Genomic DNA, 45,189 nt, shown 5'->3' on the forward strand with positions numbered 1-45,189 from the left:
AACATGCTGCTCGGCGAGGTCGCGCCGGGCGGTGTCGGGGCCGGGCTCGTCGGCATCCTGGTGGTCGCGCTCGTCGCGATGTTCCTCGCGGGCCTGATGGTCGGGCGCACCCCCGAGTACCTGGGCAAGAAGCTGGGGCAGCGGGAGGTCACCGTGGCCGCGGTCTACATCCTGGTGATGCCCGCCGTCGTGCTGCTGGGCGCGGCGCTGGCGATCGCCCTGCCGGGCACGCCCGGCGCCCTGGGCAACACCGGCGCGCACGGCTTCTCCGAGGTCCTCTACGCCTTCGCCAGCGCCGCCAACAACAACGGGTCCGCGTTCGCAGGCCTCACGGTGACCAGCGACTTCTTCCAGTCCGCGCTGGGGCTGGCGATGCTGTTCGGCCGCTTCGTGCTGATCCTGGCGGTGCTCGCACTGGCGGGCTCGCTGGCCGAGCAGAAACGCGTGGAGGCAGGAGCCGGGACGCTCGCCACGGACAAGCCGCTGTTCGGCGTCCTCGTCGGCGGGACCCTGATCCTCGTCGCCGCCCTCACCTTCTTCCCGGCGCTCGCGCTGGGTCCGCTCGCGGAGGCCGTCGCGTGACCACCCCCACCCTGGAACGCGACCCGGAACGGACCGTCACCGCCGGCGGACCGGTCGGGGCCGGCGCCTTCCGTCCGGCTCAGCTGTGGGCGTCGCTGCCCGACGCGCTGCGCAAGCTCGACCCGCGCACCCAGCTGCGCAACCCGGTCATGTTCGTCGTCTGGACCGGGTCCGTGCTCGTCACCCTGGACGCGCTCTGGCGACCGACGCTGTTCGGCTGGCTCATCGCCGTCTGGCTGTGGTTCACGGTGGTGTTCGCCAACCTCGCCGAGGCCGTTGCCGAGGGCCGCGGCAAGGCCCAGGCGGAGACCCTGCGGAGGACCAGGCGGGACACCGTCGCGCGGCTCCTCGACGGCACCACCACGGGCGCCACGGAGCTGCGCGTCGGCGACCGGGTCGTCGTCGAGGCCGGGGAGACGATCCCCGGCGACGGCGACGTCGTCGAGGGCATCGCCACCGTCGACGAGTCCGCGATCACCGGTGAGTCCGCGCCCGTCGTGCGCGAGGCCGGCGGCGACCGGTCCAGCGTCACCGGCGGGACGACGGTGCTGTCCGACCGGATCGTCGTGGAGATCACGACGAAGCCGGGCGAGTCCTTCGTCGACCGGATGATCGCGCTGGTCGAGGGCGCCTCGCGGCAGAAGACGCCCAACGAGATCGCCCTGACCATCCTGCTGGCCGCGCTGACGATCATCTTCCTGCTCGCCGTCGTCGCGCTGCAGCCGATGAGCGCCTACGCCGGCGCCCCGCAGTCCGTGGTCGTGCTGGTCGCGCTGCTGGTCTGCCTGATCCCGACGACGATCGGCGCGTTGCTCTCCGCCATCGGTATCGCCGGCATGGACCGGCTCGTGCAGCGCAACGTCCTGGCGAAGTCCGGCCGCGCGGTCGAGGCCGCGGGCGACATCGACACCCTGCTGCTCGACAAGACGGGCACCATCACCTTCGGCAACCGGCAGGCCACCGAGCTGATCCCGACGGGCGGGGCGAGCACGCGGGAACTGGCCGAGGCGGCCCGGCTGTCCAGCCTCGCCGACCAGACCCCGGAGGGCCGCAGCGTCGTGGCCCTGTGCGCCCGGGAGTTCGGCCTGGCGCCGGAGGCCTCGGCCGACGAGGCCAGGGCGGAGTTCGTCCCCTTCACCGCGCAGACCAGGATGTCCGGCCTGGACGTCGACGGCCGCCGGATCCGCAAGGGCGCCGCGTCCGCGGTGCTCGCCGCGACCGGGGTGCGGAGCGGCGAGGTGGATCGACTGGTCGAGAGGATCTCCGACGAGGGCGGCACCCCGCTCGTCGTCGCCGACGGCGAGCGGGTCCTGGGTGTCATCCGGTTGTCCGACGTGGTCAAGCCGGGCATCGCGGCCCGGTTCGCCGAACTGCGGGTCATGGGCATCCGGACGGTCATGGTCACCGGGGACAACCCGCGCACCGCCCGGGCGGTCGCCGCGGAGGCGGGCGTCGACGACCACCTCGCCGAGGCCACGCCCGAGGACAAGATGGCCTACATCCGCGCGGAGCAGGAGGGCGGTCGGCTGGTCGCGATGACCGGCGACGGCACCAACGACGCGCCCGCGCTCGCGCAGGCCGACGTCGGCGTCGCGATGAACACCGGGACGGCCGCGGCGAAGGAGGCCGGCAACATGGTCGACCTCGACTCCGACCCGACGAAGCTGATCGAGATCGTGGAGATCGGTAAGCAGCTGCTGATCACGCGCGGGGCGCTGACCACCTTCTCGGTGGCCAACGACCTGGCGAAGTACTTCGCGATCCTGCCGGCGATGTTCGCCGCGCTGTACCCCTCGCTCGGGGCGCTCAACGTCATGGGCCTGCACTCGCCGCAGTCGGCGATCCTGTCCGCGGTGATCTTCAATGCGTTGATCATCATCGCGCTGATCCCGCTGGCGCTGCGCGGCGTGCGGTACCGGCCCTCGTCGGCCTCGGTCCTGCTGCGCCGCAACCTCCTGCTCTACGGCCTGGGCGGCGTGGTGCTGCCCTTCGTCGGCATCTTCCTCATCGACCTGCTGGTCCGACTCCTCCCGGGGATGTGACGTGCTCTCCACCCTGCGCAGGCAGACCGGCACCGGTCTGCGCCTACTGGTCCTCCTCACCGTGCTCTGCGGCATCGTCTACCCGCTCGTGGTCTGGGGCGTCTCGCGAATCCCCGGGCTCGCCGGCCACGCCGAGGGATCGGTGATCACGAAGAACGGGACCGCCGCCGGGTCGTCGCTCATCGGCGTCGACCCCGTGCCGGCCGATCCCGCTGCCGACCCGTACTTCCACACCCGGCCCTCGGCCTCGTCCGCGGACGTCCTCGGTCCCGCCGACACGAGCACCTCGGGCGGCTCCAACAAGGCCGGCGACTCGCAGGATCTGCTCGACACCGTCTCCCGGCGGCGCGCGCTGATCGCACAGCGGGAGGGCGTTCCGCCCGCGGCCGTGCCCACCGACGCGGTCACCGCCTCGGCGTCCGGGCTCGACCCCGACATCGGCCCGGCCTACGCAGCGCTGCAGGTCGAGCGGGTCGCGCGGGTGACGGGACTGCCGGTCGACCGGGTCCGGGACCTCGTCGCGGGCGCCACGGACGGGCGCATACTCGGGTTCCTCGGCGAGCCGACCGTGAACGTCACCGCGCTCAACCTGGCGGTCGCCGCCGCGCAGCGGCCGGCCGGCTGACCCGGGTCGGCGGGTCTCGCACGAACGGGGTGGGGGCATGACCAGCGGACCGGCGACGGGAGGGACCGTGCAGCCGCGGGGTGAACTGCGGATCCATCTGGGCGCGGCGCCGGGGGTCGGCAAGACCTACGCCATGTTGTGCGAGGCCCGCCGCCGCAGGGAACGCGGAACCGACGTCGTCGTCGGGCTCGTGGAGACCCACGGCCGCGCGCGGACCGCCGAGCTCCTGGACGGCCTCGAGGTCCTGCCGCGGCGACCCACGCGGTTCGGCGGCGAGCTCGACGTGGACGCGGTGATCGCCCGCCGTCCGGAGGTCGTGCTGGTCGACGAGCTGGCCCACACGAACGCCCCGGGGCCGGACCGGACGGCCGGCTCCGCGGGCTCCGCCCCCGGCAACCCGAAGCGCTGGCAGGACGTCGAGGAGCTGCTCGAGGCCGGGATCGACGTGCTGTCCACCGTGAACGTCCAGCACCTCGAGTCGCTCAACGACGTCGTCGAGAAGATCACCGGGGTCCGGCAGCGGGAGACCGTGCCCGACGAGTTCGTGCGCCGCGCCGACCAGATCGAGCTGGTCGACATCACCCCCGAGGCGCTGCGCCGCCGGCTCGCGCACGGCAACGTCTACGCCGCCGAGAAGGTCGACGCCGCCCTGGCCAACTACTTCCAGGTCGGGAACCTGATCGCGCTCCGTGAGCTCGCCCTGCTGTGGGTGGCCGACGAGGTCGACACCGCGTTGCAGCGGTACCGCACGGAGAAGCGGATCTCCGAGACCTGGGAGACCCGCGAGCGCGTGGTCGTCGCCCTGACCGGCGGCGCCGAGTCGGAGACCGTGCTGCGCCGGGCCACCCGGATCGCCAAACGGGCCGGGCAGGCCGACCTCCTCGCGGTGCACGTGCTGCGCGGCGACGGTCTCGCCGGGGCGCCGGTCGGGGCCACGAACGCGCTGCGGAAGCTGGCCGACGACGTCGGGGCCAGCTTCCACACCGTCGTCGGCGACAGCGGTGCCGGCGGCGTCACCGACGCCCTGCTCGAGTTCGCCCGCGGGGTGAACGCCACCCAGCTGGTGCTCGGCACCTCGCGACGGTCCCGGCTGGCCCGGGTGTTCGACGAGGGCATCGGTGCGCGCGTCGTCCGCGAGTCCGGTTCGATCGACGTCCACATGGTCACCCACGCGGCCGCCGGTGCGTCGGCGCTGCGGCTCCCCCGGCTGCACAGCGCGGTCCCGCTCGACCGGCGCGTCCTCGGCTGGGTCCTGGCGGTGCTGGGCCCGGCCGCCGCGACCCTGCTCGGCGCGTCCCTCGACGAGATCGTCGGGCTCTCGACGGACGTCGTGCTGTTCTTCCTGGCCACCACCGTGGTGGCCCTGGTCGGCGGGCTCGGACCGGCGCTGCTCGCCGCCCTGCTCGGCGGCCTCCTGCTCAACTTCTTCCTCACCCCGCCGCTGTACTCGCTGACCATCTCCCAACCGGAGAACGCGATCACCGTCGTCGCGATGCTGATCGTCGCCGTGCTGGTCGCCCTGGTCGTGGACCGGGCGGCCCGCCGCGGGGAGCAGGCCGCGCGGGCAGGCACCGAGGCCGCCCTGCTGGCGTCGTTCGCCCGCACCGTCCTGACCCGCGCCGACCCGCTGCCCCGCCTGCTGGAGAAGGTCCGCGAGGCGTTCGGGCTGCGTTGCGTGGCACTGCTCGAACACGAGGGCGGCGAGTGGCGCCGCGTCGCGACCTCGGGTCCGCCCGAGTGCGGCCGCCCGGAGGACGCCGACGTCGACGTCGCCGTGGAACCGGGGCTGCACCTGATCGGCACCGGCCGCTCGTTGCCCGCCCACGACCGGAGACTCCTGGAGACCGTCGGCGGGCAGGCCCTGCTCGCGCTGCGCAGCCAACGCGCGAGCGAGGAAGCCCTGCGCGCCCGGCGACGCGCCGAGATCAACGAGACCCGCGGGGCGATGCTCTCCGCGGTCGGCCACGACCTGCGCAGTCCCCTGACCTCGATCAAGGCGGCGATCGGCAGCCTGCGCGACCCGCTGCTCCGGTTGTCCGGCACGGACCGGGCCGAGCTGCTCGAGACGGTCGAGGAGTCGGCCGACCGGCTGGCCGGGCTCGTCGACAACCTCCTGGACTCCTCGCGGCTCGCCTCCGGCGCGGTCGAGCCCCTGCTGGAGCGCGTCGGCTACGACGAGGCCGCCGCGCGGGCCCTGCTCGGCGTGCCGGAGGCGGCCCGGGTCCGCCTCGAGATCCCGGGCGACCTCCCCGACGTGACCGCGGACGTGGGTCTGCTCGAACGGGTCGTCGCGAACCTCGTCGACAACGCCCTGCGCCACGGCGGCGGCGCACCGGTCGTCCTGCGCGCGAGCGCGTACGAGGGCCGCGCCGAGCTCCGGGTCGTCGACTCCGGGCCGGGCGTGCCGAAGAAGCAACGCGACACGCTGTTCACCCCCTTCCAACGGCGCGGCGACCGCCGGGCCACCAGCGGGGTCGGGCTGGGGCTGTCGGTCGCGCGCGGGCTCACGGAGGTCATGGGCGGCACCCTGACCGCGGAGGACACGCCGGGCGGCGGCCTCACGACCGTCGTGTCCCTGCCCCTCGCCGCGCTCCCGGCGGCCGGCCGGCCCTCCGCTCCTCCCCCGCAGCTGACCGACGGGTCGGCCGCGAGCGGGATGCGCGGATGAGCTCGGCGGGATCGGACGACCGTCACCATGCCCGCAGGCTCGCCGCAGGCAGGGCGATCAGCAGCGAGCCGAGCCCGCCCGAGGTCGCGCCGACCAGCGCGAGGCGCCCTTCCGCGGACGGCGTGGCCGTGGCACCGCCACCGAACGGGCGGGTGAGGGCGATCAGGAGCGGGGCCGCCCCTGCGTCACGGCCCGACGGTCGTCGCGGGCGCCGCCGAGGCACGGCGACGGAGCCGGTGCAGGCTCACCTCCGAGCGGGCGGTGCCCGTCGTGCTGACGATCGCCCACTCCGCACACGCGGCGAGGAAGTCACGGGCCGGCGGACGTCCCTCGTCGGCGAGCCAGATCTCGCCCGTGCCGCAGACGAGCCGGGGCAGCAGCGCGCCGAGGGCGTCGAGTCCGTCGTGGAGGTACAGCACGTCGGCCGCCAGGACGAGGTCCCACGGAGCACCCGCGATCGCCGACCAGGGATCCGACCAGTCGCACTGCGCCACGTCGAGCCGGACCCCGTTGCGGCGGGCGTTGTGCGCCGCGAAGGCCAGGGCGCTCGGCACGAGATCGGTGGCGAGCACCCTGGCGCCACCCTGCGCGGCGGCGAGGCTCGGCAGGGCGAGCCCGCACCCGAGCTCGAGCACGCGCGCGCCGGAGACGTCCGCGCGCGCCACGGCGCCCGCGAGCTCGATCCCGCTCGGCCACGGCTGCGCCCAGTAGGGCGGCTCGGTCCCGCCCCAGCCGAAGTTCTGCTGGTAGATCCGGTCGAGCGCGTCCCGGGGGTGGATGAGCTCGATCCGTCCGGTCGGCAGGTCGAGGGAGCTGTGGCCGACCCCCGGCAGGCCGGACGGCACACCGGCTCCGGGAGCGTCGCCGTACAGGGTGAATCCGCTGGTGGCGGAGGGCATGCAAGCCTCGGATCTCTCGCGGGACGACCCGCGTTCGGGTACGGCACACAGGTGCCGCTCATACCGTGCCTCGCTGCACGGATCGGTCAGTGGCGGAGGACGCCTGCCCTGCCCGGCTCCCTGCACCCCGGCGGTGACGACTCATCGGGCGACCCGGGCGACGCGCCTCGACAACTGCTGTGCCCCGACCCTACGCGTCCTGCCCCGTTCGGGCGCGCCACGCAGTAGGGTGCCCGCGGTCGTTCGGTTTTCGAGGTCCGTGTCCTGCACGCTCGCGGAAACGGAAGCGATGGGCCGCGGCCCCGTCCTCACCGTGACGGCGGGACCGGCCCGTCAGGCCGCCCGGGCCCCGCACCCTGCGGAGGCCCAGGACCTGCGAGGAGCAGTCAGATGCCACAGGGCACCGTGAAGTGGTTCAACGCCGAGAAGGGCTTCGGCTTCATCGAGCAGGACGGCGGCGGCGCAGACGTCTTCGTCCACTACTCGGAGATCGACGCCGCCGGGTACCGCAGCCTCGACGAGGGCCAGCGGGTGGAGTTCGAGGTCGGGCAGGGCAAGAAGGGGCCGCAGGCCACCGGCGTCCGCCCCGTCTGACACCGCACACGCCAGGAGCCCGCCACCCCTCGGGGAGGCGGGCTCCCGTCGTCTCCGGGCCGGGATCCCTGGCACCGGGGACGAACCGGCCGGACCGCTCGACGGCGCCCGGTTCCGGCCGGGGCGGTGACGACCGGACAACCGATCACGAAACCGGACGGGGCCACCCCGGGCGCCGGGCGTGGCCGGCCACCGGGCACGCTGCGGAGGTGCCGTCGTCCACACAGCCGGACGCACGGCCGGGTGGTGGTCGTCGCCGGGTCGGAGGTTCATGGGTGGTTGCGCCGGCTCCTCGGGAGGAGGAACGCATCACGACACCGGCAGCGGTGGAACCACACCTTCCCGACGTCGGGACGGCGTCCCGGCAGTCGGGCCGGTGGGCACGGGCCCTGCGCCTGACCCGGCGTGCCCCGGTGACCGTGCTGCTCGTCGTGACGATCTGGGTGCTCGGGGCCGCCACCGGCAGCCTGCTGCACGGCCCCTCGCCCGCGCTGGCCTCGGCGATCGGCGCGGGGCTCGACCCGATCCGCTCGGGGGCCTGGTGGGGCCTCGCGACCTCGGCGCTCTGGTGTCGGGGGGCGGCCTCGTACGTGTTGTCGACGCTGATGATCGTTGCCCTGCTGCCGGTGGCCGAACGCCGCCTCGGGAGCCTGCGGGCCGCCGGGCTGGCCCTCGTCGTCCAGGTCGCCGGCTCGGCGGTGGGCCTGCTCTGGGTGTGGCTGCTCGACCGGTACGCCGACGGGCGGTGGGCCGATCAGCTGGCCGTCTCCGTGGCCGTCGGACCGGGCACCGCGGTCGTCGGGGTCACCCTCGCGGCGAGCGCCTGCCTGGCCGCGCTGTGGCGCCGCAGGCTGCGCCTGGTGCTGGTCATCGCACTGCTGATGCTGGTGCTCTACTCGGGGTTGATCGGCGACCTGCTGCGGTTGTGCACCGGCCTGCTCGGGCTCGCGGTGGGCGCGCTGCTGTACGGACGGATCCACGGCGCCGAGGTGCCGGTCGTGTCCCGGCCCTCACGGGCGGAGCGGCGGATCCTGGTGGCGCTGGTGGTCGCGGCGTCGGCACTCGGCCCGCTGATCGCGGCCTGGGCCCAGTCGCGGGTGGGGCCGCTGTCGGTGCTGCGGTTCGTCTTCGCCGCGCCCCCTCCCGACGCGGCCACGGTCAAGCAGATCTGTGCGGCGGCCCTCGATCCCCGCGACGTGCGGGAGTGCGCGGAGCTGCAGGCGAGGTTGCGGTTCTCCGGGGTCGGGCCGGCCCTGCTGTCGGTCATGCCGGTGGTGCTGCTGCTGGTCGCGGCCGAGGGGCTCCGCCGCGGGCGTCGCGCGGCCTGGGGCCTGGCCGTCGGGCTGAACCTCGGGCTCGCCGCGCTCGCCGTGGTGCTGATGACCAGCCACGCCCAGCAACGGATCGTCCTCGGTGTCGGGGCGCACCCGCGGGCGTGGCTCGCGATCCTCCTGCCGCTGGTCCAGCCGCTGCTGGTCGTCGTCGTCCTGCTGCTGACCCGCGCCCGGTTCGACGTCCGGGCGCCGCACGGCACGTACCGGGCGCTCCTGCGCGCGACCGTCGGAGCCCTCGTCGTCGCGGCCGCTGCCTACGTGGCCCTCGGCCTGATGCTGCGGGACGACTTCGACCCCGTTCCCGGTATCGGCGACCTGCTGCTCGACCTGCCGTTGCGGCTCGTCCCGCCGGGCTACCTCGTCGGGGTCGGCCCCGGCTTCCTGCCCGTCGACGACGGCGCCACCCTGCTCTACGAGTGGACCGGCCCCGCGGTGTGGCTCGTGCTGGCCGCGGCCGCGCTGCGGACGTTCCTGCGCAGCCGCCCGGACGTCGCCGCCTCCGACCTCGCCCGCGTGCGCGCCCTCCTCGGCGGCGGGGCGGGCGGGTCGTTGCAGTACATGGCCACCTGGCCAGGTCACGCCTACTGGTTCGGCCCCGACGCCACCGCGGCCGTGGCCTACCGCGTGATCGGCGGGGTGGCCCTGACCACGGGCGGCCCGGTCGGACGGCCCGCGTCGGTCCCCGCAGCCGTCGCCGGGTTCGCCGCGCACTGCCGCCAGCAGGGATGGACGCCCTGCTTCTACAGCGTCGGCGCCGAGGTCGTCACCGCCGCGCGAACCCTGGGCTGGAGCGCGGTACAGGTGGCCGAGGAGACCCTGCTCCCCCTGCCGGAACTCACCTTCACCGGGCGGAAGTGGCAGGACGTACGGACCGCACTGAACCGGGCCGCGAAGGCGGGGATCGCGGCGGAATGGACAACCTTCCGCGCCGCGCCCGTAGGGATCACCGACCAGATCCGGGCGATCAGCGAGGAATGGGTGGCCGACAAGGGGCTGCCGGAAATGGGCTTCACCCTCGGTGGCATCGACGAGCTCGCCGACGACGAGGTGCGACTGCTGCTGGCCGTGGACGCCGACCGCTCCGTACACGGCGTGACGAGCTGGCTACCGGTCCGGCGCAACGGCCAGGTCATCGGCTGGACGCTCGACTTCATGCGCCGCCGCTCCGACGAGCAGGCCTTCCGCGGCGTCATGGAGTTCCTGATCGCCTCCGCCGCGACCGATCTCCGCGAAGAGGGCGCAGAGTTCCTCTCACTGTCCGGCGCCCCGCTCGCCCGCCTGGACCGCGGAGAGCCCATCGCGGGCCTGCAGAAACTCCTCGACGCGATCGGCCAGCGGCTCGAACCCGTCTACGGATTCCGCTCGCTACTGGCGTTCAAGGCCAAGTTCCAGCCCGAGTACCGGCCCCTGTACCTCGCCTATCCCGACCCGACCGCACTGCCCGCGATCGGCAACGCCCTCGCCCGCGCCTACCTGCCCGACCTGCGCCCCACCCAAGCCGCCGCCCTCGCCCGCGCCCTCCTCGGCCGCTGACCGACGGTGGCGTGAGCGTTTACCCTCCGCTTCCCGTGGCGCCGCTAGCGTCTCGTAGCGTGGAGCCGGAGGCAGCGACGACTCGAGACCTCCGCCGTCGGGAACCGGGCGGACCAGGCCGCAGGAGCAGAACGCCGATGCGGACGCTCGGGCCGGGTGCAGCCAGGCGCCTCATTCGGTTGGGCGTCCTGTGCGTCGTCGGTGGGGTGCTGCTGGCCGGCATGGTGTTCCCGGTCGTGTCGGGCCTCGGCCTGACCGCGGGCGAGGCCGGGGCCGGCGGGCCGAGCGTCCCGGCGATCCTGGCCGACCGGGACGTCCCCCTCACCACGACGGTGACGGACGACAACGGCGAGCCGATCGCCTACCTGTTCGACCAGGACCGGCGGCCGACGCCGTCGGCGACCATCTCCCCGGCGATGAAGGCCGCGATCGTGGCCGTCGAGGACCGCCGCTTCTACCAGCACAGCGGGGTCGACCCGCAGGGTGTGCTCCGCGCCCTCCTGCACAACGGCGAGAGCACCTCCCAACAGGGCGGGTCCACGCTCAGCCAGCAGTACGTGAAGAACTACACGCTCGACACCGCCACCACCGCCGCGGAGCGAACCGCCGCAACCGCGCCCACCTACGCGCGCAAGCTCTCCGAGGCCCGCCTCGCGGTGGCGGTGGACCGGGCGCTCGGCAAGGACGAGATCCTGACCCGGTACCTGAACATCGTGTACTTCGGCAACGGGGCCTACGGCGTGGGAACCGCGGCCCGAACCTACTTCGACACCACCCCGGACCGGCTGACCGTGGCACAGGCCGCCCTGCTCGCCGGGATGGTGCAGAGCCCCACCGCCTACGATCCGCTTCGCCACCCCGCGGCGGCGACCGCGCGGCGCAACGAGGTCATCCAGCTCATGGCCGGGCAAGGGGTGGTCACGCCGGTCCAGGCCGCGGCCTCGAGCGCCGAGCCGCTGGGTGTGCCCGCGGTGGTGAACCCACCCGCGGAGGGCTGCGCGGGCGCCGGGGACGCCGGCCACTTCTGCGCCTACGTGGTCGACTACCTCACCAGGGCCGGCTTCTCTCTGGGCCAGCTCGACCGGGGCGGATACATCATCCGCACCACCCTCGACCGCGCAGCCCTGGCCGCGGCCAAGGCCGCCGTGGACGCCCAGGTCCCGCCGCGCACCCCGCACATCGCCGACGTCCTGTCGATCGTCGAGCCGGGCGCCACGGGCCACCGCGTGGTCGCGATGGCCGCCAACCGGACCTACGGCCCCGACGCCGCCGCCGGCCAGAGCAGCTACGGGCTTCCCTACACCCCGGAGAACCTGGGGGCGGGCTCGGTCTACAAGATCTTCACCGCGGCCGCCGCCCTGGAGAAGGGCCTCGGGATCGACACCGTGCTCGACGTCCCCGCCAGCGGCTGGACCACCCCGTTCTTCGCCAACGCCGGCGTCCCGGTCCCGATCCACAACGCGGGCAACTACGCCTCACGCCTCAGCTTGCAGGACGCGCTCGCCCAGTCGCCCAACACCGCCTTCGTCGCCCTCGAGCAGTACACCGGGGTCCCCGCCGTGGTCGACATGGCGGTGCGCCTGGGGATGACGTCCCTGGCCGACACCCCGACCGGGTCGAGGACCGGGTCGCCGTCGATCGCCACGGTCACCAAGGCCCAGAACCACGCCTCGTTCACCCTGGGCGACACCCCGACCAGCGCGCTGGAGCTGGCCAACGTCGCGGCCACACTCGCCAGCCACGGGACCTGGTGCCCGCCCGACCCGATCGCCGCGATCACCGACCGCACCGGCACCGCCGTCCCGCTCCCCGGGCCGGCGTGCAACCAGGCCGTCTCCCCCCAGCTCGCCGACACCCTACTCACCGGCCTGAGCAAGGACGACCAGCCCGGCGGCACGTCGGCGGCGGCGGCGCGCGCCGCAAACTGGAACCGGCCGGTCGCGGCGAAGACCGGGACCACACAGAACTACGAGTCCGCCGCGTTCGTCGGCGCGACCCCGCAGCTCGCCGGCGCCACCATCGTCTTCGACGACTCCCCCTCCCCCGCCCCGATCTGCGTCGGATCGCCCCCGCACACCTGCTCGGGCGGCAACATCTACGGCGGGCTCACCCCGGCGGCCACCTGGTACCAGGCGATGACCCGCATCCTCGGCGACCAGCCTCCGCTTCCGCTGCCTGCGACCGACAGCCAATACGTCACGGGGGGTGCCATCGCCTCGATCCCCGACGTCGTCGGGCAGGACCTCGAGACAGCGACCGACACGCTGCGGCGGGCCGGTTTCGGCGTCGAAACCTCGTCGGTCGACAACCTCGCCCCTGCGGACACGGTCATGGGCGAGTCCCCCCGCGGAGACAGCCTTGTCGGCCGGACCGTGCACCTCGACGTGAGCAGCGGTCGCGTGCCGCCACCCCCGGCGGCCCCCGGCCGGTAGGACCGCAGCATCGCCATCGTCCATCGACCGTGCGGGATTTGCGCCGTCCAGGCTGGAAGCGTCATGCTGCTCGACCACAAAATCGCCCGCATGGATTCCGGGTGTGGGACTGAGACAGGACACCGCTCACCCGTCGCCGGGCCGCCACAGACCCGGCACGCCAGGCAGGAGTCGCGATGCCGCGTCACCGCACCGCTCGACCGGGTACGCGTTCGCGCGGGCTGCGCACCGGTTTCGTGGCCCTGCTGAGCTTCGGGGCCGCCCTCGCCCTGCTCCCCAGCGCGGTTCCGGTCACCACGCCGACCATGCACTCCGGCAGCAACGTCCCGCGCCCGGTCGCCGTGGGCGCGAGCGGGCCGACGGCCGACGGGTGCGCCACGATGTCCGCGACAACGATGAACCGGCTGAGCGCGGGCCTGCCGCCGGGCAGCGTCTCGGTGGCCGGACTGAATCTGGACACCGGCACCCGCGTGCGCTATGACGCCGCCGCGCAGGTCGTCACCGCGAGCGTCATCAAGCTCGACATCCTCGAAGCGCTGCTGCTGGCCCACCAAGACGACGGCACGGTCCTCGCCGGCCCCGAGCTGGGTCAGGCCACCGCGATGATCGTCAACAGCGACAACGACGCCGCGACCGCACTCTGGAACGCCGTGGGCGGCCACGGGTCCGGGCTGCAGGAGGCCACCGACCGGCTCGGCGCCGACGCCACCACCACGGACCCGAACGGCTACTGGGGCCTGTCGGTCAGCGACGCCGACGACCAGCTCACTCTGCTGACCAACCTGGTCGATGACGGTCCGCTCACGCCGAGCGACCGCCGACTCGCCCTGGACCTGATGTCGCGGGTCGAACCCGACCAGGCCTGGGGCGTCAGCGTGATTGCCGACCCGGCCACGACCACCGCGTTGAAGGACGGCTGGCTCGACATCGACGACGACGACGGCCGCTGGGCCACCGGGAGCGTCGGCGTGCTCACCCTGCACGGTCACCGGGTCCTGCTCGCCGTGCTCACTCAGCACAACTCCACTGAGCAGGAGGGAATCACCCTCGTCGAGGCCATGGCCCGCGCAGCCGGCACGACCCTCGCCTGCTCCTGAAGACCGAGGGGCCAGCTGCGCCTTCCGCCGTGGTTACGGCCGGGACGGGGTTGCGCCAGCCATCCGGGTGCAAAACCCTGAAATGGTTCCTGATTGGACATGGCGGACAATCGTGCGGGCGAGATTCACGCTAGGACGCCGGAGCACCGGTGGGCTGCTCACCGCACGTAGGAAGGGGAGACACCGGTAGTGACGTGCTCCCGGCAGGCATGCAAGGAACTAGGTCGAGGAACCTCGCGTCGATACGAGCGCGGGCTGGCTGTCAGGCTACTTGCCGGCGGTCCTGCTCCACTTACGTATTCAGAGCAAGTGGATGCGCTTGCCCGATGCCTCAGAGCATTCGTGTCGTGGGGCCAGTGGTTGCGGTCCTCGTCCAGGTGGTGACCATACTTACCGTTTGTGACAGGCATGGTTGCCGAGCAACGCTTTTGGGTGGCGCGCCACGCCGGGAAGCTGACCTCGACCTTGTCGCGCCGCCTCGGTCGGGGCGAGGGCGCCGTTATCGGAGGTCGCGTCGCTCTCGCGCTGGACCCTGGTGCCCTGCGTCGGCTCGCCCGCGAGCGCCGGATCGCCCTCGTGTCGGGCACGAACGGGAAGACTACGACCAGCCACCTGCTGGCAGCGGTCCTGCGCACTCTAGGCCCTGTCGCTCACAACGCCACCGGGGCGAACATGCCTGATGGCGCGCTCGCGGCACTGGCCGACGCTCCCGACGCGCAGCTGGCGGTCCTGGAGGTCGACGAGCTGCATGTCGCCACTGTCGCCGGAGCGGTGGACCCGCGGGTTGTGGTGCTGGGGAACCTCAGCCGCGACCAGCTCGACCGAGGTAACGAGGTCCGCGCCGTCGCGGCAGCGCTCGCGCAGGCGCTGCGCCATCATCCCGACACCTGGGTGGTCGCCAACGCCGACGACCCGATGGTGGTGTGGGCAGCGCGCGCGGCAGCCCGAACGGTGTGGGTTTCGGCCGGGTCGGGCTGGTCGGGCGACACCGCAGGTTGCCCGCGCTGCGGGGAACCGCTGCGTCTGACGCTCGGCCGCGCCTGGGGCTGCCGCTGTGGTCTGGTCCGGCCGCGCCCGCAGTGGTCGGTTCGGCGAGAGGACTGTGCGCTCACCGATGACGAGGGGCTGTCGGTTCCGCTGTCACTGCACTTGCCCGGTGCGTTCAATCTGGGCAACGCAGCCCTCGCCCTCGTCGCTGGGGCCGTCCTCGGGGCTGATCCGCTCGTCGCGGCGGCCGGACTTGCCAACGTCTCGAACGTCGGCGATCGCTACCGGAAGGTCCGCCGCGGTCGGCACGAGCTGCGGCTGCTGATGGCCAAAAATCCGGCGGGATGGGCCGAGACCTTGCCGTTGCTGGAGCCGGACGCGAGCCTGCTGCTGGTGATCAACGCCAGGGAGGCCGACGGGCGCGACACCTCGTGGCTGTGGGACGTCCCGTTCGAACAGCTCACCAGCCGTCCCGGCGTCGCAACCGACGTCGTCGCGGCCGGCGAACGGGCGCACGACCTGGGCCTTCGGCTCGACTACGGGCACGTCCGGCACACCACCGTCACGGACCCGGTCGATGCGCTCGCATGTCTACCGCCCGGAAAGGTCGAGGTCGTGGCGAACTACACGGCGTTCCGCACCCTCGCCCGCCGACTCGCCACGGAGCACACGTGAGCGCCCCCACCGCGGCGGATCTCGCGATTGCCGTGCTGCTCCCCGATGTGCTCGGCACCTACTCCGACGCGGGAAACGCCGTCGTTCTCGCCGAACGAGCGCGTCGCCGTGGAGTGTCCACGCAACTGCTCACCGTCACCCTCGCCGACGCGCCACCCCACGGCGCCGATGTCTACGTCCTCGGCGGCGGCGAGGACGCCGCGCTGCCCGCCGCGGCCCGCTGGCTGCTGCGCCACCGGATGCGCGACGCGCTCGCCGAAGCCCGAGCAGTGCTCGCCGTCTGCGCGGGATTCCAACTGCTCGGCAGCACGATCACCGATCTGGCCGGCCGCGTAGTTCAGGGCCTCGAGGTACTCGACGCCGACACCGCCCCGGGACGTGAACGTGCCGTCGGCGAAGTCGTCGCGTCGGCGACCGTCGCCACGATAGGTGAACTCACCGGCTTCGAAAACCACCGCGGCCACACCACACTCGGTCCGGCAGTGCAACCCCTGGCAGTCCCGACGCGCGGAACCGGCAACGGCACCCAACAGCACGGACGTCCCAGCGAGGGAGCGCTGAGCGGGGCCATCGTCGCAACCTATCTGCACGGCCCGGTCCTGGCCCGCAACCCCTCACTAGCCGACCACCTGCTCGCACTGGCCACCGGCCTGGACCAGCCTCCGCTCGACCTGCCCGACCAAGAACCGCTACGTCGCGCCTACCTCGAGACCTCACCCCACGCTCGCGGGCGTCGCTGGCGGCCCATCGGTCGAAACCGCTCGCGAAGACGTGGCTGAGTGAGACCGCGCGCAGGGAACGACGGCGTGTTCGACTTCGCCGGCCGCTGCAGCGGATCGACCTGAGCTCCGTCGAGTGGGGTAGACCTTTCGTCTCTGACGAGGGGATGGGGTCTGCACCCGACCTGAAGTGGGGGCGAATCTCACGACGCGGGGGACAGCACGATCGTTCCCCGGCTCCCTGACCGGCAGAGTTCTCGGCACCGGGAGGAACCAGCCGAGCCCGCCCAACGCCCCGAGGAGCCCCGATGTCGCACTGGAACAGCCACGAGGACCGCCACCACGAGTCCAGCTACAGCCACGACGACTCTCACCACCAGTCCAGCTACAGCCACGACGACTCTCACCACGAGTCCAGCTACAGCCACGAGTCCAGCTACAGCCACGAGTCCAGCTACAGCCACGAGTCCAGCTACAGCCACTGCGACAGCAACTACGACCACGACGCGAGCTACGACCACTGCGCCGACTACAGCGACTCGCACCACTACGCCTGGGCGCACTGACCGGCTCTTGACGTGACCCGCCGCCGCGCGACACCCCGTCCGGGTGCCGCGCTACGGCGTTTTGTGGTTGCCGGGTTCGGACCGCGCTGAGTCGAGCTCGCGGAGGATGGCGAGCCCGAGGGCGCCGCCAAGGCCCAGCGCGGACCCCGCGCACCACGGTGACAACACCCCCAGATCAACGACGACAAGGGCGACTAGTCATGCTGTGGCCGGTGGCCTGCAAGCCCCTCACCGAGCTTGATCAAGAAGGTGACGGGAGCGTTGGCCGTCCTGATCCGCTGGTCGGGTCGCGCCCTCGTCGGCTGCTCTCAGGGCGCCTGGATCTTGGGCCTGTAGATCAAGACCAGAACTCCGCTGGTGAAGCGCCTGACCTCTGCCAGCGACAGTTGCGGCGCGCCGTGGATCTCCTCGAACATGTGCTGGCCCGACCCTGCCGCTACCGGCGTCAGCAGGAGGTGGAACTCGTCGATCAGGTTGTCCGCCATGAGGGGCCGGTCCAGCGGGCCGTTGCCGTACTTCACGATGGTGCCGCCTGGCTGGCGCTTGAGGTCTGCGACGAAGGCGGTCACGTCCCCGGGGATGACGGTTGCGTTCCAGGTGGTTTCCTGCAACGTCCTGGATGCGACGAACTTGGGGATCGAGTTCATCCGGTCGACGAACGGGTTGGACGCCATGGCCGTGTAGCCGGCGGACAGTCCCTCGTAGGTCCGGCGGCCCAGCAGCAGCGCGTCGGCCTCGGCCAACAGCCCGGTCGCGTAGGCCGTGTGGTCATCGTCCAGGTAAGGAAACGCCCAGTCCAGCGGGTCGATCTGGCCGCCGAGGCCAACGTGGACCGACTCGATCAGCTTCCTCATGGTCATTGCCCTCCCGTGGTCGTAACACAAGCGCTGCGATCAGTTCATCGAGGCGTCCGTGGCACTCGGCCAGCCGCGCTCCGCGCCCGCGGCGGCGTAAAGTTCGCGGGCCTGGAAGGCGGGGAAGACCGTCCGTCCGGTGACCAGGGTCGTGTCGTCCTTCTCCTCGAAGGTGACCTCGTCGAGCGCCTCGGTGGCGGGTGCGGCTTCGTCAACGAACGTCGACACGAGCCGGCGGGCCGCTCGATCTCCCGGTAGTGGCCGGTGAACTCGCTCACGACGACTGTCCCCGGCAATTCTCGGGTCAGAGGAGAAGCGGCCGAGGCTGACCTCAGCCGCCGGAAACGTGATGCTTCAGGTTGGCCAACGTGGCGGCGAAGGCGGTGGCGTGGTCGGCACTGCTGATCCCGTCCGGGACGTTGTCGGCGATGATGGAGACGCGGGTGCCGAAGGGAGCTGACTCAAGGCTCCAGGTCATGGTCATCGTGCCTGCGTACTGCGGGTCGTCCGAGACGAAGTCGACTTCCTCGACGATGCGGTGCGGTGGATCGACGGCCACGAAGCGCACGTCGGTGACGTCGGTGTTCGCCTCGGTCTTGCCGGGGTGGGCGGGGTCGTCGTAGGCGAGGACCATCCGGTAGCCGCCGCCCGGGCGCACGTCGAACCACTCGAAGTGCCCGGTCATCCCGCTGGGCGGCATCCAGGCAGCACGGGCGTCGGCGTTGGTGAGGGCGGCGAATACCACCGATGGCGGAGCGGGCAGGTCCGCGCCACCGATGTCCCTATGGACCATGCACGGAGGCTAACGCGCTACGCGAGTGCCGAGATCCTCCATAGCCGGGCCAAGTCATCCAGTGGCGTCCACCAGAGTGTGCCTGCCCGGTGCCGGGCGAGGCGTCGCGTGGGGCGGCCACCGCGTGATCTGTGAGTGCGTCTACAGCGTTTCCGGTGGGAAGCGCTTCGGCTTGACGGCGGTGCCTGCGACTGACTCTCGCGTGACCTGCCCCGCTGCGGCGTGCCGCTGCAGAAGACTTGTCGTCCTGGGCGCCGTCCTCGGCCCGCCAGATGGCTTGATCAGAAGCGCGTCCGAGCCCAGCCCACCCGAGCTCGTGACTCATCACAGATGTGCCCCACGGTGGTCTCACCCGGGTCGACGTTCAGCGTCTCCTCCGGGAAGGACCCAGAGACCGCATGACGCAACTGGCCGAGGTCATCGACGTAGTTGTCGGCGGCGAGACCCATCGTGAGCTGCACTCCCTTGAGCTCGTGGCCCCATAACAGCACGTCAGGAGCGGTGCCGAAGTGGTACCGTCCTTGGCCTGGCGATGAATGTGAGGTTCACCGACGAGGAGGCCCAGGCACTGCGCGCTCAGGCGGCCGCCGAGGATCGGTCGATGCAGGACGTCGCGCGCGCCGCCGTCCGGGAGTACATCGAGCGCCACTCCCACCACGATCGGGTCGCCGAGGCCCTCGCGATCCTCGGCCCGCGCAATAAGGACCTGTTGCGCCGGCTGGGCGCGGCGTGACCGAGTACCTGACGCTGGAGTCGCTGCTGCAGGTCGCCGAGGGCGCGATCGAGGGCGAAGTGGCGGTGCGCGACTTCGGGCTGCTGGAGTCCGCGGTCGCGCGGCCGCGCACCACGGTGTTCGGCGCCGAGGCTTACCCGACGATGCCCCAGAAGGCGGCCGCGCTGCTGGAGTCCCTGGTGCGCAACCATGCCCTCGTCGACGGCAACAAGCGGCTCGGCTGGCTCGCGACCGAGGTGTTCTGTTTCCTCAACGGCTGGCTGGTCCTCGCCGCCGACGACGACAAGTTCGACCTGGTCGTGGACGTGGACGTGGCCGCGGGGGCGGTGCCGGGCGTGCAGAAGATTGCTGAGCGGCTGGAGCCGTGGCTCACCCCGCGCGGGGGCGATTAGCGATCCTTGATCGCCAGGTGAGCCGGTCTCGAAGTTCGTTGCCTCATGGCGGATGCGTGCCCACGGGACGAGGAGTCGTTCCCTGCCGCGAGGGCCTGCGGGCTCGACCAGCACCAGGTCCGCCGGGGGAGCTCCTGGCGGCGCTGGACAGTGATCTTGATGGTCGCACACGCCCTGCTCGCCCTCCCGCGCCGCGCACGAAGGCGCCGGGTCGCACAGCGCGCGGTCGACGCCTTACTGCGTTCGCGCGGCAGGTGACCGAGACCCGAAGGTCCCGGCGGAGATCCCGCCGGTCGAGGTCCGCGAGCCTGCGGAGGACCCGAGCACCACGGAGCCCACGGAGGGCACCGAGCAGGTCTGATCCGCTGCCCGACAGAGCCGCACCGCTGCCGACACCGCGGGCTGGGCCTGGGTCGCAGCATCGGCAAGTGCGGGCACCGCAAGCGGCGCAACGGCGACCGGGGCCGCCCGGACCGTCGCTGGAGTCGACACCGCGGGGGCGGCAACCGCAGAGGGCAGAGCAGCAACGACACCAGCCGTGAGGACGGCAGCGATCGCCGTCCCGGCGAGCAGCCGCGGCGCGTCGACCCACTGCCTCCGCGCCTTCGGCGCCTGGCGGTGCTGCCCGGAAGGCCACGGCTGCTGCTTGTCTTGCGTCATCATCACGGTCCCCCGATCGACGTGCCGCTCGCCTGTCGACTTACTGGCAGCAGTCGTTACGCCGTTCGCCGGTCAGAGTTGCTTCACGTGGTTCACCCCAGCGCCAGCACGAGGCCTGCCGCGACGAGCAGCGCGGCCGTGAGCCCGTGGATGCCCAGCGCGGTGGAGGGCTTCCCACCGTGGGTGAGAACGATGATGGCGTCCGCTGTCGGGGTGAGGGCCGCGGCGACTAGCGCCCAGCCGAGTGTGGCGGGACCGGCGGCCGCCCAGACCACGAGCGGCACCACCCCGGAGCGACGCGGTGACCAGGAGCTGTTGACAGAAGCAATCCTCCACAGCATCATGGTCAAACGACCAAGTCGTATGACCATATCACCGGTTCAGAGCGTTCCATTGGGCGGGGTGGATTTCTACCGGCTCTTCTAGTTGACGGCACGCCACAAAGGAGAAGTGATGTCGGAACGTTACGACGTGATCGTCGTTGGCGCAGGTTTCGCTGGCGCTGCCGCGGCACGGGAGTGCGCAACACGAGGCCTCCGCACACTGGTACTCGAAGGTCGCGATCGGATCGGAGGGAGGACGTGGACATCCCGGTTCTCGAACGGTCAGCCAATCGACCTCGGTGGAACGTACGTGCACTGGCGTCAGCCGCATGTCTGGGCTGAGTTGACACGTTACGGCCTGACCGGTGACGTCATACCCTCCGCCGAGTCCCCGGAGCAGGTGCTTGCTCCGTCCGGAGACGGATTGAGCTGGATTGATGCGGCCAAACACCGCAAACGCGAGGCCGCGCTGATGAACCGGATCTTCGCCGGTGCGCGTGACTACTTCCCGTACCTGCCGGATCCGCTGGCCGCACGGGATAAGCTGGAGAAGCTGGACCAGATGACTATTCGCGACTGGATCGACCAGTTCCATTTGTCACCAGACGACGACGCGCTCGTGACCGGCTTGCTGACGTATGAGGCACTTAGGCCTGCGAAAGACTCTGGGATTCTCACATGGGTCTGGTGGTGGGCCCAGTCCGGCGGCGATTATGAGTCGGCGTACGAGATGCTGCTCGGGTACCGCCTGCGGAGCGGTATCGGTTGTCTGCTGGAACGAATTCTCGCAGACGGGGGTTCGGAGGTCCGACTCGGCCAGACCGTCAAGAGTGTCGTTTCGGACGGCGACAAGGTTCGGGTGTCGACGACTGACGGGCGAACCTATCAGGGTTCCGCGCTGGTCGTCGCGACGCCCACCGGCTCCTGGTTGGACATCGACTTCTCGCCCGCGCTGGCGCCGGAGCGGATCGAAGCAGTGCGCGAAGGGATTCAGGGGCCACGTGCGGTCAAGGTTCTGGCTCGGATCAAGGGTGAGCCTCGCAGTATCGAGGTTGCCAGCGGCGATTCATACCGGATCAACGCAATGTGGACTGAGCGCCGGGATGCACCCGGTGAGCAAACCATCGTGGCTGTCGCGGGCAGGCTGATGAAGGACCCGAACGACCCGGACGAGGTCGCGGACGCCATCAAGGAGCTCCTCCCCCACGTCGAGGTCCTCGAGGTTGCAGCTGGTATCTACTCTGAGGATGACCCCCATGCCCGAGGCGGGTGGATGTACCTGCGTCCCGGTGTTATGACTCGGTTCGAGCCGTCGAAGAAGTTCATCGAAATGGAAGGTCGCATTGCTTTCGCAACGGCCGATATCGCGACCGTCCTGGTAGGCTACATTGACGGTGCGATCGAGACCGGGCTCAAAGCCGCTCGAAACGTTCAGCAACTCGTCGTACGATCTGACGCTAGCTAGATACCCCGGAGCCTTCGCGGTTCGACGCGGGGTATGGCACTACACGAACGCGTTCTCGTATCGGTGTCATACCTCGTTGGCGGCCGTGCCTGGGCCCTCCATGCAATGAACATCGGCCAAGCGTCTGCCAATGCGCTTATCGTGTCGCGTTCGTCTGGCGTGTGGTGACCCGCTGACGCCTGGCCGTTGGGCACAGCAGCCTCACCCGGTGGCTGTGCTCACAGAGCATCTGATGGAGGACCGCATGGAACCCGTGTAGCTACTCGGTCCTGATGGGACTCTTCGCGCCGATCCTCAGTGGCCTCTGGAGGTCACCCCGGAGCCAGCTCTCCTGGCGGTGCCGGCGCGCGCGCCAGCTGTGTCGCGACTTCTACCGACGGATGACGCTGGCGCGCTGCTTCGACAACGAGGCCCTCGCTTTGCAGCGACAGGGCGAGCTCGGTCTTTGGCTGCAGTCGCTCGGGCAGGAGGCCGCGCAGATCGGCTCGATCACGGCGCTGCGCTCCGACGACTACATCTTTCCCAGCTACCGGGAGCTTGCCGCGGCGCTGTGCCGTGGGATCACCCCGGCCGAGTTGCTGGTGCAGTGGCGCGGCAACCAGCACAGTGGGTGGGAACCGGCGCGCTACCGCTTCCACATTTACACGCTCGTCCTCGCCGCACAGTTGCCGCATGCCACTGGCTATGCGATGGGTGTGCAGCGCGACGGCACCGACGAGATCGTCGCCGCCTATTTCGGTGACGGCTCGACGAGCCAGGGCGAGGCGAACGAGGCATTCAACTGGGCCGCGGCCGCCGAGGTCCCGCTGCTGTTCTTCTGTCAGAACAACCAGTGGGCGATCTCGACCCCGGCACAGACCCAGATGCGTGCGTCGCTGCATCAGCGTGCGCTGGGTTTCGGGCTGGACGCGTACCTAGTCGACGGCAATGACGTCCTTGCCGTGCACGCGGTGAGCCAGCGCCGTGGCCGGGCAGATCCGGGCCGGCGGCGGCCCGGCCTTGATCGAGGCGATCACCTACCGGATGGCCGGACACAGCACCTCGGACGACCCCGGTCGCTCCCGCGCAACCAGGTCCTGGTTGAGATCGAGACCGCCAAGTCGCTGGTCGAGCTCCCGTCGCCCTACGAGGGCATTGTCGCCGAACTCCTCGTGCAGGAAGGCCAGACCGTCCCGGTTGGCACCTCGATCATCGCCATCGGCTCCGGCGCCGAGACCAGGAGCAGCCGCCCGACCTCGCCAGATGATTCGCCCGCGGAGGACCCGCGGACCCCGACGAGTGCCATCGAGAGCGGCGACGCCACCGGCTCCACGAAAGATATGGAGGAAACGGAGCGCATATAGGCGGCGCATTCGGTGCTCGTCGGCTACGGCCCAACCGAAACCAGTGGTAGCCGTCGCCGTAGAAAGGCGCCGGCGTCGGCTACCAACTGCACGACCTCGAGGCCGGCTGTCGGTCGGGACGCCACGCTGATCCGGGTCAAGCCTCCGGTGCGCAAGCCCGCCAGGGACCTCGGCGTCGACCTACGCGCGGTGCCTGCATCGGGTCCGAGCGACACCATCACCCGTGATGACGTCCTGCGTTTCGCCGAGCCGAGCCCGGCGACCGGCCCGATGCAGATCGAGCAGTCGACCCAGCCGGTCACCGTTGCGCCGACGGCGCCGCCCGCACAGGGGCAGGCGGAGGCACTGACGACCCGGATCCCGGTCAGGGGCGTGCGGAAAGCCACCGCGGCGGCGATGGTGGGCAGCGCGTTCACCGCACCACACGTGACCGAGTTCGTGACCGTGGACGTGACCCGCTCGGTGAAGCTGGTCGACAAGCTGAAGGCGGAGCGTGCGTTCGAGGGCTCGCAGGTCACGATGTTGCTGCTCGTGGCGCAGGCGCTGCTGGCCGCGGTCCGGGAGTTCCCGGACATCAACGCCTCCTGGGACCAGCAGGCGAACGAGATCGTGCAGCACCATCAGGTCAACCTCGGCATCGCCGCCGCCACGCCGCGCGGGCTCATGGTGCCCAACATCAAGAACGCCGGAGCTCTGTCACTGCCCGGGCTCGCCGGTGCGATGACCGAGCTCGTTCGCACTGCGCGCGGGGGCAGGTCGACGCCCGAGGACATGTCGCGAGGCACAATCACGGTCACCAACATCGGGGTGTTCGGGGTCGATGCCGGGATCCCGATCCTGAATCCCGGCGAGGCCGCGATCCTGTGTGTTGGCGCGGTGCGCCGCACCCCGTGGGAGCACAAGGGTGCGATCGCGCTGCGCTGGACCACCCAGCTTGCGCTGTCGTTCGATCACCGGCTCGTCGATGGCGAGCTGGGCAGCAAAGTACTCGCCCGCGTCGGGAAGATCCTGGAGAACCCGAAGTGGAACTGCTGCTGTCCTAGGCTCCGCCGGCCTGGAGGTCGCCGGAGGTGCCGGGGGCGTCGTCGGCGGGCGCGGCGAGCGGTCCCGCCGGTTCTCGATCGGCAGCTCCAGGAGCTTGCGGTCGGTCGCGTCCACGACGTTGGTGCGCTCCACGCCCCCTCGCTCTCGCCCAGCTCTCGGCACGGGCACCGACAGTAGCGCGCCGGGACCACAGATCTCCGGGACAGCCACAAGCCGAACCGGACCGTTGAAGGGACAAATAGTGACTCACACCAGCCCGACCGTCGCCATGACCGACCGCGATTTCGAGCAGGTCGTGCTCTGCCGCGACCCCGGAGCCGGCCTCGAGTCGGTGATCGCGATCCACGACACCACGCTCGGGCCGTCGCTGGGCGGGATCCGCATGCGCGCCTACCCGGACCCGGACGCGGCTGTCGCCGACGCGCTCAACCTGGCCCAGGCCATGACCTACAAAGCTGCCCTGGCCGGGCTCGCACTCGGTGGCGGGAAAAGCGTGATCAATGCCGACCCGACGGCCCCGAACCGCCGAGAGCTGCTCACGGCCCACGCCCGCTACATCAACTCCCTCGCCGGACGCTACATCCCAGCGGTCGACATGGGCACCACCGTCACAGACCTCGAGCTGGTGGGGCAATACGTGCCGCGTGTGTCCAGCCAGCGGCGAGACCCGTCGTCGTTCACCGCCCAGGGGGTCGTCGCCGCCATCCGAGCCGCCGTCCGCGTCAGCGAAGACACCTCGCTCGCCGGGGTCCGGGTGGCCGTCCAAGGCCTCGGCCACGTCGGGCGCCTGGTCGTCGGCCTCCTCACCAGGGAGGGCGCCCAGGTCCTCGTCAGCGACATCGATGCGCGGCCTGTCGCGGCGGTCGTCGCCGAGACCGGCGCCACCGCCGTGCCGATCGACGATGTCCTTGTCGAGGATGTGGATGTGGTCTGCCCCTGCGCGACGGGCGGTGTGATCACCGAGCCTGTCCTCGAGCAACTCAAGGCCCGCTACGTCATCGGCGCGGCCAACAACGTCCTCGCCGATGCGCCGGGCCTGGCCGACCAACTGGCCCAGCGCGGGGTGATCCACGTACCTGACTTCGTCGCCAACGCCGGCGGGCTTATCGCCTGCGAGGCCGAGATCCGCGGCGGCGACACCGATCTTGCAGATCGCGTCGAAGGTATCGGCACAACAACACACGAGCTGCTGCAGCGGGCAGGCGCCGAACGTCGCAGCACTGTCGCCGTCGCCGTCGAACTCGCCCAGGCACGACTCGACCAGCGACGCGCACAGCGTCCCTACTTCGCGACGCGATGAACACAACGGCGTCTGCTCCTTTCCCGGTGCCGCGGCGAGCGGGCAAAGTGACCCAGCTCGGGCTTGCCTCGACGATCTACCACCTCGGCCGTCAGGCCGTTCCCGGTTCGCCGCTGGCTGGGTGCTGCCGGGAGTGCCGGAAGACGCCGGCGCCAGATCCCACACACAAGGAGTACCTCATGAGCGGACGACGCCTACCAGCTGATCCTCAGCGGTGGCTTCGGTGGTTACGTATGCGCCCTGCGTCACCTGGATAGTCGAGAAGGACGAGCTCGGCGGCACCTACCTGCACTGCTGCATCCCATCGAGACGCCCATCCACGGGGCCGAGGTCGCCGACGGCCGCCTGGGAGGGCGACAAGGTCGGCGTGCACTCCCAACTCATGGGCATCGACAGATTTGGGGTCAGCACCTCCACGGACCGCGTCGTCGGGGCCGCCGCAACGCGTTTTTGGGCCGAACTCAGTCAGCGCGGGAGGTGCCACCTGCACCGGCCGCAACGTGTGGCCTCGTGCTTGTCCTCCAAGGCCCTGCTCGGGCTGGAGATCGGCGGCGGATCATCACCCTCCTGCCGTGCGCGCAGCCGCTCGGGGTAGTCACGCACCACAATCGGCCCGCATCACGGCCCCTCGTCCGGGCACCTGCCTGGGCGCGGTGGCCCCGTGTCTTGCTACCTGCGCCGCTGCGCCTGTAGCTGGTCAACGGATCGGATGACGCCTGAGGGCGGAGTCGGCAGAGCAGGCCTCGACGCATTCGGGATGGAGCGGGGGTTACAACTTGTGGATCGGCCGGCTACATCGCAGGAGCGCCGAGCCTCCCGCTAGCTCGCACGTGCTACCTGCTACCGTCTGGGTCGGCCGACCAAGTCAGCGGGCAGGGGAGTCCATGGTCCGAATTGCAGCGGATGACCGGCGTCAGAGGTTCATCGAGGCTGCCGTCCACGTCATCAGCGAGCATGGTGTTGGTGGCGCCACTACGCGCCGCATTGCCGCCGCCGCAGACGCCCCCCTTGCGAGTATTCACTACTGCTTCAATACGAAGCAGGACCTTCTCGTGGCCGTCTTTCAACATGTCGATGCATTGATTTTCGAAGCAGTGGAATTGACGGGTCAACATGAGGGCCTCGGCAAGGCCGGTTCGGCTTTTCTCGCAACTGCGTGCGAGTGGTACACAGCCAATGCTTGCTATGTGCGTGCCCAATTCGCCCTGTACCAGTGGATGCTTCACGAGGGAGGCAAGTGGTCGGAGATTGCTAGAAATGCATACCGATCCGGGGAGCTGAGGTCCGCAGAAATACTACGTTCCTCCATGTTGCCAGGCGACGATGACGATCTCGTCGAGCCACTTGTTCGGCTTGTCTTCGCTACGGTCGATGGACTTATCCTTGCCTGGTTTGCCGACCAAGACCGCCAGCGATTGGAAGCTTCGATGGACATAGCTATGAAGTCCATCGAACTTGCGGTGACCCGCCACGTCTCCACATAGCGGACCCACTAGCCCAGAGCCGTTCAGTTAGCGGCGACTGGGTGGGGTCAATGGTCGTGGATGATCGGCGTGTCGGGGCCCGGTCCTATTGTCGTGAGTCCTTAGATCTTTGCCGGTTGTTAAGCTGCGGTATGGCGACTCGTGGCCGAAGCCGGCGGCGGAGGTCGGTGGCCGGGCTGGCAGCGCGGAGCAAGATCGTGCTGGCCGCGGCCGAGGGCTTGTCGAACACCGAGATCGCCGCTCGACTGGGGGTGTCACGGCCGACGCTGACGACCTGACGGTCGCGTTTTGCTGAGCACCGCCTGGACGGGCTGGTCGGCGAGCCGCGGCCGGGGCGGCCGCGCACGGTCACCGACGAGCAGGTCGAACGCCTGATCACCGAGCCCAAGAGTCCGCATCAAACGACGCGTTCGGCAAGTTCCCGCGCAGGCTCGACCGCGAAGTACCCGCCGAGCTCGACGTGCACCTGGTGCTCGACAACGCCTCCACTCACAAGACTCCGGCCATCCGCCGCTGGCTAACCGCGCACCCACGCTTCGTCCTGAACTTCACCCCGACCAGCTCATCCTGGCTCAACCTGGTCGAACGCTGGTTCGCCGAGCTCACCACCAAGAAGCTGCAGCGCTCCACCCACCGCTCGGTCCGCGCGCTCAACGCCGACGTCCGAGCTTGGATCGACACCTTGTTGTCCTTGACTTTCAGGTACGCCTTCCAAATCAGCCTCTTCGGGATCTCAAAAGGCTTTCCCACTGCCTGTGTCTTGCCCACGTGACTCCTCCCATTCCTGGGTGATCACCGGACAACATTCGACGGCACGACCCCTTCGCTCCACGCCCATTACAAGCACTTCATCACTACTACGGGCCGCTCCGCCCTCCTGGCGCGCTCCAGGTACTCTACGGCTTACGGTTTGAGCCACTTGCCGTCCTCCCGGCAGGAAACGACATAGATCTGCGCCACCCATCTCGCGTCGAGGAGTTCTCCCTTTCCGTTGCGGAGCCCAAGCCAAGCTCGCGCCACCTTCATGCCGGACACCGCCAGAGCAGTAGACAGGTTTCCCTCCGACTGATCCCGGGACAGCATTAAGGCCCGGTTCTGATGTCATTTGGCTTAACGACACGTCATCGATCGTTCACTCGCGTTCGCCTTCTTGGCTTACACCTGCCGCCTCTTCCGACGGCTTTCCACGACGCTCACGACCATAGCTCATTCACCACGGCAGCTCGTGGCGGTTTGACACCGGCACCTGCATGCCGATATCGAAGAGCCTACCTTCATGTCCACAACAGCATGGTCACAAAGATCATCTGTTCTGCATCAGACTTTCCTGCTCCCTTCGGGACACACCAAAGCCCTCGCCGAGAACCTGTCGTCCACGATCAAGATCGAGCTTCTCTACTGGCCCGGCACCACGTTCGCGACCCGCCGCGAGCCCGAGCACGCCCTGATCCGCTACCTCGACGGCCGGTACAACCCGCGCCGGATCCAGGCAAAGCTCGGCGAGCTCTGACCCGACGAGTACGAAGACGCCTACCACCGCGCCCAGCGCGACGATCACAGATAACCCGGACTCCGGCGAACCGGGGGAAGCTCAGGCGGCTGGTCGCCGCGATCGACCGCACCATCCTGTACTGCCCGGACACCATCACGAACCTGACCGCGTTCAGCAAGGGCGGCAGCTCGCATGGCACCGCCACCGGGTATCTGATGGCCGGATGCTGTGCTGGTGGACTGTGGCACCCGCAGCCTCACCGACATGGTCTCCGGCATCGACCGCATCGGCGGCTCGCCTACGCCGGGCAGCTGCTGCGCTCCACACGGGCGGCGATGATCGTGCTGGCCGCCCGGAGTTTCGCCGCCGCCGCTTGGCTCGCAGCACTCGTCTCGACCGGCGCCGATGTGCTGGTCCGGGTGAAGAACAGCCGGCGGATGCTGGTCTGCCGCACCCTGCCCGACGGATCGGCCTTGGCCCGGATCGGACGAGTCGCGGTTCGGGTGATCGCCGCCCGAGCCACGATCAGCACCAGCGCGATTCGGCGCGAGGAGACCTACCGGCTAGCCAGGTCAGAACGTGCCCGAGCCCGAAGGTCTCGATCTTACGCAGCTGGGGTCGGCGACATAGGCCTCGTCAGCGGGTGCCCGAGCGAGCCGGAGCCCCGACTCGCAAGGCGCGGTCGATCATCGCCGGACGAACGGAGGCGACCCCGGACGTGCCCGTGGGCGGGGGACCCCGGGCCTGATCGGGAACCTTCGAAGCCTGCGGCCCAGGGCCCCGAGGGAGATCGCCGTGCTGCGATATCGGTCCGCGAAGTGGACACACGACTCCGGTGTCAATGCTGATCAGCGCGTGACCCCGGGAGCTCACGGCGTCCAAGCCACCCGTGGCAGGTTGACGCTGCCAGCCACTCGGTGCATCATGGTCACCTGTCCAAGTCAAATGACCAGCTGGCCGAGGGCCGTATGGCCCTTCGAGTCTCTTCGTGGCCCATCACTGACGAACTCACAAAGGAGTGGTTGTGTCGGACAAGTATGATGTAATTGTCGTAGGCGCTGGCTTTGCTGGCGCCACCGCGGCACGCGAGTGCGCCGTCCGAGGATTGCGTACATTGGTACTCGAGGGACGGGATCGGGTAGGCGGACGAACGTGGACGTCTCAGATGTCCGATGGCAAGCTCGTCGATATCGGCGGAACATATGTGCATTGGCGCCAGCCTCACGTGTGGGCAGAAATCTCCCGCTACGGTCTGGCCGACGATCTCATTCCTGGCGCTGAGGCGCCCGACCAGTGTTTGGCTCCCTCCGCCTCGGGCATGGCATGGGTTGACGCCGAAGAATACAACAAGCGTGAAGCGGCGCTGCTGAACCAGCTCTTCCAAAACTCCCAAAGCTACTTTCCGCAGCCCTTCAAGCCCCTGCTACGGCGTGCGGATGTGGAAAAGCTCGATAGGACCTCTGTCCGCGAGTGGATGGACCAGTTTGACCTGTCGGAGGAGGACCACGCGCTCGTCACCCAAGCTCTGACTTACGAGACGATGCGCCCGGCAGAGAGAAGCAGCATTTTGACATGGATGCGCTGGTGGTCTGTGTCTGGCGGCGACGCCAATTCTGTATATGAAGCCATCCTGGGCTTCAAGCTCGCGGGCGGGACAGCAAGCCTTCTCAACGCCATGCTGGCGGACGGTGAAGCTGAAGTACACCTCAGTGAGGCCGTGACCAGAGTGGATTCGACCGACCAGGGCGTACGGGTCTCGACGGTGCACGGTCGTACGTATTCGTCTTCGGCCGTCGTGATCGCGACGCCTTCTGGGGTGTGGCCTCACATCGATTTCTCCCCAGCTCTGGCTCCTGAACGGATCCAGGCGGCTCGGGAAGGAATGCAAGGGGGTACTGGGGCCGCGAAGATCCTTATTCGCATCAAGGGGGAGCCACGCAACATCAATGTTCTGAATAGGCCAGGACGACCCCTCGATGCAGTTTGGACCGATTCGCGTCAGTCAGACGATGAGCAGACCGTCGTGGCAATTGCTACCAGTGGAATGAAGGATCCGGGCGATCCCGTCGAGGTCGCGGAGGCGTTGAGGGAACTGCTTCCACACGTGGAGGTCGTCGACATTGCCGCCGGCGTCTACCGGTTGGACGATGAGTTCTCAAGGGGCGCGTGGATGTACTACGGCCTAGGGCAGCTGACCCGCTTCGAACCGCACAGGAGGTTCATTGAGCTGGAGGGCCGTATCGCTTTCGCCACCGCAGACATCGCGACTGGCTGGGTCGGCTATATCGATGGCGCCATCGAAACCGGCCTCCGCGCGGCACGCGCTGTTCAACAGATTGTGTTGTCGGACGCCTGATAGTCGTTGGCGCATCCGTCATACCTCAACGGCGGCGTTCGAACTTGGGCAAATGCATGTAGGCGATCAGTTTTAGCCCCGGTGCCTGAAGGACGAGGAAATCATTCGGGCGATCGCGTCGAGCCCTGCTGCTAGGCGCAGTGCCCTTGCTTGTCAAGTGGTCCGCCGTGCGATATCTCATGGAGAAGACAAAGCTTCTGCGCAGTGTCGTGGTTCTTGCGACGCACGCAGCATTCCAGAGGGGCAATAAATGCCTGACCCAGAAGTGCAGAAACCACGCGAAGCCACGGACGCGGGCGGGGTAGCGGACCTGGAAGCCGGTCATCTTAGCCGCACCCAGATCGTTCTATTTGCGATTTCCAGCGGCTCCCCGGCTGTTGGGCTTTCCCTCGTTCCCATGTTGATGTTTTCTTACAGCGGACTGCAGAGCTGGCCTTCACAGCTTCTCGGAATGGCTGCGACGGTTTGCATCGGGCTAACAGTCAGCTTCTTTGCGCGGCGTTACGTGGCCACGGGTTCGATCTATTCCTACATGGGCGCGGCGTTCAGCGGGCGCTGGGCTCGCATCATCGTTGGCGCGGCACTGCTGTTGGGGTTTATTCTTCAGGTTGCGATCATCGTCGGCGTCGTTGGTCTATTCGTTGGGAGCTTTCTCACTGAGATCGGATTTGGCAAGGCGACGGGCGCATTCTTACAAGCGGTAATCTACTTGATCGCGTTGGGCGCGGCGGCGCTCATCGCTATCCGCGGTTTGGATGCGTCGGTCCGTACTGTGGTTATTGCCGCGGCTGTTTCACTTCCCCTGCCACTTCTCATCACCGTTATTAGCGGCGTACATACGGGTCTCGCCCTCCCGCTTCAGTTCAACCTGAATGAACTCTCGATCAGCGCGACGTTTCGCGGATTCGCTGCCGGCGTCGCTTTTCTCGTGGGGTTCGAGAGCCTCGCAGCATTAGCCGCTGAGACACGAGATCCGAAGCGGAATGTTCCCATCGCCGTCATGTCAATGCCGGTAGTTCTCGGTAGTTTGTACCTTCTTGCCACCATAGTGCAGCTTCCCGGGCTCGCCGCCGCTTCAACGCAGATAGAAGCTGGACTCTCGCCGCCTGCTGCCCTCGCTCTGCAGGCTGGACTACCTCCAGAGGTCGGACCGGCCGCAGACCTTCTCCTGGCCGTTTCGATGTTTGCCGGCTTGGTCGGGTTTATGAACTTCGGATCCCGTTTTGTCGCCACTCTTGCTGCGGACAAGCTACTCCTATCCCGGCTAGCGGTTATTCACCACCGCTACCGTAGCCCGGCGGTCGCAATCATTATTCTGGCGGCGATCGGCTTCGTGCTGATGGAGTTGACTGTGCTGGTGGCTGGAGATGTCACAACTGGTTACACGGCTATTGCCACTGCGCTGGTCTACTCGTGGCTTCCTGCCTACCTTCTGCTCTCGATCGGCGCAATCGTACGGATGCTCCGGGATAGGGATCTTCGGTGGACCTATACTGCCTCGGCCACCCTCGGGGCGCTTGTCATCGTGTGGCTTTACGTGAATGACATCATCAATCCGCCACCTGGGCCGTCAGCAGGTGTACGCTGGGTGACGTATGGAACAATAGCTGGGCTTCTTCTGGTATTTGGGTTCGTCGAATACAAGAGGCGCCGGGCGCTCCGCAGGGTGGGGTCCGTTAAGGACGCGCTTTGAAGCGAGACCTCCGCCCTGGCGGATGATTGGCATACGTCCCAGTCAGCTGACGGCCAATACGCGGCCTCGCGCGCCTACATCGCGCTTCGAACGTGGGTCGCGAACTCAGATCACCAGGAGTTGCGTATGAGCACCACGAGTCCGGCAGTCACCACCGTCCTGGAATGACATGGTCGCGGAGCTCCGCTCGGAAGGGATGTCGCAGGCCGAGGTTGAACAGCTACTCGTCGGCAATCCACCGAAAAGCGCGCACATTGACGCGGCACCCGGCCCTACCACTAGAAGGATCCATGCGCCCTGCTCCGTTCCAGTATCAGGAAGCCGGCACCGTCGATGAGGCGTGTGCCGCGCTTGCGGCACGCCCCGGACAGGTTGCCATCCTGGCCGGCGGCCAAAGCCTCGTGCCCGAGCTCAACTCGCGCCGGAGAACCCCGGCAATGGTGCTTGGGATCGGACGAATCGCCGAGCTGACCACGGTCACGGTCGAAGGGGACCGGCTGCGCATCGGCGCGACTGTCATACAGCGAGCCCTGCAACGCAGCGGAGCGGCTCGGGCGGTACCAGTTCTGCTCGAGGCACTCGATCACGTTGGCCACGTCCCGACCCGAAACCGCGGCACCGTCGGCGGCAGTATCGCCTTTGCGGACCCGACCGCCGAGCTGCCAGTCGTGCTGCTCGCGTTGGGCGGCACGGTGCGCGCTCGGTCGGCGCGTGGCACCCGAACCGTTCCAGCAGTGGACCTGTTCGCCGGCCCCTTCCGTACCGTTCTGCACCCGGATGAGTTGCTGATCGCGGTCGACATCCCGTTGCCGGCGGCTGGTTCCCGCTGGGCCTTCGAGCAGCGTGACTTCCGACGGCATGCCAAGGTCTCCGTTGTTGCCGGCAGCGATCCGGGCGGGGGGCTGGTCGTGGCCGTCAGCGGAGTCGGGGACCGACCGCTCGTCCTGCCTGATTCCGCCAGCGCCTACCAGCGGGGCGGGTGCGCCGCGGTCGCCACGGCCGCGGCCGACCTCGTGACCCCGATCGCGGACCGCTACGGCTCCGTCGACTATCGGCGCCGGCTCACCCGACTCGCGGTCACCGCTGCCGTGGAGCGGGTCTCCGGCGACCCGACGACCACCATCCCGACTCGCGAGGACGCCGCCTGATGGAGACAACCGACCGTGCCCTGTCCGTGCGGGTCAACGGCGAACCGGTCATCGGGATCGTCGAGCCCCGCACCAACCTCGTTGACTTCCTGCGCGAGAAGGCCGGTCTGACCGGCACGCACACCGCCTGTCACCAAGGTTGGTGCGGTTCCTGCACCGTGTTGCTCGACGGCGACTCGGTCCGGTCGTGCCTGGTCCTGGCCGTCCAGGCGGACCGCTGCGAGGTCACCACCGTCGAGGGCGTGGGGGGCCCTGACGGCACGCTGAGCACGCTGCAGGAGGCGCTGATCGAGCACTCCGGCTTCCAGTGCGGCTTCTGCACCCCCGGGTTCGTCGTGCTCGGCACCGAGATCCTGGCCGAGGCGCGCGCCGGCGCCACCTTCACCCGCGGCGAGCTGCAGCGCCGGCTCGCCGCGAACATCTGCCGCTGCACCGGCTACGCGGGCATCCTCGCCGCTGTCGAGGCGGCCCTGAAGGCCGTCACCGCTGCAACGCACACCACGCGAGAGGTGACCCCATGACAGTCACCGAGCAGCCATCCGTCACCACCCGCTACGTCGGCACGGAGGTCCGCTCCCGCAACGGTGCCCGATTCGTCCGTGGCGCCGGCCGCTACGTCGACGACATCCACCTGCCCCGCGAGGCGACCCTGGTCGTCCTGCGCAGCCCGCACGCGCACGCCCGGATCGTCTCGATCGACACCACCGCGGCGAAGGCCCTGGACGGCGTGTACGCGGTCGCCACCGGCGCCGAGCTGTTCGACGAGATCGGCCCGCAGCAGTACCTGTGGGACCTACCTGGGCAGAAGACCGGGCACGGTCGTCCCGTGACCGTGCATAAGGTCCGGCACGTGGGCGAGCCGGTCGCCGTGGTCGTCGCGCGGGACCAGTACGTCGCCGAGGACGCCCGGGACCTGGTCGAGGTCGTCTACGAGCCACTGCCCCCGGTGTCCACGGTGGATGATGCATTGGCCCCCGGTGGGCCGCTGCTGCACGAGGAGTGGGGCGACAACATTCAGGTCACCGCGGCCTGGCCGGTGTCGATCCCCGGACTGGCCGAACCGCCGGACGCCGGTGCCGCGCTCGAGACCGCGCACACCGTGGTCCGCGAGACATTCACCAGCGCCCGGATCCTCGCGAACTCGATGGAGACCCGCGGGGTGGTCTGCGACTACGACCCGTCCGGGCCGAGCCTGACCGTGTACACCTCCACCCAGTCCCCGCACCAGATCCGGGAGGGCGTCGCAGCGATGCTGGGACTCTCCGAGCATCGGATCCGGGTAGTCGCCCCGGACGTCGGCGGCGCGTTCGGGATGAAGGCTGTGCTCTACCCGGAGGAGGTATTGGTTCCGTACTTCGCGCTGAAGCTGCGCCGCCCGGTGCGGTTCGCCGAGCAGCGTGACGAGGCCTTCGTCGCCTCGACCCCGTCACGGGACCAGCGGATGGACCTCGAGGTCGGGTTCGACGCCGACGGACGAATCGTCGGCCTGCGTGCGCGTTACCTGATCGATCTGGGTAGCGCTCCGTCGACCTGCGGGGCGGGAACCGGGTGGGCCACCGGCGCGCTGCTGGGCGGGCCGTACACGGTGCCCGCGGTGGACATTGTGGCAACTGCAGTGGTCACCAACAAGACCCCGCTGGGCGCCTACCGCGGGTTCGGGCAGCCCGAGGCAAACTTTCCCATGGAGCGGCTGCTCGACATCGCCGCACCCCGGCTCGGCCTGGACCCGGTCGAGCTGCGGCGGCGCAACCTCGTTCCGCCCGACGCCTTCCCCTACACCACGGCAACTGGTCAGCTGCTCGACTCTGGCGACTACCCCGGGATGCTCGCGGCGGCGCTGGAGCGCCCGGCCTACCGGCAGATGTTGCGCGAGCGGGACGAGGCCCGCGCAGCCGGCCGGCACGTCGGGATCGGTGTCGCCTTCTTCAACGAGTGCACCAACTTCGGCCCCTCCGGAGTGTTCCCGCTGATCGGCATCACCACCGGGGGCTGGGACGCCACCTCCGTCAACGTCGAACCGGACGGGACGATCCGCGTGGTCAGCAGCCAGACCCCGATGGGCCAGGGTATCGAGACGGCCTTCGCCCAGCTCGCTGCCGACCAGTTCGGCGTGCCGATGGACGACGTCGTGGTCCGCTTCGGCGACACCGACTCCAGCCACTACACCGCCTACGCCAGCGGGGCCAGCCGGGCCGCCGGGATCGGCGGGTCGTCACTGATGGTCGCCTCCGGCAAGGTCCTCGACAAGATGCGCCGGATCGCCGCGCACCTGCTTGAGGCCGATCCGGACGACGTCGAGCACGTCGGCGGGGAGTTCCGGGTCCGCGGCGCGGGCGTCCCCGGCGTGACCCACGCGACGATCGCGGCTGCCGCCTATCAGGGTGGCAACCTGCCCGAGGGGGTGGAACCCGGCTTGGAGGCCCTCGGCGCGTTCGACCCGCAGGCGCTGGCGTTCTCCTACGGCGTCGTCGTCGCCCTGGTCGAGTGCGACGAGGACACCGGGCAGACTCGGGTCCGCCGGATGATCTTTGGACACGACTGCGGAAACCAGCTCAACCCCCGGATCGTGAACGCCCAGATCGTCGGCGGCGCACTGCAGGGTCAGGGGGCCGCCCTCAACGAGGAGCTCACCTACGACGAGCACGGCAGGCCGGAGGCGGTCAATTTCAAGGACTACCTGATGCCGCTGGCCACCGAGATCCCCGAGCTGGACCTGTTCCACACCGTCACTCCCACACCGTTCGCGCTGAACGGGGCAAAGGGGGTCGGCGAGAGCGGCGTGATCGCCGCACCGGCCGCGATTGTGAACGCAGTGCAGGACGCCCTGCCCGCTGGCGCCGCACCGTTGACCACGATCCCGGTGCTGCCCGAGCGGCTGCTGCAGGCGTTCGACGGCCGCGACCGATTCCACGACGACCGGCAGAGCGTGGATCCGGGGCCGCCGAGGCCTCAGATGAAGGAGAGCCCATGTCCGAGCTCGTCCTCGCACTGACCACGCTGCACTCTGCGGATTGGACGAGCGGTACCAGGCACGGTCGCGGGAGGTCGACGGGGCGACCGCGGCTCGGACGCCCGGCGTCGTCGACGGCGAGCTCTACCGGCGCTCGGTGCGCGAGGTACGGGCGAGCTTTCCCGCGGGGTTCCACAGCTACGTCTCCTCAGCCGTGTCGGCGCGGGCGATCCCGATCACCTGATCCGCGGGCCGACCGCGCACGGTACGCACCTGCGGACCTGGAGAAAGGACGGAAACCGTGCCGATCACGGTGGGATACAAGGCGTCGGCCGAGCAGTTCGGCCCCCGCGAGCTCGTGGAGCTGGCTGTGCTGGCCGAGGAGCGCGGGATGGACTCGGTGCTGGTCAGCGATCATTACCAGCCCTGGCGGCACGCCGGCGGACACGCGCCGTTCTCGATGTCCTGGATGGGCGCGGTCGGTGAGCGGACCTCCCGCGTAGTGCTCGGCACTAGCGTACTGACCGCGACCTTCCGCTACCACCCGGCGGTGGTGGCGCAGGCGTTCGGCACCCTCGGCGCGCTCCACCCGGGGCGAGTGCTGCTCGGCGTCGGCACCGGGGAGGCGCTCAACGAGGTTGCCGTCGCCCGCTTGGAGTGGCCGGAGTTCCGCGAGCGGTTCGCCCGGATGCGCGAGGCGATCGAGCTGATCCGCCGGCTGTGGACCGAGGAACGGGTGACCTTCGACGGTGAGTACTACCGGACCGACAACGCCACTGTCTACGACCGCCCCGAGCACCCGGTGCCGATCTACGTCGCAGCCGGCGGACCGGTGGTGGCGAAGTACGTGGGCCGGGCCGCGGACGGGTTCATCTGTACCAGCGGCAAGGGCATGGAGCTCTACACCGGCAGGCTCCAGCCAGCCGTGGACGCCGGGGCCGAGGCCGCCGGCCGCCGTTGCTCCGACATCGAGCGGCTGATCGAGATCAAGGTCTCCTACGACCCCGACCCGGACGCCGCTCGGGACAACACCCGCTTCTGGGCGCCGCTGTCGCTCACCCCGGAGCAGAAGCACGGCATCTCGGACCCGGTCGACATGGAGCGGGTCGCCGACACGCTGCCGATCGAGCAGGTCGCGAACCGCTGGATCGTCTCGTCCGACCCGGACGAGGTCGTCGAGCTCGTCCGGCCCTACGTCAACGCCGGTTTCTCGCACCTCGTGCTGCATGCACCAGGACACGACCAGCAGCGGTTCCTGCAGCTGTTCGACAAGGACCTCGCGCCCCGGCTGCGCGGACTGGCCTGACCTTCCCCACACGTCTATCGAGGTGACGATCATGACCAATCGGATCGGCCTGCTGCTGGGCAGCACCACTCCACCTGAGGACATCGCCCGGCTCGCCCGCGAGGTCGAGGACAACGGATTTGGCGAACTCTGGATCCCGGAAGACTACTTCTTCCTCGGCGGAATCGCCGCGTCGGCGATCGCGCTCGGTGCGACCGAACGGATCCCGGTCGGAATCGCGGTAGTCTCCTCCATGGTGCGCCACCCGGCGCTGCTGGCCATGGAGACCGCGACCTTGGCCCGCGCCTACCCGGGACGGTTCAAGCCCGGCATCGGGCACGGCGTCCCAGCCTGGACCGCGCAGATGGGCCTGACCGTGAAGTCCCCGATGAGCGCGCTGCGGGAGAACCTGGTCGGCGTCGCCGCGCTGCTGGCGGGGGAGAAGATCGACGACGACGGCCGGGTGCACACCTTCAACGAGGTCGCCCTGACCCACCCGCCGGCCGACCGTGTGCCGCTCTACACGGGGGTGCTCGGCGACAAGGGCATCGCGCTCACCGGCGAGCTGGCCGACGGAATCGTGGTCAGCGTCCTGGCCACCCCGGACTATGTCCGCGCTACCCGGGAGAAGCTCGACACGGCCGCCGCGGCGGCCGCTCGCAGCGAGCGCCCCGAGCAGGTCGTGCTGACGGCGATGAATCTGACCCGCGACCCGAGCGCCGCCGCGTCGGTGCGCGAGCAAATCAAGCCGGTGCTCGCCTTCTACATCGCCGCGACCGGGCCGTGCCCGCTCTTCGCCTCGATCGGCGCCAACGAGCCCATCGCCGACATGCTCTCCCGCGGCGGCGCCGAGCTGGTCGCCGCCGAGATGCCCGACGACTGGGTGGACCACTTCTCCGTCACTGGCGGCCCGGACGAGGCGCGGGCCGGGATCCAACGGTTCCTCGACGCGGGCGCGGACAAGGTCGTCGTCGTCCCGGTCGTCGCCGACAACGCCGAGGAGACCCTGGCCGCGGTCTGCGGCCTGATCCACGACTTCACCACCGCCTGATCCCGCCCCGAAAACCCCGAGGAGAACGATCATGACCGACCACGATAAGGACCTGGCCGCAATCCGCGAGCTCCACGACGGCTGGTTCGCTGCCAACGTGGGCCTCGACGCCGACACCTTGCCGCGGTTCTTCCCGTCCGGCAACGCCTACCTGCAGTTCAACCTCAACGGCTTCGTCTACAACGGCCTCGCGGAGAAGGTGAAGCTCTGGCGCAACCTGTCGTCGGTCGGGGTGGACATCGTCCGCATCGAGGACACGAGCACGCCGGTGATCCAGGTGTTCGGCGACGTCGCGCTGCTCACCTCGGAGGGCGAGGCCGAGCTCGTGCTGCCCAGCCCGACCGGCAAGCTGGAGAGCTCCGGGGCCACGAGGTTCCGCAACACCGAGTTCTATCGGCGCGACGACGGTGCCGGAAACCCGGACTGGCGGATCTGGCACATGCACGTCAGCGAGGGCGCGCCCGAGGGGCAGCTCAAGTACGGGACGGAGTGAGGACGCCGTGGCCACGCAGCATCCGGCGACCCGCACCGTCGCCGGCCCGGCAGGGCCGCTGTCCGTGACCGTGACCGGAGAACCGGCGGTCGAGGGCACGGTCGTCCTGGTGCATCCGATCAACTCCGCCGCGCTGGTGTGGGAGTACGTCTCCGCGGCCCTCGACCGCCCGACCGTGGCGCTCGACTTGCGTGGGCACGGCGCCTCCACCACCGACGGCCCCTTCACCGTTGAGGAGGGCTACGTCCCGGACGTGCTCGCCGTCCTTGACGCACTCGGTCTGCAGCGGGTGCACCTGGCCGGCGGCTCACTGGGCGGCTCGATCTCCCTCGCTCTGGCCGCGCTACACCCGGACCGGGTGCTCAGCGTAGCGACGTTCGGCTCCACGCTAGGCGTCGATGCTCCGGCAGACGCGATCATGGCGATGGTGACTGAGCTGGAGGCGAAGGGCACCGCCCGCTACTTCGCCGACCTGGTGCCCGACATCGTCGGTGCCCGCCACCGCGACGAACCGCGGGTGGTCGACGGGATGCGATCGGCGGTCGGACACCGCTCAGGGCCGCTCGTGGGCGCCATCCTGCACGGCGCCTTCACCGCCGACATCCGACATCTGACCGCGCGGGTGCAGGTTCCGGTGCTGGCTGCCACCGGCACCGAGGACCCGACCTGCCCGCCGGCGATGACCGAGGAGATCGCGGCGGCGACTCGCACCGAGCCGGTGTTCCTCGACGGCCTCGGGCACCTCCCCATGCTGGAGGATCCCGTCCGGGTCGCCGAGCTGATCACCGCGCACGTCGCTCTCGCGGAGGCCGGGACGGGCGCGGTGCGATGACGTACTCGATCGTCGCCCGTGACCCGGACACCGGGCAGCTGGGCATCGGAGCCCAGTCGCACTTCTTCGGCGTCGGACGGCTGGTCGGCTGGGCCGAGCCCGGTGTTGGCGCCGTCGCCACCCAAGCGTTCGTCAACGTTGGCTATGGGCCCGATACCCTGGAGCTCCTGCGCACCGGGGCGACGGCACAGACAGCGGTGGACACGGTAACCGCCGCCGACGAGCTGTCCGGCTACCGCCAGCTCGGGGTGGTTGATGCGACCGGGTCGGCCGCGTCCTTTACCGGCGCCGCCTGCGCCCCCGCCGCCGGCGGAATGACCGGGCACGGGGTCGCGGTGCAGGGCAACATGCTCGGCTCGCAGCGGGTGTGGCCAGCAATGCTGGAGGCCTACCAGCAGGCCGAGGGCGATCTCGCCGACCGGATCCTGGCCGCTCTGGTCTCGGGCGAGGAGGCCGGGGGTGACGTGCGCGGCTCCCAGTCGGCGGTGCTGACGGTCGTCTCCGGGAACCGCTCGGACACACCGTGGGCCGAGACCGTGATCGACATCCGGGTGGACGACCATCCCGACCCGGTTGGTGAGCTGGCCCGGCTGCTACCCCGGCAGAGGGCCTTCAACCTGATCGGAGAGGTGATCTTCGCGCCGAACCTGACCATAGGTGAGTTCATCAGGGTGGACCCGGAGCTGCTGCACGACAGGCTCACTGGTCTGGCCCAGGCCGGGAAGCTGCTCGGCGCGGACAACCGGGAGGCCGACTTCTGGCGAGCGCTGCTGCTGGCCCGCAGTGGTGACACGGCGGCGGCCCGGGCGCTGTTCGACGACCTGTTCGCCGCGCGCCCGCAGTTGCGCGGCTTCCTGGCCGGGATCGCGCCGCTGGGCTTCCTCGACGACGTGCAGGAGTATGTGTGACCCGAGCCGACACCGCCCGATCTGACGCGCAGGCCGCCGCCCGAGCCGCGGTGGACACCCGTCGATGCACCGAACTGGCTGTGGCGATGGTGCAGTGTGACACCCGCAACCCGCCGGGAAACGAAAGCTCGGCCGTCGGCGTCCTGACCGACGTACTCTGCGGCCTCGGTGCCCGCACCGAAGTGTTCGAACCCGCCCCGGGCCGCATCTCGGTGCTGGGCACGATCGGCGACGGCTGCCAGCCCGTGCTGCTGATCAACGGCCACGTCGATGTCGTCGCCGTCGAGGAGGCCGACTGGACACTGCCGCCGTTTGGCGGCGTGCTGCGTGACGGGCGCCTCTACGGCCGGGGCGCCTGTGACATGAAAGGCGGCATCGCAGCCGCCTTGGAGGCGGTGCGGGCCTGCCAGGACGCCGGTGTCGACCTGAGGTGCGACCTGGCTTTCCACCTGGTCGCCGATGAGGAGACCGGTGGCCGGTGGGGAACCTCAGCGCTGCTGAAGGCCGGGCGAATCCGGGCCGACGCTGCCATCGTCCCGGAGCCGAGCGAGCTGGCGGTCGGCGTCGCCGAGCGGGGTGCGCTTCTGGCCGAGGTCACCGTCTCCGGCCGCGCAGCGCACGGCAGCGACCCGGCCGCCGGGCACTCCGCGATCGCCGACGCGGCCCGGCTGGTGCAGGCCGTGCACCTGGCTGACTTCGGCACAGCGCCCCACCCGTTGCTGGGCAGCCCGACCTGCAACGTCGGGACGATCTCCGGTGGCACGATGCCGAACATCGTGGCTTCCAGCGCGAAGCTTCGCCTTGACCGGCGGGTGCTGCCCGGCTGCACCGAGCAGCAGGCCGTTGCGGAGCTGGAGGCGGTGCTGGACCGGGCTGGCACCGACATCGACCGCAGGCTGGAGGTACTCGCCTTCATCGAGGGCTCCGAGGTCGACCCCGGGCACCCGTTCGTACGGGCGGTGCGTGACGCCACCGACGATGGTGCCGGGCCCGCCCCGGTCCGTGGCCTCCACCTCGGGACTGACGCGCGTTTCCTGCGTAACCGGCTAGACATCCCGGCGGTGATCTACGGTCCTGGATCCATGACGGTAGCGCACACCGCCGACGAGTACGTGCCGGTGCCGGATCTGACGGTCGCGGCACGGACCTTCGCCGCGGTATACGCGGGGTACGGCAGGTAGCACCGAGCAGAGGCCACGACGCGTGACGTAACAGAACACAGTCGACGACGTCGACGGCCTGCTCATCGACAATCCGCCCTGAATGCTGACGCACTGACCGAACTGTGCGCCGCGAACAACAGATCCGCGCGGACCTGGACTGCGTCACAGGAAATGGGAAGCCGATAGTTGCAGTCCACCAACATTGCGCGCGCCCATTTCGCCGAGGAGAACCGATTGTGGCTCAGTACGTTTTCTTCCTGACCGACCTGCAGGCCGGGGCTATCCCCGCGGAGTACGAGAATTGGGTGCGCGAGGTAAACTACCCGACCGCCCGGTCCCTGCCATCGATCGCCTCCTACCAGGTGATTCGAATCGATGGCGGACTGCCCGAAACGCCTGCGATCACAGGCAGCTACCTGGAGGTCATCGAAGTCTCCGACGTCGACGCCTACCAGCAGGACGTAGCGAACCTACCCGGACGAGAACAGTTCATGCAGCAGATCGGCACCTTCTTTGCGAACACTGTTGCCGGTTACGGCACGGCCGTCGAATAACAGATCGGCTCACGCCGCAACAATATCTCTGCTTAGGATTGGGGAGTCTCGATGTCCAGGGATTCGCGTCACGATATTCTTTTCGAGCCTCTTCCTATCGGGCCGAAGGTTATGCGCAATCGGTTCTACCAGACCCCGCACTGCATCGGGTTTGGCGCGGAACGGCCGGGAAGCGAGGCCTACCTCCGGGCGATGAAGGCCGAGGGCGGCTGGGCTGTCGTCAACACCGAAGCCGCCCTCGTCAGCCCGGAGGACGACTAGGCCGGGTTCACCACCCAGACTCGCATTTCCGATGACCGGCAGATTCCCAACCTTGCGCTGCTCGCCGAGCGCGCTCACGACCACGGCGCACTCGCCGGGGTGCAGCTGTTGGCTATGGGCAAGGACACCACCGGATTCAACACCCGCCAGCCCGGGGGCGGTCCGTCGGCCATTGTCAGCGATTCGATGTGGTGGTCGGCGGCCTACGAAATGGACCTCGACGACATCTATGACCTCCAGGACCGCTACGTCGCGGCGGCGAAGCGGGCCCGGAGCGCGGGGTTCGACATCGTCAACATCGCCGGTGCGGAGGGGGCCGGCGTGCCGCTGCATTTTCTCATGGCCCGCTATAACCACCGCACCGACTCCTACGGAGGATCCTTCGAGAACCGGGCTCGGTTCTGGCTCGAGACGCTCGAGAAGGTGCGCGCGGCAGTCGGGGACGACCTCGCCGTCACCACCCGCCTCTGCGTCGACACCCTGCACAACTCCGACCACGGGATCCGCGTCGCGGAGGAGGGTGTCGGGTTCATCCAACTCGCCGACCATTTGGTCGACTTCTGGGATCTTCAGGTGGGCGGCGACAGCCTCGAGCATTGGGTTCGCGATGCTGGGAGCTCGCGATTCTATCCGGAGAACTTCCAAAGCGAGTGGGTTCGCCAGGCCCGCCCGTACACGGATAAGCCCATCGTGGGGGTCGGCCGGTTCACCAGCCCCGACACGATGGCCGATCTGGTCCGCAGCGGTCAGCTCGACATCATCGGCGCGGCTCGACCGTCGATCGCCGACCCGTTCATTCCGAACAAGATTAACGAAGGTCGCGTCGACGACATCCGTGAATGCATTGGATGCAACGTCTGCATTTCCAGGGTGAACGCTGGCGCGCATATCGTTTGCACGCAGAACGCGACGTTGGGCGAGGAGTACCGCCGTGGCTGGCACCCCGAGCGCTTCTCCACCGCCCGCAACGCCGAGGCCAACGTCCTCGTCGTCGGCGCCGGCCCGGCCGGCATGGAGTGCGCGATCACCCTGGGTAAACGCGGCATGCAGAGCGTCCATCTTGTCGAGGCCGCCGACGAGCTCGGCGGGCATTTCCGTTGGGTGCGGCAGCTCCCCGGACTCGCCGAGTGGGGCCGAGTCGTCGATTGGCGCCAGAGCCAGCTCGCCAAGCTGGCCAACGTCCACGTGGTCAGTGGAAAGCGGCTCGACGCCCCAACCGTCCTCGACTACGGCGCCGACCTCGTCGTGATCGCCACTGGTTCGTCGTGGGCAACCGACGGACTCAACGGTCCGTCGCAGAGCACGATCACCGGTGCCGATGCCGCTCTGCCACACATCCTAACGCCCGAACAGATCATGCTCGAGGGCAAGCCCGTCCCCGGCGACCGAGTCGTGGTCTACGATTGTGAGGCCTATTTCGTCGGCGTCAGCATCGCGGAGAAGCTTGCCCGGGCGGGTAAACAAGTCACCCTCGTCACGCCGATGGCCGGTCCTGCCCTCTACATGGGGTTGACTGGCGAAGCGGTGGAGATGATGCCGCTTCTGGCCGAGCTGAAGATCGCAGTCGTCGCCCGGCATCACGTCACCGAGATCGGAGACGGTCTCGTGCACGGTGTTCCCAAGGGTGGCGGCCCCCCCCGTCAGGTGGGAAACCGACGCGGTCGTACTGACCACCCAACGAGTTCCCGACAACGCGCTGTATCGCGCTCTCAAGGCGGATCAGCATGGGCTAGGAGACTGCTGAAAAGCTCGGGTGTCGGACCGCCAGTCGATCTCGGGCCGCTGGGACGATGCCCGTGTGCAGGGTCGGTCTGATCCGCAGCGTGAGCTGCTCGATGTCGAGTCCGTGGCCGGGCATC

The 45,189-nt window shown here is 69.4% G+C and carries 39 protein-coding genes and 3 pseudogenes (1 of these 42 only partly in view); 36 read left to right on the plus strand and 6 right to left on the minus strand.

Annotated elements, in window-relative coordinates:
- The 4 genes in view from kdpA to LWC35_RS10140 are tightly spaced (at most 37 nt apart) and all read left to right on the plus strand, a layout consistent with a single transcriptional unit that may run on beyond the window.
- Positions 1 to 582, plus strand: the 3' end of a protein-coding gene (kdpA, locus tag LWC35_RS10125; RefSeq protein ID WP_232869789.1) for a potassium-transporting ATPase subunit KdpA. It extends 1,080 nt beyond the left edge of the window; the window shows 582 of its 1,662 coding nt (coding positions 1,081-1,662); its start codon lies off the left edge, out of view; it ends in the stop codon at positions 580 to 582.
- Positions 579 to 2,624, plus strand: a complete 2,046-nt coding sequence (gene kdpB, locus LWC35_RS10130; protein ID WP_308194507.1) for a potassium-transporting ATPase subunit KdpB — start codon at positions 579 to 581, stop codon at positions 2,622 to 2,624. Before kdpA ends, kdpB begins: the two co-directional genes overlap by 4 nt.
- A 1-nt stretch (position 2,625) precedes the next feature.
- Positions 2,626 to 3,249 (plus strand): potassium-transporting ATPase subunit C, encoded by a 624-nt coding sequence (locus LWC35_RS10135; RefSeq protein WP_232869790.1) that lies wholly within the window; start codon positions 2,626 to 2,628, stop codon positions 3,247 to 3,249.
- Between the two features lie 37 nt (positions 3,250 to 3,286).
- Positions 3,287 to 5,917 carry a DUF4118 domain-containing protein gene (locus LWC35_RS10140; protein WP_232869791.1) on the plus strand — a complete coding sequence of 877 codons (2,631 nt, stop codon included), beginning with the start codon at positions 3,287 to 3,289 and terminating at the stop codon, positions 5,915 to 5,917.
- 185 nt (positions 5,918 to 6,102) lie between these two features.
- Here LWC35_RS10140 and LWC35_RS10145 read toward each other — a convergent pair whose 3' ends face one another.
- Complete coding sequence (locus LWC35_RS10145) at positions 6,103 to 6,816, minus strand: class I SAM-dependent methyltransferase (RefSeq protein WP_232869792.1); 714 nt, start codon at positions 6,814 to 6,816, stop codon at positions 6,103 to 6,105.
- 390 nt (positions 6,817 to 7,206) lie between these two features.
- Here LWC35_RS10145 and LWC35_RS10150 point away from each other — a divergent pair, with 390 nt between their 5' ends.
- The 7 genes from LWC35_RS10150 (at position 7,207) to LWC35_RS10180 (ending at position 16,753) form a co-directional block, all read left to right on the plus strand.
- Positions 7,207 to 7,410 carry a cold-shock protein gene (locus tag LWC35_RS10150; RefSeq protein WP_232869793.1) on the plus strand — a complete coding sequence of 68 codons (204 nt, stop codon included), beginning with the start codon at positions 7,207 to 7,209 and terminating at the stop codon, positions 7,408 to 7,410.
- A 413-nt stretch (positions 7,411 to 7,823) separates the two neighbouring features.
- On the plus strand, positions 7,824 to 10,277 hold the full coding sequence (locus LWC35_RS10155; RefSeq protein WP_232869794.1) for a bifunctional lysylphosphatidylglycerol flippase/synthetase MprF: 2,454 nt from the start codon (positions 7,824 to 7,826) through the stop codon (positions 10,275 to 10,277).
- A gap of 137 nt (positions 10,278 to 10,414) precedes the next feature.
- Positions 10,415 to 12,709 carry a penicillin-binding protein gene (locus LWC35_RS10160; protein ID WP_232869795.1) on the plus strand — a complete coding sequence of 765 codons (2,295 nt, stop codon included), beginning with the start codon at positions 10,415 to 10,417 and terminating at the stop codon, positions 12,707 to 12,709.
- A 176-nt stretch (positions 12,710 to 12,885) separates the two neighbouring features.
- Positions 12,886 to 13,806: a serine hydrolase gene (locus LWC35_RS10165; protein WP_232869796.1), complete on the plus strand. Its 921-nt coding sequence runs from the start codon at positions 12,886 to 12,888 to the stop codon at positions 13,804 to 13,806.
- 408 nt (positions 13,807 to 14,214) lie between these two features.
- Positions 14,215 to 15,468 carry a Mur ligase family protein gene (locus LWC35_RS10170; protein ID WP_232869797.1) on the plus strand — a complete coding sequence of 418 codons (1,254 nt, stop codon included), beginning with the start codon at positions 14,215 to 14,217 and terminating at the stop codon, positions 15,466 to 15,468.
- The gene (locus LWC35_RS10175; RefSeq protein WP_232869798.1) at positions 15,465 to 16,247 is read left to right on the plus strand and encodes a type 1 glutamine amidotransferase; all 783 of its coding nucleotides are present in this window, start codon (positions 15,465 to 15,467) and stop codon (positions 16,245 to 16,247) included. The genes LWC35_RS10170 and LWC35_RS10175 overlap by 4 nt, the downstream gene beginning before the upstream one ends.
- A 248-nt stretch (positions 16,248 to 16,495) precedes the next feature.
- Positions 16,496 to 16,753, plus strand: coding sequence for a hypothetical protein (locus LWC35_RS10180; RefSeq protein WP_232869799.1), 258 nt, complete (start codon positions 16,496 to 16,498; stop codon positions 16,751 to 16,753).
- Positions 16,754 to 17,061: 308 nt separating this feature from the next.
- Here LWC35_RS10180 and LWC35_RS10185 read toward each other — a convergent pair whose 3' ends face one another.
- The 3 genes from LWC35_RS10185 to LWC35_RS10195 form a co-directional block, all read right to left on the minus strand.
- Complete coding sequence (locus LWC35_RS10185) at positions 17,062 to 17,607, minus strand: dihydrofolate reductase family protein (RefSeq protein WP_232869800.1); 546 nt, start codon at positions 17,605 to 17,607, stop codon at positions 17,062 to 17,064.
- A gap of 39 nt (positions 17,608 to 17,646) precedes the next feature.
- Positions 17,647 to 17,835, minus strand: a complete 189-nt coding sequence (locus LWC35_RS10190; protein WP_232869801.1) for an SRPBCC family protein — start codon at positions 17,833 to 17,835, stop codon at positions 17,647 to 17,649.
- Positions 17,836 to 17,938: 103 nt separating this feature from the next.
- A complete protein-coding gene (locus LWC35_RS10195) occupies positions 17,939 to 18,400 on the minus strand; it encodes an SRPBCC domain-containing protein (RefSeq protein ID WP_232869802.1) in 462 nt (153 codons plus the stop codon).
- Between the two features lie 532 nt (positions 18,401 to 18,932).
- On the opposite strand from LWC35_RS10195, the gene LWC35_RS10200 reads away from it, so the two are divergent.
- Positions 18,933 to 19,133 carry a hypothetical protein gene (locus LWC35_RS10200; RefSeq protein ID WP_232869803.1) on the plus strand — a complete coding sequence of 67 codons (201 nt, stop codon included), beginning with the start codon at positions 18,933 to 18,935 and terminating at the stop codon, positions 19,131 to 19,133.
- Entirely contained in the window at positions 19,130 to 19,525 is a 396-nt protein-coding gene (locus LWC35_RS10205; RefSeq protein ID WP_232869804.1) for a type II toxin-antitoxin system death-on-curing family toxin, read from the plus strand. The genes LWC35_RS10200 and LWC35_RS10205 overlap by 4 nt, the downstream gene beginning before the upstream one ends.
- Before the next feature lie 752 nt (positions 19,526 to 20,277).
- Here LWC35_RS10205 and LWC35_RS10210 read toward each other — a convergent pair.
- Positions 20,278 to 20,556 carry a DUF4267 domain-containing protein gene (locus tag LWC35_RS10210; RefSeq protein ID WP_308194508.1) on the minus strand — a complete coding sequence of 93 codons (279 nt, stop codon included), beginning with the start codon at positions 20,554 to 20,556 and terminating at the stop codon, positions 20,278 to 20,280.
- A gap of 82 nt (positions 20,557 to 20,638) precedes the next feature.
- Between LWC35_RS10210 and LWC35_RS10215 the strand changes: the two genes are divergently transcribed.
- From LWC35_RS10215 to LWC35_RS10255, 8 genes and pseudogenes are all read left to right on the plus strand, one after another.
- Positions 20,639 to 21,973 carry a flavin monoamine oxidase family protein gene (locus LWC35_RS10215; RefSeq protein ID WP_232869806.1) on the plus strand — a complete coding sequence of 445 codons (1,335 nt, stop codon included), beginning with the start codon at positions 20,639 to 20,641 and terminating at the stop codon, positions 21,971 to 21,973.
- A 380-nt stretch (positions 21,974 to 22,353) separates the two neighbouring features.
- Positions 22,354 to 23,112 (plus strand): annotated as a pseudogene (locus LWC35_RS10220) (thiamine pyrophosphate-dependent enzyme); the annotation flags it as partial.
- A complete protein-coding gene (locus LWC35_RS39090; protein ID WP_269803900.1) occupies positions 22,997 to 23,446 on the plus strand; it encodes a hypothetical protein in 450 nt (149 codons plus the stop codon). The pseudogene LWC35_RS10220 and the gene LWC35_RS39090, both read left to right, overlap by 116 nt.
- Entirely contained in the window at positions 23,329 to 24,537 is a 1,209-nt protein-coding gene (locus LWC35_RS10230; RefSeq protein WP_232869807.1) for a dihydrolipoamide acetyltransferase family protein, read from the plus strand. The genes LWC35_RS39090 and LWC35_RS10230 overlap by 118 nt, the downstream gene beginning before the upstream one ends.
- Positions 24,538 to 24,601: 64 nt before the next feature.
- Positions 24,602 to 25,660 (plus strand): Glu/Leu/Phe/Val dehydrogenase family protein, encoded by a 1,059-nt coding sequence (locus LWC35_RS10235; RefSeq protein ID WP_232869808.1) that lies wholly within the window; start codon positions 24,602 to 24,604, stop codon positions 25,658 to 25,660.
- Between the two features lie 884 nt (positions 25,661 to 26,544).
- Entirely contained in the window at positions 26,545 to 27,144 is a 600-nt protein-coding gene (locus LWC35_RS10240) for a TetR/AcrR family transcriptional regulator (protein ID WP_232869809.1), read from the plus strand.
- 131 nt (positions 27,145 to 27,275) lie between these two features.
- Positions 27,276 to 27,826 (plus strand): annotated as a pseudogene (locus LWC35_RS40875) (transposase); the annotation flags it as partial.
- Between the two features lie 594 nt (positions 27,827 to 28,420).
- Entirely contained in the window at positions 28,421 to 28,654 is a 234-nt protein-coding gene (locus tag LWC35_RS10255; RefSeq protein ID WP_232869811.1) for a hypothetical protein, read from the plus strand.
- 280 nt (positions 28,655 to 28,934) lie between these two features.
- On the opposite strand, the gene LWC35_RS10260 is transcribed toward LWC35_RS10255, so the two are convergent.
- Positions 28,935 to 29,168 carry a hypothetical protein gene (locus LWC35_RS10260; protein ID WP_232869812.1) on the minus strand — a complete coding sequence of 78 codons (234 nt, stop codon included), beginning with the start codon at positions 29,166 to 29,168 and terminating at the stop codon, positions 28,935 to 28,937.
- Positions 29,169 to 29,660: 492 nt separating this feature from the next.
- Between LWC35_RS10260 and LWC35_RS10265 the strand changes: the two genes are divergently transcribed.
- From LWC35_RS10265 to LWC35_RS10335, 15 genes and pseudogenes are all read left to right on the plus strand, one after another.
- The gene (locus LWC35_RS10265) at positions 29,661 to 30,992 is read left to right on the plus strand and encodes a flavin monoamine oxidase family protein (RefSeq protein WP_232869813.1); all 1,332 of its coding nucleotides are present in this window, start codon (positions 29,661 to 29,663) and stop codon (positions 30,990 to 30,992) included.
- 250 nt (positions 30,993 to 31,242) lie between these two features.
- Entirely contained in the window at positions 31,243 to 32,685 is a 1,443-nt protein-coding gene (locus LWC35_RS10270) for an APC family permease (RefSeq protein ID WP_232869814.1), read from the plus strand.
- Between the two features lie 290 nt (positions 32,686 to 32,975).
- Positions 32,976 to 33,833, plus strand: a complete 858-nt coding sequence (locus LWC35_RS10275; protein WP_232869815.1) for an FAD binding domain-containing protein — start codon at positions 32,976 to 32,978, stop codon at positions 33,831 to 33,833.
- Positions 33,833 to 34,354 (plus strand): (2Fe-2S)-binding protein, encoded by a 522-nt coding sequence (locus LWC35_RS10280; protein ID WP_232869816.1) that lies wholly within the window; start codon positions 33,833 to 33,835, stop codon positions 34,352 to 34,354. Before LWC35_RS10275 ends, LWC35_RS10280 begins: the two co-directional genes overlap by 1 nt.
- Entirely contained in the window at positions 34,351 to 36,825 is a 2,475-nt protein-coding gene (locus LWC35_RS10285; RefSeq protein ID WP_232869817.1) for a xanthine dehydrogenase family protein molybdopterin-binding subunit, read from the plus strand. Before LWC35_RS10280 ends, LWC35_RS10285 begins: the two co-directional genes overlap by 4 nt.
- A gap of 19 nt (positions 36,826 to 36,844) precedes the next feature.
- Entirely contained in the window at positions 36,845 to 37,027 is a 183-nt protein-coding gene (locus LWC35_RS10290; RefSeq protein WP_232869818.1) for a hypothetical protein, read from the plus strand.
- Between the two features lie 57 nt (positions 37,028 to 37,084).
- Positions 37,085 to 38,089, plus strand: a complete 1,005-nt coding sequence (gene fgd, locus LWC35_RS10295) for a glucose-6-phosphate dehydrogenase (coenzyme-F420) (protein WP_232869819.1) — start codon at positions 37,085 to 37,087, stop codon at positions 38,087 to 38,089.
- Between the two features lie 31 nt (positions 38,090 to 38,120).
- On the plus strand, positions 38,121 to 39,119 hold the full coding sequence (locus LWC35_RS10300) for an LLM class flavin-dependent oxidoreductase (RefSeq protein WP_232869820.1): 999 nt from the start codon (positions 38,121 to 38,123) through the stop codon (positions 39,117 to 39,119).
- Positions 39,120 to 39,150: 31 nt separating this feature from the next.
- On the plus strand, positions 39,151 to 39,612 hold the full coding sequence (locus LWC35_RS10305; RefSeq protein ID WP_232869821.1) for a YybH family protein: 462 nt from the start codon (positions 39,151 to 39,153) through the stop codon (positions 39,610 to 39,612).
- A 7-nt stretch (positions 39,613 to 39,619) separates the two neighbouring features.
- Positions 39,620 to 40,444: an alpha/beta fold hydrolase gene (locus LWC35_RS10310; protein WP_232869822.1), complete on the plus strand. Its 825-nt coding sequence runs from the start codon at positions 39,620 to 39,622 to the stop codon at positions 40,442 to 40,444.
- Positions 40,441 to 41,352 carry a DUF1028 domain-containing protein gene (locus LWC35_RS10315; protein ID WP_232869823.1) on the plus strand — a complete coding sequence of 304 codons (912 nt, stop codon included), beginning with the start codon at positions 40,441 to 40,443 and terminating at the stop codon, positions 41,350 to 41,352. The genes LWC35_RS10310 and LWC35_RS10315 overlap by 4 nt, the downstream gene beginning before the upstream one ends.
- Positions 41,349 to 42,533 (plus strand): M20 family metallopeptidase, encoded by a 1,185-nt coding sequence (locus tag LWC35_RS10320; protein WP_232869824.1) that lies wholly within the window; start codon positions 41,349 to 41,351, stop codon positions 42,531 to 42,533. The genes LWC35_RS10315 and LWC35_RS10320 overlap by 4 nt, the downstream gene beginning before the upstream one ends.
- A gap of 218 nt (positions 42,534 to 42,751) precedes the next feature.
- Entirely contained in the window at positions 42,752 to 43,069 is a 318-nt protein-coding gene (locus tag LWC35_RS10325) for a RedY/HapK family protein (RefSeq protein WP_232869825.1), read from the plus strand.
- Positions 43,070 to 43,120: 51 nt separating this feature from the next.
- Positions 43,121 to 44,146, plus strand: a pseudogene (locus LWC35_RS10330) (oxidoreductase); the annotation flags it as partial.
- 54 nt (positions 44,147 to 44,200) lie between these two features.
- Positions 44,201 to 45,145 (plus strand): FAD-dependent oxidoreductase, encoded by a 945-nt coding sequence (locus LWC35_RS10335; RefSeq protein WP_308194510.1) that lies wholly within the window; start codon positions 44,201 to 44,203, stop codon positions 45,143 to 45,145.
- Positions 45,146 to 45,189: the final 44 nt, after the last annotated feature.

Source organism: Pseudonocardia kujensis (assembly GCF_021283305.1).
Lineage (GTDB): Bacteria > Actinomycetota > Actinomycetes > Mycobacteriales > Pseudonocardiaceae > Pseudonocardia > Pseudonocardia kujensis.

What these genes read in the sequence shown, in the direction of transcription:
- LWC35_RS10140 (WP_232869791.1), top strand. Translation starts at nt 3,287, where the DNA reads ATGACCAGCGGACCGGCGACGGGAGGGACCGTGCAGCCGCGGGGTGAA.
- LWC35_RS10145 (WP_232869792.1), bottom strand. Translation starts at nt 6,816, where the DNA reads ATGCCCTCCGCCACCAGCGGATTCACCCTGTACGGCGACGCTCCCGGA.
- LWC35_RS10150 (WP_232869793.1), top strand. Translation starts at nt 7,207, where the DNA reads ATGCCACAGGGCACCGTGAAGTGGTTCAACGCCGAGAAGGGCTTCGGC.
- LWC35_RS10160 (WP_232869795.1), top strand. Translation starts at nt 10,415, where the DNA reads ATGCGGACGCTCGGGCCGGGTGCAGCCAGGCGCCTCATTCGGTTGGGC.
- LWC35_RS10165 (WP_232869796.1), top strand. Translation starts at nt 12,886, where the DNA reads ATGCCGCGTCACCGCACCGCTCGACCGGGTACGCGTTCGCGCGGGCTG.
- LWC35_RS10170 (WP_232869797.1), top strand. Translation starts at nt 14,215, where the DNA reads ATGGTTGCCGAGCAACGCTTTTGGGTGGCGCGCCACGCCGGGAAGCTG.
- LWC35_RS10180 (WP_232869799.1), top strand. Translation starts at nt 16,496, where the DNA reads ATGTCGCACTGGAACAGCCACGAGGACCGCCACCACGAGTCCAGCTAC.
- LWC35_RS10185 (WP_232869800.1), bottom strand. Translation starts at nt 17,607, where the DNA reads ATGAGGAAGCTGATCGAGTCGGTCCACGTTGGCCTCGGCGGCCAGATC.
- LWC35_RS10195 (WP_232869802.1), bottom strand. Translation starts at nt 18,400, where the DNA reads ATGGTCCATAGGGACATCGGTGGCGCGGACCTGCCCGCTCCGCCATCG.
- LWC35_RS10200 (WP_232869803.1), top strand. Translation starts at nt 18,933, where the DNA reads ATGAATGTGAGGTTCACCGACGAGGAGGCCCAGGCACTGCGCGCTCAG.
- LWC35_RS10210 (WP_308194508.1), bottom strand. Translation starts at nt 20,556, where the DNA reads ATGGTCATACGACTTGGTCGTTTGACCATGATGCTGTGGAGGATTGCT.
- LWC35_RS10215 (WP_232869806.1), top strand. Translation starts at nt 20,639, where the DNA reads ATGTCGGAACGTTACGACGTGATCGTCGTTGGCGCAGGTTTCGCTGGC.
- LWC35_RS39090 (WP_269803900.1), top strand. Translation starts at nt 22,997, where the DNA reads ATGGCCGGACACAGCACCTCGGACGACCCCGGTCGCTCCCGCGCAACC.
- LWC35_RS10240 (WP_232869809.1), top strand. Translation starts at nt 26,545, where the DNA reads ATGGTCCGAATTGCAGCGGATGACCGGCGTCAGAGGTTCATCGAGGCT.
- LWC35_RS10255 (WP_232869811.1), top strand. Translation starts at nt 28,421, where the DNA reads ATGTCCACAACAGCATGGTCACAAAGATCATCTGTTCTGCATCAGACT.
- LWC35_RS10270 (WP_232869814.1), top strand. Translation starts at nt 31,243, where the DNA reads ATGCCTGACCCAGAAGTGCAGAAACCACGCGAAGCCACGGACGCGGGC.
- LWC35_RS10275 (WP_232869815.1), top strand. Translation starts at nt 32,976, where the DNA reads ATGCGCCCTGCTCCGTTCCAGTATCAGGAAGCCGGCACCGTCGATGAG.
- LWC35_RS10280 (WP_232869816.1), top strand. Translation starts at nt 33,833, where the DNA reads ATGGAGACAACCGACCGTGCCCTGTCCGTGCGGGTCAACGGCGAACCG.
- LWC35_RS10285 (WP_232869817.1), top strand. Translation starts at nt 34,351, where the DNA reads ATGACAGTCACCGAGCAGCCATCCGTCACCACCCGCTACGTCGGCACG.
- LWC35_RS10300 (WP_232869820.1), top strand. Translation starts at nt 38,121, where the DNA reads ATGACCAATCGGATCGGCCTGCTGCTGGGCAGCACCACTCCACCTGAG.
- LWC35_RS10305 (WP_232869821.1), top strand. Translation starts at nt 39,151, where the DNA reads ATGACCGACCACGATAAGGACCTGGCCGCAATCCGCGAGCTCCACGAC.
- LWC35_RS10315 (WP_232869823.1), top strand. Translation starts at nt 40,441, where the DNA reads ATGACGTACTCGATCGTCGCCCGTGACCCGGACACCGGGCAGCTGGGC.